The sequence below is a fragment of the Flavobacterium fluviale genome, assembly GCF_003312915.1.
GTDB classification, from domain to species: Bacteria; Bacteroidota; Bacteroidia; order Flavobacteriales; family Flavobacteriaceae; genus Flavobacterium; species Flavobacterium fluviale.
In genome coordinates, this window is sequence record NZ_CP030261.1 from 1,268,772 (window position 1) to 1,326,442 (window position 57,671).

Annotated in this window: 48 protein-coding genes and 1 tRNA gene (2 of these 49 cut by a window edge); 26 read left to right on the forward strand and 23 right to left on the reverse strand. The window is 33.8% G+C overall.

What is annotated here, in order from left to right; genetic code table 11:
- Positions 1-2,630, reverse strand: partial view of a 2-oxoglutarate dehydrogenase E1 component gene (locus tag HYN86_RS05735; protein WP_113677172.1) — the 5' portion only. Its footprint begins 145 nt before the window's first position; the window shows 2,630 of its 2,775 coding nt (coding positions 1-2,630); it begins with the start codon at positions 2,628-2,630; its stop codon lies off the left edge, out of view.
- 116 nt (positions 2,631-2,746) lie between these two features.
- On the opposite strand from HYN86_RS05735, the gene HYN86_RS05740 reads away from it, so the two are divergent.
- A complete protein-coding gene (locus HYN86_RS05740) occupies positions 2,747-3,298 on the forward strand; it encodes a hypothetical protein (protein WP_113677173.1) in 552 nt (183 codons plus the stop codon).
- Between the two features lie 99 nt (positions 3,299-3,397).
- Here the strand turns inward: HYN86_RS05740 and HYN86_RS05745 are convergent, their stop codons facing one another.
- Positions 3,398-3,751, reverse strand: a complete 354-nt coding sequence (locus HYN86_RS05745) for a hypothetical protein (protein WP_113677174.1) — start codon at positions 3,749-3,751, stop codon at positions 3,398-3,400.
- 77 nt (positions 3,752-3,828) lie between these two features.
- Entirely contained in the window at positions 3,829-4,803 is a 975-nt protein-coding gene (locus tag HYN86_RS05750; RefSeq protein ID WP_113677175.1) for a polyprenyl synthetase family protein, read from the reverse strand.
- 267 nt (positions 4,804-5,070) lie between these two features.
- Between HYN86_RS05750 and HYN86_RS05755 the strand changes: the two genes are divergently transcribed.
- The 6 genes from HYN86_RS05755 (at position 5,071) to HYN86_RS05780 (ending at position 13,584) form a co-directional block, all read left to right on the forward strand.
- Positions 5,071-5,592 (forward strand): YceI family protein, encoded by a 522-nt coding sequence (locus tag HYN86_RS05755; RefSeq protein WP_113677176.1) that lies wholly within the window; start codon positions 5,071-5,073, stop codon positions 5,590-5,592.
- Positions 5,593-5,701: 109 nt separating this feature from the next.
- Positions 5,702-6,301, forward strand: a complete 600-nt coding sequence (locus HYN86_RS05760) for a TetR/AcrR family transcriptional regulator (RefSeq protein WP_113677177.1) — start codon at positions 5,702-5,704, stop codon at positions 6,299-6,301.
- A gap of 97 nt (positions 6,302-6,398) precedes the next feature.
- Entirely contained in the window at positions 6,399-7,730 is a 1,332-nt protein-coding gene (locus HYN86_RS05765; protein ID WP_113677178.1) for a TolC family protein, read from the forward strand.
- Between the two features lie 9 nt (positions 7,731-7,739).
- Positions 7,740-8,807, forward strand: coding sequence for an efflux RND transporter periplasmic adaptor subunit (locus HYN86_RS05770; RefSeq protein WP_113677179.1), 1,068 nt, complete (start codon positions 7,740-7,742; stop codon positions 8,805-8,807).
- Positions 8,808-8,927: 120 nt separating this feature from the next.
- Positions 8,928-12,104: an efflux RND transporter permease subunit gene (locus tag HYN86_RS05775; protein ID WP_113677180.1), complete on the forward strand. Its 3,177-nt coding sequence runs from the start codon at positions 8,928-8,930 to the stop codon at positions 12,102-12,104.
- A gap of 262 nt (positions 12,105-12,366) precedes the next feature.
- Positions 12,367-13,584 carry a TCR/Tet family MFS transporter gene (locus tag HYN86_RS05780; RefSeq protein WP_113677181.1) on the forward strand — a complete coding sequence of 406 codons (1,218 nt, stop codon included), beginning with the start codon at positions 12,367-12,369 and terminating at the stop codon, positions 13,582-13,584.
- Positions 13,585-13,642: 58 nt separating this feature from the next.
- On the opposite strand, the gene HYN86_RS05785 is transcribed toward HYN86_RS05780, so the two are convergent.
- The gene (locus HYN86_RS05785) at positions 13,643-15,094 is read right to left on the reverse strand and encodes an RNA-binding domain-containing protein (protein ID WP_113677182.1); all 1,452 of its coding nucleotides are present in this window, start codon (positions 15,092-15,094) and stop codon (positions 13,643-13,645) included.
- A 169-nt stretch (positions 15,095-15,263) separates the two neighbouring features.
- On the reverse strand, positions 15,264-15,701 hold the full coding sequence (locus HYN86_RS05790; protein ID WP_113677183.1) for a retropepsin-like aspartic protease: 438 nt from the start codon (positions 15,699-15,701) through the stop codon (positions 15,264-15,266).
- A 272-nt stretch (positions 15,702-15,973) separates the two neighbouring features.
- Between HYN86_RS05790 and HYN86_RS05795 the strand changes: the two genes are divergently transcribed.
- The 4 genes from HYN86_RS05795 to HYN86_RS05810 all read left to right on the forward strand — a co-directional run bounded on the left by HYN86_RS05795 (position 15,974) and on the right by HYN86_RS05810 (position 20,870).
- A complete protein-coding gene (locus HYN86_RS05795; protein ID WP_113677184.1) occupies positions 15,974-17,635 on the forward strand; it encodes a S41 family peptidase in 1,662 nt (553 codons plus the stop codon).
- Positions 17,636-17,871: 236 nt separating this feature from the next.
- Positions 17,872-18,651: a TatD family hydrolase gene (locus HYN86_RS05800; protein WP_113677185.1), complete on the forward strand. Its 780-nt coding sequence runs from the start codon at positions 17,872-17,874 to the stop codon at positions 18,649-18,651.
- A gap of 64 nt (positions 18,652-18,715) precedes the next feature.
- Positions 18,716-19,852: a 1-acyl-sn-glycerol-3-phosphate acyltransferase gene (locus HYN86_RS05805; protein WP_113677186.1), complete on the forward strand. Its 1,137-nt coding sequence runs from the start codon at positions 18,716-18,718 to the stop codon at positions 19,850-19,852.
- The gene (locus HYN86_RS05810) at positions 19,842-20,870 is read left to right on the forward strand and encodes an asparaginase (RefSeq protein ID WP_113677187.1); all 1,029 of its coding nucleotides are present in this window, start codon (positions 19,842-19,844) and stop codon (positions 20,868-20,870) included. The genes HYN86_RS05805 and HYN86_RS05810 overlap by 11 nt, the downstream gene beginning before the upstream one ends.
- 163 nt (positions 20,871-21,033) lie before the next feature.
- Here HYN86_RS05810 and HYN86_RS05815 read toward each other — a convergent pair whose 3' ends face one another.
- Entirely contained in the window at positions 21,034-22,275 is a 1,242-nt protein-coding gene (locus HYN86_RS05815; protein WP_113677188.1) for an MFS transporter, read from the reverse strand.
- 91 nt (positions 22,276-22,366) lie between these two features.
- On the opposite strand from HYN86_RS05815, the gene HYN86_RS05820 reads away from it, so the two are divergent.
- Together HYN86_RS05820 and HYN86_RS05825 are read left to right on the forward strand one after the other, a co-directional pair.
- A complete protein-coding gene (locus HYN86_RS05820) occupies positions 22,367-23,236 on the forward strand; it encodes a LysR substrate-binding domain-containing protein (protein WP_113677189.1) in 870 nt (289 codons plus the stop codon).
- A 60-nt stretch (positions 23,237-23,296) separates the two neighbouring features.
- Positions 23,297-23,383: transfer RNA gene (locus HYN86_RS05825), tRNA-Ser, on the forward strand.
- A 168-nt stretch (positions 23,384-23,551) separates the two neighbouring features.
- Here the strand turns inward: HYN86_RS05825 and HYN86_RS05830 are convergent.
- On the reverse strand, positions 23,552-24,220 hold the full coding sequence (locus HYN86_RS05830) for a hypothetical protein (protein ID WP_162789303.1): 669 nt from the start codon (positions 24,218-24,220) through the stop codon (positions 23,552-23,554).
- A gap of 230 nt (positions 24,221-24,450) precedes the next feature.
- Between HYN86_RS05830 and HYN86_RS05835 the strand changes: the two genes are divergently transcribed.
- Positions 24,451-25,032, forward strand: a complete 582-nt coding sequence (locus HYN86_RS05835; protein WP_162789305.1) for a hypothetical protein — start codon at positions 24,451-24,453, stop codon at positions 25,030-25,032.
- Positions 25,032-25,373, forward strand: a complete 342-nt coding sequence (locus HYN86_RS05840) for a hypothetical protein (protein ID WP_113677192.1) — start codon at positions 25,032-25,034, stop codon at positions 25,371-25,373. The genes HYN86_RS05835 and HYN86_RS05840 overlap by 1 nt, the downstream gene beginning before the upstream one ends.
- A 132-nt stretch (positions 25,374-25,505) precedes the next feature.
- On the opposite strand, the gene HYN86_RS05845 is transcribed toward HYN86_RS05840, so the two are convergent.
- The 3 genes from HYN86_RS05845 to HYN86_RS05855 form a co-directional block, all read right to left on the reverse strand.
- A complete protein-coding gene (locus tag HYN86_RS05845) occupies positions 25,506-26,261 on the reverse strand; it encodes an SGNH/GDSL hydrolase family protein (protein ID WP_113677193.1) in 756 nt (251 codons plus the stop codon).
- A gap of 69 nt (positions 26,262-26,330) precedes the next feature.
- The gene (locus tag HYN86_RS05850) at positions 26,331-27,113 is read right to left on the reverse strand and encodes a DUF3050 domain-containing protein (protein WP_113677194.1); all 783 of its coding nucleotides are present in this window, start codon (positions 27,111-27,113) and stop codon (positions 26,331-26,333) included.
- A gap of 91 nt (positions 27,114-27,204) precedes the next feature.
- The gene (locus HYN86_RS05855) at positions 27,205-28,383 is read right to left on the reverse strand and encodes an acyl-CoA dehydrogenase family protein (protein WP_113677195.1); all 1,179 of its coding nucleotides are present in this window, start codon (positions 28,381-28,383) and stop codon (positions 27,205-27,207) included.
- Between the two features lie 165 nt (positions 28,384-28,548).
- Here HYN86_RS05855 and HYN86_RS05860 point away from each other — a divergent pair, with 165 nt between their 5' ends.
- Positions 28,549-30,327 (forward strand): AraC family transcriptional regulator, encoded by a 1,779-nt coding sequence (locus tag HYN86_RS05860; protein ID WP_113677196.1) that lies wholly within the window; start codon positions 28,549-28,551, stop codon positions 30,325-30,327.
- Between the two features lie 10 nt (positions 30,328-30,337).
- Here HYN86_RS05860 and HYN86_RS21050 read toward each other — a convergent pair whose 3' ends face one another.
- From HYN86_RS21050 to HYN86_RS05865, 3 genes are read right to left on the reverse strand one after another with little or no spacing between them, the layout of a single operon-like run.
- Positions 30,338-30,484 carry a hypothetical protein gene (locus tag HYN86_RS21050; protein WP_205334633.1) on the reverse strand — a complete coding sequence of 49 codons (147 nt, stop codon included), beginning with the start codon at positions 30,482-30,484 and terminating at the stop codon, positions 30,338-30,340.
- Positions 30,485-30,530: 46 nt separating this feature from the next.
- Positions 30,531-30,677, reverse strand: a complete 147-nt coding sequence (locus tag HYN86_RS20960) for a hypothetical protein (protein WP_162789308.1) — start codon at positions 30,675-30,677, stop codon at positions 30,531-30,533.
- A 44-nt stretch (positions 30,678-30,721) separates the two neighbouring features.
- Complete coding sequence (locus tag HYN86_RS05865) at positions 30,722-30,868, reverse strand: rSAM-modified peptide (RefSeq protein WP_113677197.1); 147 nt, start codon at positions 30,866-30,868, stop codon at positions 30,722-30,724.
- Positions 30,869-31,521: 653 nt separating this feature from the next.
- Between HYN86_RS05865 and HYN86_RS05870 the strand changes: the two genes are divergently transcribed.
- From HYN86_RS05870 to HYN86_RS05890, 6 genes are all read left to right on the forward strand, one after another.
- Positions 31,522-33,003: a vitamin K epoxide reductase family protein gene (locus HYN86_RS05870; RefSeq protein WP_230406433.1), complete on the forward strand. Its 1,482-nt coding sequence runs from the start codon at positions 31,522-31,524 to the stop codon at positions 33,001-33,003.
- A gap of 35 nt (positions 33,004-33,038) precedes the next feature.
- Positions 33,039-33,221, forward strand: coding sequence for a hypothetical protein (locus HYN86_RS20965; protein WP_162789310.1), 183 nt, complete (start codon positions 33,039-33,041; stop codon positions 33,219-33,221).
- A 73-nt stretch (positions 33,222-33,294) separates the two neighbouring features.
- Positions 33,295-33,429 carry a hypothetical protein gene (locus HYN86_RS21210; RefSeq protein ID WP_262512122.1) on the forward strand — a complete coding sequence of 45 codons (135 nt, stop codon included), beginning with the start codon at positions 33,295-33,297 and terminating at the stop codon, positions 33,427-33,429.
- Positions 33,430-33,991: 562 nt separating this feature from the next.
- Positions 33,992-36,184, forward strand: coding sequence for a peptidase domain-containing ABC transporter (locus HYN86_RS05880; RefSeq protein ID WP_113677200.1), 2,193 nt, complete (start codon positions 33,992-33,994; stop codon positions 36,182-36,184).
- A 2-nt stretch (positions 36,185-36,186) separates the two neighbouring features.
- A complete protein-coding gene (locus tag HYN86_RS05885) occupies positions 36,187-37,476 on the forward strand; it encodes an HlyD family secretion protein (protein ID WP_113677201.1) in 1,290 nt (429 codons plus the stop codon).
- 43 nt (positions 37,477-37,519) lie between these two features.
- Positions 37,520-39,154 carry a S41 family peptidase gene (locus HYN86_RS05890; RefSeq protein WP_113677202.1) on the forward strand — a complete coding sequence of 545 codons (1,635 nt, stop codon included), beginning with the start codon at positions 37,520-37,522 and terminating at the stop codon, positions 39,152-39,154.
- 49 nt (positions 39,155-39,203) lie between these two features.
- Here the strand turns inward: HYN86_RS05890 and HYN86_RS05895 are convergent, their stop codons facing one another.
- From HYN86_RS05895 to HYN86_RS05910, 4 genes are all read right to left on the reverse strand, one after another.
- Positions 39,204-39,911 carry a tRNA1(Val) (adenine(37)-N6)-methyltransferase gene (locus HYN86_RS05895; RefSeq protein WP_113677203.1) on the reverse strand — a complete coding sequence of 236 codons (708 nt, stop codon included), beginning with the start codon at positions 39,909-39,911 and terminating at the stop codon, positions 39,204-39,206.
- A 143-nt stretch (positions 39,912-40,054) separates the two neighbouring features.
- Positions 40,055-40,405, reverse strand: coding sequence for a four helix bundle protein (locus tag HYN86_RS05900; protein ID WP_113677204.1), 351 nt, complete (start codon positions 40,403-40,405; stop codon positions 40,055-40,057).
- Between the two features lie 175 nt (positions 40,406-40,580).
- Positions 40,581-41,105, reverse strand: a complete 525-nt coding sequence (gene rimM, locus HYN86_RS05905; RefSeq protein ID WP_113677205.1) for a ribosome maturation factor RimM — start codon at positions 41,103-41,105, stop codon at positions 40,581-40,583.
- Between the two features lie 15 nt (positions 41,106-41,120).
- Positions 41,121-41,687, reverse strand: coding sequence for a 30S ribosomal protein S16 (locus HYN86_RS05910; protein ID WP_113677206.1), 567 nt, complete (start codon positions 41,685-41,687; stop codon positions 41,121-41,123).
- Between the two features lie 199 nt (positions 41,688-41,886).
- Between HYN86_RS05910 and HYN86_RS05915 the strand changes: the two genes are divergently transcribed.
- The gene (locus HYN86_RS05915) at positions 41,887-42,375 is read left to right on the forward strand and encodes a DUF6252 family protein (RefSeq protein ID WP_113677207.1); all 489 of its coding nucleotides are present in this window, start codon (positions 41,887-41,889) and stop codon (positions 42,373-42,375) included.
- A 112-nt stretch (positions 42,376-42,487) separates the two neighbouring features.
- The gene (locus HYN86_RS05920; RefSeq protein WP_057115840.1) at positions 42,488-42,835 is read left to right on the forward strand and encodes an RNA recognition motif domain-containing protein; all 348 of its coding nucleotides are present in this window, start codon (positions 42,488-42,490) and stop codon (positions 42,833-42,835) included.
- Between the two features lie 118 nt (positions 42,836-42,953).
- Here HYN86_RS05920 and leuB read toward each other — a convergent pair whose 3' ends face one another.
- The 4 genes from leuB to leuC all read right to left on the reverse strand — a co-directional run bounded on the left by leuB (position 42,954) and on the right by leuC (position 48,101).
- The gene (leuB, locus tag HYN86_RS05925) at positions 42,954-44,009 is read right to left on the reverse strand and encodes a 3-isopropylmalate dehydrogenase (protein ID WP_113677208.1); all 1,056 of its coding nucleotides are present in this window, start codon (positions 44,007-44,009) and stop codon (positions 42,954-42,956) included.
- Between the two features lie 161 nt (positions 44,010-44,170).
- Positions 44,171-45,691, reverse strand: a complete 1,521-nt coding sequence (locus HYN86_RS05930) for an alpha-isopropylmalate synthase regulatory domain-containing protein (RefSeq protein WP_113677209.1) — start codon at positions 45,689-45,691, stop codon at positions 44,171-44,173.
- A 240-nt stretch (positions 45,692-45,931) separates the two neighbouring features.
- Positions 45,932-46,528 carry a 3-isopropylmalate dehydratase small subunit gene (gene leuD / locus HYN86_RS05935; RefSeq protein ID WP_113677210.1) on the reverse strand — a complete coding sequence of 199 codons (597 nt, stop codon included), beginning with the start codon at positions 46,526-46,528 and terminating at the stop codon, positions 45,932-45,934.
- Between the two features lie 178 nt (positions 46,529-46,706).
- On the reverse strand, positions 46,707-48,101 hold the full coding sequence (gene leuC, locus HYN86_RS05940; protein WP_057115846.1) for a 3-isopropylmalate dehydratase large subunit: 1,395 nt from the start codon (positions 48,099-48,101) through the stop codon (positions 46,707-46,709).
- 661 nt (positions 48,102-48,762) lie between these two features.
- Here leuC and dnaE point away from each other — a divergent pair.
- Together dnaE and HYN86_RS05950 are read left to right on the forward strand one after the other, a co-directional pair.
- Complete coding sequence (gene dnaE, locus HYN86_RS05945; protein ID WP_113677211.1) at positions 48,763-53,298, forward strand: DNA polymerase III subunit alpha; 4,536 nt, start codon at positions 48,763-48,765, stop codon at positions 53,296-53,298.
- A 178-nt stretch (positions 53,299-53,476) separates the two neighbouring features.
- The gene (locus HYN86_RS05950) at positions 53,477-54,409 is read left to right on the forward strand and encodes an outer membrane beta-barrel protein (protein ID WP_113677212.1); all 933 of its coding nucleotides are present in this window, start codon (positions 53,477-53,479) and stop codon (positions 54,407-54,409) included.
- A gap of 169 nt (positions 54,410-54,578) precedes the next feature.
- Here the strand turns inward: HYN86_RS05950 and HYN86_RS05955 are convergent, their stop codons facing one another.
- A complete protein-coding gene (locus tag HYN86_RS05955; protein ID WP_113677213.1) occupies positions 54,579-55,571 on the reverse strand; it encodes a Gfo/Idh/MocA family protein in 993 nt (330 codons plus the stop codon).
- 229 nt (positions 55,572-55,800) lie between these two features.
- Positions 55,801-57,671, reverse strand: the 3' portion of a protein-coding gene (locus tag HYN86_RS05960) for a prolyl oligopeptidase family serine peptidase (RefSeq protein ID WP_113677214.1). It continues 238 nt past the right edge of the window; the window shows 1,871 of its 2,109 coding nt (coding positions 239-2,109); its start codon lies beyond the right edge, outside the window; its stop codon occupies positions 55,801-55,803.

Below are 57,671 nucleotides of genomic sequence, written 5' to 3' on the forward strand. Positions count from 1 at the left end.
AAGCTGTAAGCTCCCATGTTTTTAGGTTCTTCCTGAGCCCAAACATAATCATCTGCATTTGGATATTTTGCAATGATTTCTTTAATCTGCTCAACTGGGAAAGGGAATAATTGCTCAATACGAACAACTGCAACATCATTTCTACCGTTGTTTTCTCTTTCTGCAGTAATATCATAGTAGAATTTACCAGTTACAAAAACTAAAGTTTTTACTGCTTTTTTATCTACTGTATTGTCGTCAATTGTTTCTTGGAAGCTTCCGCTTGCCAATTCTTCAACTGTAGATACACATCTTGGATCTCTTAATAAACTTTTTGGAGAGAAAACTACCAAAGGTTTACGGAAATTAGTTTTCATTTGTCTTCTTAACAAGTGGAAGAAGTTTGCCGGTGTTGTACAATCAGCAACATACATGTTTTGTCTTGCACAAAGTTGTAAGTAACGTTCCATTCTTGCAGATGAGTGCTCTGCACCTTGTCCTTCATATCCGTGAGGTAATAATAAAACAATACCGTTTTGGTTGTTCCATTTGTCTTCACCACATGAAATATATTGGTCAATCATAATTTGGGCTCCGTTAGAGAAATCTCCAAATTGTGCTTCCCAAATAGTTAAGGCTTTTGGATTAGCCAATGCGTACCCATAATCAAAACCAAGAACTCCGTATTCAGATAAAAGAGAATTGAATACGCCGAATTTTCCTTTTTTGTTTTCGATAGCGTCTAAAAGAATTACTTCTTCTTCAGAATCTTCAACTTTAACTACCGCGTGACGGTGAGAGAATGTACCACGCTCTACGTCTTGACCAGAAATACGAACGTCAAATCCTTCTGTTAAAAGTGAACCGTAAGCTAGAGCTTCTGCAGTTCCCCAATCGATAGTATTGTTGTCGTATCCAGCTTTTCTATCGGTAACAATTTTGGTTATTTTGTTGATGAATTTCTTGTCTTCTGGTAATGTTGAAATTGTATTAATGATAGAATCTAATCCTTCTTTACTAAAGGTAGTATCTACTTTTTGAAGCATTTGTGTATCAGTCACCTGAACAAATCCGTCCCATTCATTTTTCATGAATGGAGTTATGATTGTTAAATCTTTTTTACGAGAAGCTTCTAAATTTTCTTCTAAAGCAGATTTGTATTCTTTTTCTAAAGCATTTACATAAGATGCATCGATTACGCCGTTAGACAATAATTTCTCAGCATAGATATCTCTTGGATTCTTATGTTTAGCGATAATTTTATATAAAACCGGCTGTGTAAAACGAGGTTCGTCACCTTCGTTATGACCGTATTTTCTGTATCCTAGTAAGTCGATAAATACGTCACGTCCAAACTGCATTCTATAGTCTAATGCAAAAGACATTGCATGTACAACAGCTTCAGCATCATCAGCATTTACGTGTAAAACTGGTGAAAGTGTAACTTTGGCAACATCTGTACAATACGTAGAAGAACGAGCATCTAAGTAATTTGTCGTAAAACCAACTTGGTTGTTAATTACAATATGGATTGTTCCTCCAGTTTTATAACCATCAAGCTGAGCCATCTGAATGATTTCATATAAAATACCCTGACCTGCAATTGCAGCATCTCCGTGAACGGCGATAGGTAGTACTTTTGAAAAATCTTCTGGGAAATATTTATCTTGTTTTGCTCTTGTAATTCCTTCAATTACAGCTCCAACAGTTTCTAAGTGAGAAGGGTTTGGTGCTAAATTGATATTGATGCTTTTTCCAGATCTAGTTTTTTTATCGGCAGTTAGACCTAAGTGGTATTTTACGTCACCATCAAAGTATTCTTGGTCGTAATCTTTTCCGTCAAACTCACCAAAGATATCTTGAGTAGATTTTCCGAAGATGTTTGCCAAAACGTTCAAACGGCCACGGTGAGCCATTCCCATTACGAATTGTTCAACACCTTTCTCTGCAGCCTGCTCGATCAAAGCATCTAAAGCTGGAATAATAGATTCTCCACCTTCTAGTGAAAAACGTTTTTGTCCAACATATTTAGTGTGAAGGAAGTTCTCAAAAGAAACAGCTTCATTTAATTTATTTAAGATTGTTTTCTTTTCTTCTGTAGAAAAATTAGGCTGATTGTTATCAACTGCTAATTTATCCTGAATCCATTTTACAACACCAGGATTTCTAATGTACATATATTCAATACCGATATGCTGGCAGTAAATAGCTTTAAGGCGATTTACGATATCTTGCAAAGAAGAAGGTGCCATTCCAATTGTTTGTGCAGCATCAAAAACAGTCGAAAGATCTGCTGTAGATAATCCGAAGTTTTCGATATCCAAAGTTGGAGATGAAGTTCTACGGTCACGAACTGGATTTGTTTTTGTGAATAAATGCCCACGCGTACGGTATCCGTCAATTAATTTAAGAACGTTGAATTCTTTCTTTAGTTTTTCAGAAATCTGACTGTAATCTGTGTTGTCGCTAGTCACGTACTCCACTATAGTCTGCACTGGATTTTCGTCGTTATAAGTAGTCATTCCAAAGTCAAAACCTTGAAAGAAACTTCTCCAGCTAGGCTCAACGCTGTCTGGGTTTACTAGATATTGATCGTATAATTGTGCAAAAAACTCGGTATGCGCTGCGTTTAAAAATGAAAACCTATCCATAATATGAGTGAATATACTTTTTGTTATATAGAAAGGCAAAAGTACAACAATCACATTTATTTAAATCTTTTTTTTACGTACTTTTACGTAAAAATTTGTTAAAATAAACGTTAACTATGAATAAAATTCAATTTTCAATCGATTGCAAATATTTATTTGTGATTTTGACAGCCTTATTCTCAAGTTATTCTATTGCTCAACAAAAGTATGTTATTGATAACAGTAATAATTTCTGGGAAAAAGTACAGTTTGGCGGCGGATTAGGTTTAGGAATTGGTTCTGGTTACACCGATATTTCTGTAATGCCAAGCGCCATTTACAATGCTAACGAAATTGTTGCTGTTGGTGTTGGTTTACAATTTGGTTACTTAAACTCAAGAAATTACTATGAATCTTATGTTTATGGAGGGAGTTTGATTACGCTTGTAAATCCGATTCCCGAACTTCAATTGTCTGCAGAGTTAGAGCAGGTAAGAGTAGATACAAGATACGATTCTAATATTAACAGACCTGCTTTTTCTGATAGTTATTGGAATACTGCATTATACCTTGGGGCAGGTTACAGGACCGGAAATGTAACTATCGGAGCACGTTACGATGTTTTGTATGATCCTAATAAAAGTCTTTACGGATCGGGATTTATGCCTTTTGTGAGGGTGTATTTTTAAGGTACTGAGGTTCTAAGATGCTAAGATTCTAAGTTTCTTAGGTTTTTATAAAGAGAAAAACCTTTGCATCTTTGTGGCTTTGTACCTATTCACCTTGATTTATCTATAATAATTCCGAAACCAAACCTTCTGCCATTCTCTTTTTAAAATGAGAAAAGCAACCTGTTCAGCAAGAATCACCAAATCAGATCCATCCAATTTTTTGATTTCAATTTCAGAAACATCAATGATATAAAGAAGGTTCAAATATTCGGCAAACTTGTACTGAATCATTCTGTAGATTTTTTCGTGAAGCTGAATCTTTAATTCATCAGGAGAAATACTTAACGGAAAGTCAATTCCTTCATTTGCCAAATTAAAATCTTTATTAATCTGCTCAATCAGGTTTAAATATAGAGTCTCTGCCTGCGCTTGTTCTAAAAGTGCTTCTGTACTAATTGGTGCTACAAACATATTTATTTTAGATTTTAGATTGCTGATTTATGATTGTAGATTTTTTTTTACTGAAAACTGAAACTGAAAACTGATTACTAAACCTTACGTCCCATTAAATTTTCGCCGAAAGTTCTCAAAACATTTTTCTTTTCAGCATTAATTTCCATCTTTTCTAAAGTTTCGAAAGCCTTAAAAGTATACATTTCGATTGCTTCTTGTGTGGCTTTTGAAGCTCCAGATTCGTTAAAAATGGCTTTGGCAGTTTCTATTTTTTCTGAATTATCTTCTAATTGTAAAGTGAATAATTTTTCTAATTCTTGAGCTTTTTCTTTAGAAGAAAACTCTAAAGCTTTTAAATATAAATACGTTTTTTTGTTTTCAATAATATCGCCTCCAACTTGTTTACCAAAAGTTTCAGGATCACCAAAAGCGTCTAGATAATCATCTTGTAATTGGAAAGCCAATCCTAAATTAAGTCCAAAATCATAGATTAAATCAGCTTCTTTTTCAGAAGTTTTGGCAACAATTGCACCCATTTTCATGGCAGCAGCAACTAAAACAGCTGTTTTGTATTCGATCATTTTTAAGTATTCTGGAATCGTAACATCTTTACGAATTTCGAAATCAACATCCCACTGTTGTCCTTCGCAAACTTCAAGAGCCGTTTTACTGAATAATTTTGCCAGGTTTCTAAAAACTATCGGTTCGTATTGTTCAAAATATTGGTAAGCCAAAATAAGCATGGCATCTCCTGAAAGGATTCCAGTATTTAAATCCCATTTTTCATGAACTGTAACTTGTCCCCTTCGCAACGGTGCATCATCCATAATATCATCATGAACCAGCGAAAAATTATGAAAAACTTCAACAGCCATTGCAGCAGGGAGTGCAGCAGTATAATCAGTATCAAAAACTTCAGCAGCCATCAAAGTTAAAACAGGACGTATGCGTTTTCCGCCGAGTCCTAAAATGTATTCAATAGGTTCGTAAAGGTTTTTAGGCTCTTTATGTATGTCTTGTTTTTTAAGATAACTGATAAAAAAATCCTGGTACTGGCTAATATCGTGCATAATGAAATTCTGATTTACGAGCCTCAAAGATACAATTCAATTATTAATTTTTGCTTTCTAAATTTTATTTGATGATAAAAGTGTAAAATTTAAGCTGGGAAAGATCTAAAAATGAATTTGTTAAAATAATTCAAAAAAAACTTGGAAACTTTTTTGGTATTTACAGTTTCCTGTCTATATTTGCAGCATTAAGCGGAAACTCAAAACACTAGGAAAGTTTCCATAAGAGTTTTTGATAATTTATAAACTCATTAAAAATAGTTATTTATGAAAACAACATGGACTTTAGATTCTACACAATCAGATGTTTTAATTAAAATGAGACATTCGATAATTGCCTATTTAGGTGGAGCTACAAACAAATTTGGCGGTTATGTGAGTCTTGAAGATAATGAAATTGAAGATGCATCTGTTGAATTTTCACTGGATATTAATAATAAAACCGAAAGCTTTCAGCAAATTGATACCAATTTACAGCTTCAGGATTTTTTTGATGTTGATGAACATCCGATCATCAGTTTTAAATCGACTTCATTTCAAAAAATAAATAACAATATTAATTTCTTCAAAGGAGATTTAACGATAAAAGATGTTACCCGAGTTGTAGAACTTGATGCAGAATTTATTGGAGTGAATACTTACAATGGAGAAAAGAAAGTAGCCTTTGAAATTAAAGGTGATATTAAGCGTCAGGATTTTGGTTTAGATTACAATTCTTTTCATCATAACGGAGGACTAGCTCTTGGAAAAGATATCAAGTTAATCGCAAATCTTGAATTTAGCATATAAATCTTACATAATCATTAATTTAATGTAAAATTATTACAAAAATCATGGAAACTATTTTTTTAGATTTTAGTTTCCTAAGTATATTTGTAAGGCAATTGGGAAAATTAAAATGAAAGAGAAAATCATAGCAAAAGCCAGTGAGCTTTTTTTAAAGCTTGGCTTTAAAAGTGTTACAATGGATGATATTGCGGGAGAAATGTGTATTTCGAAAAAAACAATCTATAAGTACTTCTGTAATAAAGAAGTTTTGATTGAAGAAAGTACTTCGACGGTGCACAGACAGGTTCATGAAATTATGGATACGATTGTTGCTAAGAAGTATAATGCGATTCACGAGAATTTTGAAATTAGGGAAATGTTTCGCGACATGTTTAAAAACAATACAGATACTTCGCCTATTTATCAGTTAAAAAAACATTATCCAGAGATTTATCAGAATATTTTATCTCACGAAATTGAGCAATGCACACAATGTTTTAGAGATAATATTGAAAAAGGAATACAAGAAGGCCTTTACAGAGCAGACCTGAATGTAGAAACGTATGTGAAATTTTACTATACATTAATTTTTCATATTAATGAAAATACAGTTTCTGAAAGCGAAGCACAAAGGATAGAATTAGAAGCATTAGAATACCACACTCGTGCAATGGCAACTGAAAAGGGAGTACAGGAGTTGGAAAAACAGCTTAAAAAAATTATCAATTAATCATCATTCAAAATTAATTGTCATTATTCTTATGTGAGCGGGAAAGATAATAATGGCGGTACTATCTCAAAATTTAAAAATAAATATTTAACTACTTATGAAAAGAATCTTTCTTATATTTTTGTGCACAATTGGCTTGTCTGCCAGTGCGCAAACTACTTTAACCCTGAAAGACGCTGTCAACTACGCGCTTGTAAATAAAGCCGATGCCAAAAAGTCGAAACTTCAGGTTGAGAACAGTGAATACCAAATTCAAGAAGTACGTTCTAGAGCGTTACCTCAAATTAGCGCAAATGGAAACCTAACTTATAATCCAATTATTCAGACGACTGTTATTGATGGAGCAGGTTTCGGTGCGCCGGGAACTACAATTCAGGCAGCATTTGGACAAACTTGGACTTCGACTGCGGGTCTTTCTTTAACTCAGACGATTTTTGATCAGTCTGTTTTTACAGGATTGAAAGCAGCAAAATCTACTCGTGAATTTTATCAAATAAACGATCAGTTAACAGAAGAACAAGTTATAGAAAGAGTTGCAAATAACTACTATTCGGTTTATGTACAAAAAGAAAGACTGGTTTTATTAGACAGTAACTATGTAAACACAGCAAAAGTTCGTGATATCGTACAAGGTCAGTTTGATAACGGTTTGGCTAAAAAAATTGACTTAGATCGTATTATCGTAAAAATGTCAAACATTGATACAGAACGTCAGCAGATTAAAAATCAGATTGCTCTGCAGGAAAATGCTTTGAAGTTTTATATGGGAATGCCTATTGAAACTCAAATCGAAATGCCAAAAGAAGAATTTGAAGTTGTTCCTGCAGCTTTAACAGAAGAACCAAATATTGAAAATAGAACAGAATATCTGCTTTTGAAAAAACAAGAGGAGCTTTTAGTATACAATAAAAAAGCTGTTGAAGCAGGATATTATCCTACGCTTTCATTAAGTGCTGGTTACAATTATATTGGTCAAGGTCCTGAATTTCCTTGGTTTGCAAAACCAGACAAAGGAGTTTACTGGTCAGATTTCTCTGCCATTGGATTAAATTTACATGTGCCAATCTTTACAGGCTTCGGAACTCGTGCGAGAGTAAGACAGGCAGATGTTGAAATCAGATCTCTTCAGGAAGATATCAAAGACACCAAACTTTCACTTGATTTAGATTATAGAAATGCAATAACGCAAATCAACAATAATCTTGTAACAATCGAGAATCAAAAGGAAAACATGCGTTTGGCAACGGAAATCCTTAGCAATACAAAAAACAATTATCTTCAAGGTTTAGCATCTTTAACCGATTTGTTAGACGCTGAAAATGCATCACTTGAAGCTCAAAACAATTATACAAGAGCAGTTTTAAATTATAAAATTGCCGAAATATCTCTAATCAAATCGAAAGGCGAACTTAAATCTCTTATTAAATAACTAATTACAATGAAGAAAATAATTATAACAATCGTAATCATAGCCGTAGCATTTTTCGGGATTAGCTACATTTTAAATAAAAATAAGGCAGAAAACGAAGGTAAAACTGCAATCGTAGCAGAGAAAAATGCTGCGGTTTCTGTAAAAGTAGCAACAGTTAAAACAGAAGATGTTAATCTTGGTTTTACTGCAAATGGAAACTTTGCTCCAATTCAAGAATTAACTTTTTCTGCAGAGAAATCTGGAAAAGTAATTAGTGTGTTAGCTAAAGAAGGTGATTATGTAAGAGTTGGACAAACATTATTAACCGTAAGAGGTGATGTTATCAATGTAAGTGCACAACAAGCTCAGGCAGTTTATCAAAACGCAAAATCTGATTATGCGAGATACGAAAATGCTTTTAAAACTGGCGGTGTTACAAAACAACAGTTAGATCAGGCAAAATTGGCTTTGACAAATGCTCAGTCTAGTTTGACACAAGCGAATATTAATGTTGGAGATACTAAAGTAAAAGCGCCAATTAACGGATACATCAATAAAAAATATATTGAGCCAGGATCTATTTTAGCAGGAATGCCGGCAACTGCTTTGTTTGATATCGTAAACGTTTCTAAATTAAAATTGACTGTTACAGTTAACGAAAGCCAGGTAGCAAGTTTAAAATTAGGAAATACTGTAAATATTACAGCAAGCGTTTATCCTGATAAAACTTTCTCTGGAAAAATCACTTTCATTGCTTCAAAAGCAGATGCTTCTTTAAACTTTCCAGTTGAAATTGAAATCACAAATAATGCAAATAACGACTTAAAAGCAGGTATGTACGGAACTGCAAACTTTGGTGCAAATAACCAAAAACAAAACTTGAAAGTGGTTCCTAGAAATGCATTTGTTGGAAGTGTAAGCAGCAACGAAATTTTCGTGGTTGAAAATAACGTGGCAAAATTGAAAAAAGTGGTTGCTGGAAGAATCTTAGGAGACAAAGTTGAAATCATCAATGGTTTGAATGACGGAGATACTGTAATTGTTACAGGTCAAATCAATTTACAAGACGGAAATACAGTAGAAATTATTAAGTAAGCTTTAAGCTATAGGCAAGAAGCTTTTTAAAAGCTTAAAGCCTAGAGCCTAAAAACAAGATATGAAATTAAACCTTAAAGCTTAAAGCCTACAGCCTAAAGCCTATAGCATTAAAAAAATATGAAATTAGCCGAAATATCCATAAAACGTCCGTCGTTAGTAATTGTATTGTTTACAATTCTGATTCTTGGTGGATTGTTCAGTTACAGCCAGTTAGGCTACGAGCTGATCCCAAAATTCGAAACCAATGTTATTACGGTTTCAACTGTTTATCCGGGTGCTTCTCCAAGCGAGGTTGAAAATACCGTAACAAAGAAAATTGAGGATGCGATTGCGTCTTTGGAAAATATCAAAAAAATTGACTCGAAATCTTATGAGAGTTTATCTGTAGTATCAATTACATTGCTTTCTACTGCAAATGTTGATATTTCGATGAATGATGCGCAGCGAAAAATTAATGCGATTTTGAGTGATCTTCCAGATGATGCTGATCCGCCTTCGTTAACCAAATTCTCTTTGAGTGATTTACCAATTATGACGCTAGGTGCGAATGGTAAAATGGACGAAGCTGCTTTTTATGATTTGATTGATAAAAAGATTGCTCCAGTTTTATCTCGTGTGCAAGGTGTTGCTCAGGTAAATATTATTGGCGGGCAGGAACGTGAGATCCAAGTAAACCTTGACGCAGTAAAAATGCAAGGGTACGGACTTTCTGTTCCTCAAGTTCAGCAGACAATTTTAACTTCGAATCTGGATTTCCCTACGGGTAACATTCAAACTCGTAATCAAAAAATATTAATTCGTTTAGCGGGTAAATATAAAAATGTTGAGGAATTAAGAAATTTAGTAGTTTCTTCACAAGACGGAATTCAAGTTCGTTTAGGAGATATTGCTGATGTTCAAGATACACAAAAAATCGCGGAAAAAATTGCGCGTGTTGATCAAAAAAGTGCAATTGTACTTCAAATTGTAAAACAATCAGATGCAAATGCCGTTGCGGTAAGTGAGCAGTTGGTTAAAACAATCAAAACATTAGAGAGCGATTACAAATCAGCTCAATTGAAATTAGATGTCGCAAAAGACAGTACTGTATTTACATTAGAAGCAGCAGATTCTGTTGTACACGATTTATTAATCGCGGTTATTCTGGTAGCATTTGTAATGTTGTTCTTCTTGCACAGTATTAGAAACTCATTAATCGTAATGGTATCTATTCCTGCGTCTTTGATTGCTACATTTATTGGAATCTATTTATTAGGTTACACGCTTAACTTGATGAGTTTGCTTGGTTTATCTCTTGTTGTTGGTATCCTTGTGGATGATGCCATCGTGGTATTGGAGAATATTTACCGACACATGGAGATGGGTAAAAGTAAAATTCGTGCTTCTTATGATGGAACTGCCGAAATTGGTGGTACAGTAACTTCGATTACATTAGTAATTGTGGTGGTATTCTTACCAATTGCAATGAGTACCGGATTGGTATCTAACATTATTACACAATTCTGTGTTACGGTAATTATATCAACAATGTTCTCATTATTAGCTTCATTTACTATTATTCCGTGGTTGTCTTCACGTTTTGGAAAATTAGAGCATATTGAAGGTAAAAACATTTTCGGAAAAGTTATTCTTGGTTTCGAAAGCTATTTAACTCGTTTTACGAACTGGATATCAGACCTATTGAACTGGTGTTTAGATCACTATATTAAAACTATTGTAGTTGTATTAGTAATGTTCTTTGGATCGATCTTCTGGTTAATGGGAGGAGGTTATATTGGAGGAGAGTTCTTCGCATCATCTGATAGTGGTGAGTTCTTAGTGCAGATTGAGATGCCAAAAGATGCTTCGTTAGAGCAGACTAACTTTATGACGCAAAAAGCAGAAGCTTTCTTAAAAGGAGAGAAATATGTTTTCAGCCAAATTACAACTGTTGGACAAACCAGTGAAGGTTTAGGAGCTGCACAGGCAACTGCGTACAAAGCAGAGATCGACGTTAAAATGATCGAACAAAAAGATCGTACAGATGATGCCAACGTTTATGCTGCTAAAACAAAACGTAAGCTGGAAAAAATCTTAGTTGGAGCTAAAGTAAAAACGGTTCCTGTAGGTATTTTGGGTACTGCTGAGGACGCTACTTTAGGTTTGATCGTAACAGGGCCAAACGTAGAAAGTGCAATGAAATTTGCTAAAATGGCAGAGGCTGAATTACGTACTATTCCTGGAACAACTGAGATTAAATTAACAGTTGAAGACGGAAACCCAGAGATTAACGTTCAGGTTGACAGAGATAAAATGGCTGCCTTAGGATTAACTCTTCAAACAGTTGGTTTAACCATGCAGACAGCTTATAGTGGTAATACCGACGGTAAATTTAGAGCTGGTGAATATGAATACGATATCAACATCAAATACAACGAATTTGATAGAAAAAACATTACCGATGTTAGTAATTTGATTTTTGTAAACAATGCAGGCCAGCAAATTAAATTAAACCAATTTGCTACAATTACAGAAGGTTCTGGACCAAGTAAATTAGAGCGTAGAGATAAAACTGCTTCTGTAACCGTACAAGGTCAGAACGTTGGGGTGCCAGCAGGAACAATTGTAACACAATGGCAAGAAAAGCTAGATAAATTGCAAAAACCAACAGGAGTTAATTACATCTGGGGTGGTGACCAAGAAAACCAATCAGAAGGTTTTGGTACATTAGGAATTGCATTATTAGCGGCTATTATTTTGGTTTACCTTGTAATGGTTGGTTTATATGATAGTTTTGTTCACCCGTTTGTAGTATTATTTGCAATTCCGCTTTCATTTATTGGAGTTTTATTTGCATTGGCATTAACAAACAATACATTGAACATCTTTACAATTCTAGGGGTCATTATGTTGATTGGTCTGGTGTGTAAGAATGCGATCATGCTTGTCGATTATACTAATCAGCGAAGAGCGGCTGGAGAATCGATTAGAACAGCATTAATTCAGGCTAACCACGCGCGTTTACGTCCGATCTTAATGACAACAATTGCGATGGTGTTTGGTATGTTCCCAATTGCATTAGCAGCTGGAGCTGGAGCAGAATGGAAAAACGGATTGGCTTGGGTAATTATTGGAGGTTTGATCTCGTCATTATTCCTTACATTAATTGTAGTTCCTGTAATCTATGATATTATGGAGAAAATCATTAGAAAATTCTCTAAAGGAGAAAAAATCGATTACGAAGCTGAAATGGTTGCCGATTATGAGCATACAGAATTAAGTGAAGACGGTTTTAATCCGAAACATACACACTAATAGTTTTAATTTTCAATACTGAAATTCCAAAGTCCGAATTTGGAATTTCCCCATTAGAATCCCAAGTTCCTTCAATTAGGAATTTGGGATTTTTTTGATTCTTGAAAAATATAGAGATAATTTTAAATCATTTAATAATGAAATTCAAGTTCCTTCAAATTTGAATTTGGAATTTTAGTATTGGAATTTAAGCCTTGAGATTTGGATTTTTTTATTGTTAATTTAAAAATCTGTTTATTTGCATCACCTTACTAAACTTACTATGCTACAAAAAGATAAATCTGCGGCAATTGGTTTTATTTTCATAACCATGTTAATTGACATTACAGGATGGGGAATTATTATACCTGTAATTCCAAAATTAATTGAAGAATTGATTCACGGTGACATCAGCGAAGCGGCAAAAATAGGAGGCTGGTTAACTTTCGCGTATGCGATAACCCAATTTGTTTTTGCTCCTGTAATTGGGAATTTAAGTGATAAATTCGGAAGGAGACCCATTATATTAATCTCACTTTTCGGATTTTCATTAGACTATATTTTACTTGCTTTTTCTCCCACAATTGTCTGGCTTTTTATAGGAAGAATTATCGCCGGAGTTACCGGAGCCAGTATTACAACTGCTTCAGCATATATTGCAGATGTGAGTACAGCCGAAAATAGAGCTAAAAACTTCGGATTGATTGGTGCCGCTTTTGGCTTAGGTTTTATAATCGGACCAGTTATTGGCGGATTATTAGGGCAATATGGGTCAAGAGTTCCTTTTTACGCAGCAGCGGTTTTGTGTATGGTAAACTTCCTTTACGGTTTTTTTATTTTACCAGAGTCTTTGAAAAAAGAAAATCGCAGACCTTTTGACTGGAGACGTGCCAATCCTGTTGGGGCTATCTTAGGATTAAGAAAATATCCAACTTTAATTGGCTTAATTGCAGCGATATTTTTATTGTATGTAGGTTCTCATGCCGTACAAAGTAACTGGAGCTTTTTTACCATTTATCAGTTTAATTGGGATGAGAGAATGATCGGAATTTCATTAGGTATAATTGGTCTCTTAGTTGGAGTGGTACAAGGCGGATTAGTTCGTTTTATTAACCCGAGATTAGGAAACGAAAAAAGTGTTTATATAGGATTGGCTTTATACACAATTGGAATGCTTTTGTTTGCTTTTGCAACAGAAAGCTGGATGATGTTTGTATTCTTAATTCCATATTGTCTTGGCGGAATTGCCGGCCCAGCTCTGCAGTCAGTTGTGGCCAGTAAAGTGGAACCAAGCGAGCAGGGAGAAATTCAGGGAACCTTAACCAGTTTAATGAGTGCTTCTTCTATTATTGGTCCGCCTACGATGGCAAATACCTTTTACTTTTTCACGCATGATGATGCACCGTTTAAATTTGCTGGAGCACCTTTTATTTTGGGAGGTGTTTTAATGTTATTGAGTACGGTTGTGGCTTATTTTTCGTTGAGGAAACATAGGGCTTAAAAAAAATACCAGTAAATTTTAAATTTCATTAAATATTAATCTCATTTAACGCAATTTATCATGCCCAAAAAGGGATGTATTTTTTGTATTTTCGGGAATTACTTAGTGGATCATCGTCTTTTATTAAGCCCTCACTTATCGTGTCTTTTATAATTCTTGAAGCTATGGCGGAATTTTGTTCCTCAATTTGGAAGCGTTCACGTAAGCTTTGGTTTGTCATTATGTCATTTGAAACATAACATAGACAAGCATGTTGGTAACATGCTCTGACCTTATCTTTCTTGTCTAAATGGTTAAGTTCTTTATAGCTAAACATAGTAATTCTTGTTCTTTTTTCTGAAACTATGAAATCAACAGCAGGTAATTGGAACATCTCGTTATAAAAAATAACTTTATCAATACCACTTCCTTTTTCTTCGCAGATTCCAAATCTCCTCAAGACATCAGCTAATTTTTCATTTCGAGAAATATATTCGTCAATAAAGCGTTGTGGAGTTATAAGTGGAAGTCCTGGATTTGAAATTTCAATTCGATCTGAAAATATTTCGATCATCGGAAATCCTTTTTCATTAAAATCTTGATGAATTAAAGCATTTGCTACTAATTCTCTTATTGCGATTTCAGGATACATTTTTGTTTCTTTTCTAAAAGCCTTTCCTATTTCTTCGTTTGCTGGTAACTGCCCATTAATCCAGTCAATTAACCCGTCAAAACCAACAGCATATCCTCTTTTGCCTATTTGTTCTCTTATTGTCTCAACTTTATTTTTTCCTTTATAAACAATTACTCTTACTGCTTTTCTTCCTATTTCATCAAATTCTTCAAGATTTTTGGCTAGTAGAATAGCTCCTAATTTTGTTATATCGTAAAGTTCTTTATTCTTTTTTATAAATTTTTCAGAAATAAATTTATCAATTACACCTTTTTGAGTATTTGGATATGGAAGTTTTAATAGTTCAAAATAAGTTTGAGAATTTAGTAAGCTTATTATTTCAGAAGATGTAACATTTGCTTTAGCGACACGATTTTCTAAAGGCTTGTCTGGAGCTTTTCTCCAGATTTTCCCTTCTTTCTCGGGGAATTCACTTAGTTTTCGGGTATAACTGCCAATTCTAATATATGATGTATGTAAAAAATCTACTGGGCGGTTTTCTGCACATGGGATTATAATCATAGATATATTTATTCCGTCGTCATATTCAAATTCATGAAACCTGAAATCTATTTTAGGGGCTAGTCGATTCATTAACCAACTTTCTAATTCGTCACCACCTTTTTTATGTGATTTTATTTTGAAAGTGGTTCCAATAACTTTATGAGTTTTATCTTCAACTCCGAAGATTAGATAACCAAATGGGTGGTTGTGTAAGCATGCGCCATTTGAAAGTGCGGAAATACGTTCGCCAATTTCCTCAGCGGAATGAAAATTCAATTTGAATTCAACCCATTCACTTTCATTTGGCTGTTTAATTAAGTCGTTTACTATATTTATTAACTTTTTTTGTTCCATAATCAAATAACCATCAAATAAGAAAGCCTTGATTTTATTGGCTTTCTGTGTAAAAATACTTCAATTTGTCAAATAACGATCAAATAAGATCCTTATTTTATTTATTTTTGTTAATAACTTTATGTTGTTTTTTCAGTATAATTTATTAATCGAATTTTTTTGAGAGTTTTTACTTCAAATACAAATAATGGTTAAAATAATCAATAATTGCCTTTCCTTCCAATAAAACATCGGCACCAATAATACCGTGAACAGGTTTGGCTTTAAAAGATTCCAAAGCTTCGTTTACATGCGAAAGATCAAAAATTACAATGCTGAAGTCCTTGTTTTTCCAAGATCCTAACTGCAATTTGTTTTGAGACGAAATCTGCGTTTTCATTCCGCTGCCACCGGCTCCAGATGCTTTTGTTTTTGAGTTTTTTGCAGCCAATTCAAAAAGTTCAATACTTTCAAAACCCACGCAGGTGTTGGACGCGCCGGTATCTAAAATGAAATTTCCAGATATACCGTTAATTTTGGCTTTAATCTGCAAATGCTGTGTTTTAGTGATTTTGAATTTTATTTTTTTGTAATCCTCTTTTTTGAGAATCTCATGAAGATTTTCCATTTCTGTAATGATTGAAATCCAAAAATAAACCAATTACTACCAAAAAACTAACGATACAGGATATAATTTGCAGGTTTTTATTGCTCATTTAACACGCTGGAGTACATTAATTTTTTTGCAAAAAAGATCGAATATTCTAATTCTAAAGAAGTAATTAATAAAATAAATTTTGTTTTTACGTGAAGCCGTAAGATAATTAGGATTTTTAATTTTAAATTCGATCTGTTTTTCTAACTAACCCAAAAAAAACTTAACCAAACTAACCATTGTAAATGAAGAAAATTACGCTGCTTCTTTTTATCATTTTTTCTCAAACCATTTTTAGCGCAGGCAAAATTACTGAAACCGAAAAGCTTTCTGCAACCTGCAAAGTCTGGGGGTTTTTGAAATATTATCATCCGAAAGTTGCTGGAGGAGAAGTTAATTGGAACGATCAATTAGTAGAAAAACTTCCTAAAATAGAAAAAGCGCAGACAAAAGAAGAGTTTTCACTAATACTAGAAAATTGGATTGATGATTTAGGACCAGTAAAAGAAACAGCGCCAATTGCAGTACCAAAAGATGTAAAATTTTTTGACAAGAATTTCGATTTAAGTTGGTTTAATAATAAGCTGTTTTCTAAAAGACTTTCGAAGAAATTAAAATTTATTGAAGACAATAGATTTCAAGGTGAGCAGTTTTACATATACGGAGTAGAAAATGCTGGGAATGTTGGTTTGAGAAATGAAAATCTTAAGCATCCGGATTTTACATATAAGAATTCAAAACTTCGAATGGTATTTATGTATTGGAATTTAGTAGAATATTTTTTTCCGGATAAATATTTAATGGATCAGAAATGGGATATTACTTTAGAAAAAATCATACCACTTGTAATTAAAGCAGATAATCAGGATGATTTTTATGAAGTAATGAGAAAATTGGTATCAAAAATTAATGACAGTCATACGGAGTTTTATGCTTATACAAATGCAGCAACGCCAAAAATAAGAAACTACTTTCCAGGCTACGGTAAGATCATTGATGATAAACTTATAGTTACAGAAATTTTGGCTGATAGTCTGGCTCAGGCAGATGATATAAAAGTTGGTACCGTAATTACAAAAATAAACGATAAAACAATAGAGGAGCTTATCGCAGAGAATAGAGATTTTATTTGTGCTTCAAATGAACCTAAATATTTAGATAAACTGGCAGAGAAAATTTTAAGAAGTTACACTGATGATAAAATAAAAGTAGAGTTTTTTAAAAACGATAATTATGAGACAAAAACAATGGTTTGGTATAATTATCATGATTCGCACAGAAATGAATTTAAAAAAGGAGCACGAAAAAAGAAGGAAAAATTTAAGCTTTTAGATCATAATATCGGTTATGTTGATATGGGTGTTATTGGCGTTAAAAATATTCCAGATATGATTGAAGCACTAAAAAACACTAAAGCAATTGTTTTTGATATGAGAAATTATCCTAAGGGGACTTTTGAAGCAATAGGAAATTTTTTAAATCCACAAGAAAAGAAATTTGCAATTTACACACATCCAGATTTAAGCTATCCAGGACGATATAAATGGAGCGAAGGAACTTCAATAGGTTTTGATAATAAGGAGTATTATAAAGGTAAAGTGGTTATTTTGCTGAATGAAAAAGCACAAAGTCAGGCAGAATGGACTGCGATGTGTTTTCAAACGGCCGGAAATACAACAATTGTTGGAAGTCAAACTTCTGGTGCAGACGGAAATGTTTCCATATTTGATTTCGAAGGATTTAATACACAGTTCTCAGGAATTGGCGTTTATTATCCAGACGGACGCGAAACACAAAGAATTGGCATCATTCCTGATATTGAAATAAAACCAACCATAAAAGGAATTCAGGAAGGAAAAGATGAGGTTTTAGATCGTGCCATATTGTTTATTGAAACTGGAAAATAGTTAAAATTTATGTCATCTTGAGAGAAGTCGAAGGCTCAATAAGCATTTCGAAAAGAATTGGGGGCTTTTCTTTGCTTACTTCGACTTCGCTCAGTATGACAAAATAAAAAATTGAATCAGCAGACCTTTGTCAAAGCTCACAACTTTGACAAAGGTTTTTTGTTTTCTATACAAATTCTACAAAATTGCTATTCTTTTAATATTGTCGTAATTTTGACAGCTTTAAAATTATATCATTGAATTTGAAACCTATTATTACAGATACGCACACTCATTTATATTCTGAAGAATTTGATCAGGATCGCGATGAAATGATTCAGCGCGCTATCGATGCCGGAATTACACGCTTTTTTATTCCAGCTATCGATGCAGCTGCGACTCAGTCCATGTACGATTTGGAGAAAAATTATCCTGAAAATATATTCCTGATGATGGGACTGCATCCCACTTATGTAAAAGATAATTATCTCGACGAAATAGCACATGTAGAAACTGAATTAGCTAAAAGAAAGTTCTATGCAGTTGGTGAAATCGGAATCGATTTGTACTGGGACAAAACACATCTTAAAGAACAACAGATTGCTTTTAAGAGGCAAATTCAACTAGCAAAACAATATAAACTTCCAATCGTAATTCATTGTCGAGAAGCTTTTGACGAGATCTTTGAAATTTTAGAAGAAGAAAAATCTGAAGATTTGTTTGGGATTTTTCATTGTTTTTCCGGAACTTTATTACAAGCGCAGCAGGCTATTTCTTATAATATGAAATTAGGAATTGGCGGAGTTGTAACATTCAAGAACGGAAAAATTGATCAGTTTTTAAATCAGATTGATTTAAAACATATTGTTTTGGAGACAGATTCGCCTTATTTAGCGCCGATTCCTTACAGAGGAAAAAGAAATGAAAGCAGCTATTTAGTCAATGTAATTTCTAAGCTGGCAGCGTTATATGATGTTTCTGAAGAAGAGATTGCAGCAGTCACAACTCAAAACTCCAAAGACGTTTTTGGGATTTAATATAATCGTTACTTTAATCTAAATTTTTTTTTGTTCTTTTGCCCACTTAAAATCGATATAAATAATGCAGAAATTTGATGCCATTCGACCGTTTTATGATTCCGAAATAAATGAAGCACTTCATGATGTGGTAAATCATCCGATGATGAAAACCATGATGAACTTTACTTTTCCGGAAGTAGAAGATGAGGTTTGGAAGGATCAATTAAAGAAGACACATTCGATTCGTGATTTTCAATGCAACTTTATTTATAATACAATACAAAAGGTTTTAGAAAAAAGCTCTGAAGGACTTACAACTTCTGGTTTTGAAAAACTTGAAAAAAATACTTCTTATTTGTTTATCTCAAATCACAGGGATATTCTTTTAGATACAACATTACTAAATGTCTGTCTTTTCGAACATGGTTTGGTTATGACGGCATCGGCGATTGGAGATAATCTGGTTAAAAAAGCTTTTTTGGCTACTTTGGCAAAACTGAATAGAAACTTTTTAGTTTTAAGAGGATTAACACCTCGTGAAATGCTTCAAAGTTCAAAATTATTAGCCGAATACATGGGGCAGTTACTGCTTCGCGAAAATCGTTCGGTTTGGATTGCCCAAAGAGAAGGAAGAACAAAAGACGGAAACGACGAAACCAATCCAGGAGTTTTAAAAATGATCGGAATGGGTTCTGACGAAGCAAACTTAATGGATTATTTTAAGAAATTAAAAATCGTTCCAGTTTCGATCTCTTATGAATACGACCCTACAGATGTTTTGAAAATGCCGCAATTAATGGCAGAAGCAAACAACGAAGTTTACGTTAAAGATAAAAACGAAGATTTCATGACCATTTTAAGTGGTATTATGGGAACTAAAAAGAGAATCCATATTTCTGTTGGAGATGTTTTAGACCAAGAAATAGACCAAATTGTAGCTGAAAATGATAATGTTAATAAACAAATTCAGGCTTTGGCACAAACTATTGATGATATGGTTTTGAAAAACTACCAATTATGGCCAACTAATTTTATTGCTTACGATATTTTAAACGAGACTGATAAATTTGCACACAAATACAAAGAGAGCGAAAAATCGCTTTTTGAGCGTCGTTTAGAAATGCGTATCGGAAGCGATAATCCTGTTACCAGACAAGGATTTTTGGCAATGTATGCCAATCCTGTTGTCAATAAATTAAAATACCAAGATGTCATCTAAAGCAAAAATATTATTGATTTATACCGGAGGAACCATCGGTATGAGCAAAGACTTTGAGACAGGGGCGCTTAAAGCCTTCAATTTTGGTAAATTAATACAAAAGATTCCAGAAATTAAACAATTGGACTGTGAAATCGAATCTATTTCATTTGAACATCCAATTGATTCTTCAAATATGAATCCCGAAATGTGGACAAAAATTGCCACAATTATCGAGGAAAATTACGCTGTTTATGACGGATTTGTCGTCCTTCACGGATCAGATACAATGTCATATTCGGCTTCTGCATTGAGTTTTATGCTCGAGAATTTGTCTAAACCTGTTGTGTTTACTGGTTCTCAGCTTCCAATTGGAGACTTACGTACAGATGCAAAAGAAAACCTGATTACAGCGATTCAGATTGCTTCTCTTCTAGAAAACGGAAAACCAGTTATTACCGAAGTCTGCTTGTATTTTGAATACAAATTGTACCGCGGTAACCGAACTTCTAAAGTAAATGCAGAACATTTTAGAGCTTTTACAGCACCAAATTATCCTGAATTAGTAGAGTCTGGTGTTCACCTAAAATTAAATAGACATTTATTTCTCCCAATAAATAAAAACTCCGATTTGATCGTTCACAAAAATCTGAACAATCATGTGGCAATAATCAAAATGTTTCCAGGAATGAGCGAAGTAGTTTTGGCTTCAATTCTTGCTATTCCAGATTTGAAAGGAATAGTTTTAGAAACCTACGGCTCAGGAAATGCTCCGACAGAAGATTGGTTTTTAAATTTAATTGAGAAAGCAATTCAGTCGGGATTGCATATTGTAAATGTTACACAATGCTCAGGCGGAAGCGTAAATATGGGTCAATACGAAACTAGTACAGCTTTAAAATCGCTTGGAGTTATTTCAGGAAAAGACATTACTACCGAAGCAGCAATTACAAAATTAATGTACCTCCTTGGTCATAATATTCCACAAAACGAATTTAAAGATATTTTTGAAACTGCTTTGCGCGGGGAGATATCGTAGATTAAAATTACAAAAAAATAAAAAATAAAAATTCCAAACTGAATGAATCTCAAAATTGGAATTTGGAATTTTTTATTTTGAAACCTCTTTTTATAATTCTCTGAATAATTGGAATTTGGAATTTTTATATTGGAACTTCCCTCTAAAATTGGAATTTGGAATTTTAATTTTTGGAATTTTGATAAGGAACTGGGCAAGTCTCCAAATCTTCTGAGGCTTTATGATTTTTGTAATATACATACACAATTACAGAAATAATACAGATAACTCCTTGAATGACAACAGTATTCCGAGTTCCGATAAAGTGAGAAAGATAACCAATAATTAAACTTCCCACAGGAATCATACCTTGATAAGCCATCATGTAATAACTGATACTTCTAGAACGCATATTTACAGTACTCTGCGTCTGAATATAAATGTTGATAGAAGAAGTTTGTCCCATCATTCCCACTCCGCTTAACGTCATGCAGATTAAAGCAACTGTCAAACTGCTAGAAACAGCCAAAATAATAATACTAAAACCAAGAAGTAAACTGGCGGCAATCATCAATTTATTCATGTTTTCAGCCGATTTCAAATTCGCAATATAAACGGCCGATAAAACAGAACCAATTCCGGCAGCGCTTTCAAACCAACTGAAAGTCTGAGCGTTTCCGCTAAAAATATCTTTAGCAAAAACCGGCATCAAAGTATTGAAAGAAATTACAAACAAACTGCTGCAGGTAAGCATAAGAAGCATTCTCGCCATTTCGGTTTCTTTTTTTACATAATCCAAGCCTTCAATAAGATCATCCAGCATATTTAACTTATTTTCGGCTTTAATGTGCGGTGTAATTTTCATCATCAGCAATGAAATCAAAACAGGAACATAGCTAACAAAGTTCCCGATGAAACAAATATCCTCTCCATATTGGTGCAGAATAATTCCCGCAAGTGCAGGTCCGGCAATACGGGCAAAGTTGTTCATTGTAGAGTTAAGCGCAACGGCATTTGGAAGATCTTCTCTTTTATCAACAATATCGATCATCATCGTTTGACGGCAGGTCATATCAAAAGCATTGATAATTCCCTGAATAAGACTCAAAGCCAGAATAAAGTTGATATTGTAAATTTTAAGGTAAATAAGCAAAGCTAAAGTTCCAGCCTGAAGCATTGCAAGAGACTGCAAAACAATCATAGCACGGTGTTTATCGTAACGTCCGATAATGCTTCCTGCCAAAGGAGCTAAAAACAGAGACGGAATCATACTTAAAAAAGTCGCTAATCCCAGCAGAAAAACAGATCCTGTTATACTGTAAACCATCCAGCTCACGGCGGTTTTCTGCAGCCAGGTTCCAATTACGGAAACAGATTGACCATAAAAGAATAATTTGAAATTTTTTGATTTTAATGCTTTAAACATAACCTTGAAATATTTAATACAAAGGTCGGGATTATGATTTCATTAGAAAAATTAATAATTTTACTGATAATAAGTAGTAAAGCTTATCAATATGGAAATTTATCAATTGCAATATTTTATCAAAACCGCTGAGGTTTTGCATTTTACCAAAGCTGCAGAATTGTGTTTTGTAACACAATCAGGACTTTCACAGCAAATTAAAAAGCTGGAAGAAGAGCTTGGAATGCCACTGTTTAAGCGAATTGGAAAAAAAGTACAACTGACAGAAGCAGGTTCGGTTTTTTTAATTCATGCTAAAAAAGTGGTAGAAAAAGTAGAAAACGGAAAACAGGCAATCGAAGATTTAAACGAAATGATCGGCGGAGAACTTCGAATTGGAGTTACATATATTTTTGGTCTTTTGATATTACCAGTTGTAAATGCGTTTGCTAAGAAATACCAAAATCTCAAAATTATTGTCGAGTATGGAACTACCGAGGTTTTGGAACAGAAATTACTTGATAACGAATTAGATTTAGTATTCGTTATTTCGTCACACGAAATTGAAATGCAGATTCAGAAAGTACCATTATTTGCTTCAAATATGGTTATGGTGGTTTCTAAAAATCATGCTTTAGCCCATTTGGATAAGATCGCTTTTAAGAAAATAGAAGAGATTCCGCTGATATTGCCAGGCAAAGGATCCAATTCGCGAGAATATGTCGAAGAACTGTTTAAAAAGTTTAATATGAAACCTAAAATTTCAATAGAGCTCCAGTCCATTCACGCATTATTGCAAATGGTAGAAAATAGCGATTGGGCAACAATTGTTGCCGAGATGGCTCTAAAAGATTGGGACGATCTCAAAGCTATTCAAATTACAGGAGTTATTACTAAACGAGATTCATATATGCTCACGCTGGGAAGCTACCAAAAGAAAGCAGTAAAACTGTTTATGGAAGAATTTAAAAAAAGCATTTAAAGTAAATTTGCATTTTGTTTTTGTAACTCAGATTTTTTTGTGTTCTTTGCAGACCAATAAAGAAAGGTGTCCGAGTGGTTGAAGGAGCTAGCCTGGAAAGCTAGTATATGGGTAACTGTATCGAGGGTTCGAATCCCTTCCTTTCTGCGAAATAAAAACAAAAAAGAGATCTGAAATTTTCAGATCTCTTTTTTTATATAAAACAATTTATCTTTCTAAGATTCCGTTTGTTATTTATTAAGAAGTATAGTTTTTATACAAGTTTTTAATTTAAAAGCAAATTCTCCTTATGAGAAAGAGTATTTGTAATTTATTCTAATTCAGATACTTTGAAAGAATTGGATCTTTATCTGGATTATGATACCCCATTATTATTTTGTCTTTGAATGCTTTCTTTGAAATCACAACAAGCTGACTGCTAATGTAATTTCCAGTTGGAGAAAATGTTAATTGATAAATCACATCGTTTTTGTTCCAAATAAAATTCTCAGGATAGGTAAGAGTGTAATCATCAAGCACATCATCCTTTACTTTTTTGGTTTCGTTGGGAAGTTTCTCAAGAAGAAGCCGCTGGGATTTATCTGTTTCATCATACGGATTATCTTCACTTTTGACTATCTCAGTTGGGGTGCCCAGCTTTTTTTTAAGTAACTCTAAAAGTGCAATGCTTTGATCATTTTTGACATTTATTCTCATAAATGCAATTTTGTTATCATAAACAGTTATTGCTGTACCCATAACATCGTTAATTGGAATACCGCCATAGTTAAGCTGTGCTGTGTTTTTTTCTCCCATAAACACATAATTTGTAGAGAGTTCTCCTTTGTCTACTAATTTCAAACTGGCATCTTCTCCTTTAACTACAGCTTCATAATGTCCTTTTTGCTCTGTTTTGGAAGAAAAAGAAAGTCCATCAAGATAGGTTTCTGCATTTTGATTAAAGTCTATAGTAGATAAATCTTGTGACTTCGTGGAACAGCTCATCAGTAGTATTAAATTTAATGAAATTAAAATTTTGTTTTTCATAGTTAAAATTTACTGCTATTGGAAATTTGATTTGTAAGTCTTCATTTTCATACTAAGAAAGATAAAGAATTTTTTGCAATAAAAAAACTACAAAGCTTAAAAACTACAATTATTGATTCTCTTTAACAGAAAGCTTAATTATTAAAAAAATAAATTCTAAATTAGTATAACAATCTTATGTAAAGAGTATGAAATCAATATTATGCGCCATTGTTTTGACTTTATTACTATCTTCCTGCGCTTCATTTTCGAACAGAATGGTAAACAAAAACAAATCATCATTGTCAGAAAATGATTTAGTAAAGCTGGAAGGAACCTATGTACTTTTTCCTGATGCGAAGTATGATAAAAAAGGAAATTTACAAACAATTGATTCGGAAAAGCCTGAAACAATACACAGCCTGAATTATTTTGTAAAATCAGAAAGGTTAAGATATGAATATTCAGATTCTTATCGTGTTGAAGTAAAGTTATTGGGTAAAAACCGATTGCAATTTGTGACCAAAAAAAAGGACTCAATTGTTGAGAATGTCGAAATGGGAGGAAAACTGAAAAACGGATTTTTTTATCTGGATAATAAATACTTGAAACGTCATGGTGTTCCGTATCTTGCTGGAGGATACGACAATCATAAAACCAGAATTGGACTTTCAAAAGATAACGGACTTTTGGTCAATTATGCTTATGATAATTCTGGTGCCTTAATATTTATGTTTTGGGCTGGATCTACTTATAATTTGGCCTGCCATTTTAAACGTATTGAAAAATAATGAGTCAATACAAATATCACTTTCGTCCAGGTTATCAATCTGCAGAACTTTTAATAGATGTTTTTAGCGGTGCTGAAAGCGAAAATTTCAATTCTGATTTTCTGTATGCGATTCAAGAAATAAAACCGAAAATGATTGACATTCTCGATTTATGGATGAACGATGAAATATTAACGACGTATGATTCTGAAATTGGAAGTTTTACAATTTCGAAAGATATCTGGGGTTTTGCTTTTATAATGGCAGAAAATAATCAAGATGGTTTGGCGAGGATTGATTCGATTTTGGAACAGTCGGAACTTTTTGAAAAAGTGCAAGTTGATTTTGAAAATTATAAATGAAAATGAAAATTTCTAATATAGCCCCGATAGAAACGATATCCTTTTGTGGCGGGGTTCGCCGCAAAAGATATAGTGCATAGCGGGACTAAAGGTGTAATGAAAATGAATTTTCTGCTTCTGATAATGAAAATATTAATTATGCAGTGCTTTTTTTATCTCCGGCATCATTTTGTCCACAAACATTTTATAGGCTGTTTCTGAAGGATGTAAGCCATCTGAAGCCACCAGATTTGGACTGTTGAGTCCTTGGCGCGTAATGTCTGTAATGGATACAAAAGCAATTTGGTTGTTGATGCAATACTTCTCTGCAAATGAGTTGTACTGATCTATTTCTGAAGAAATCGTTGAGGTTTGATCGCCAGCGAGAGCTTTTCCGTAAGGTGTATACGCATAATCTGGAATAGAAATGACTACAACATTTTTTCGGTCGCCTTTGGCGAGCATGATTGCTTTGGTTACCAATTCTGGAAACTCTTTTTCATAAACCGAAAAATTTCTACGTTGATACTGGTTGTTAACGCCGATTAAAAGTGTAACGAGATCGTAATTAGGTTCTGGATTTTGTGTATTTATGGACGAAAGTAAGTTGGATGTTGTCCAGCCGGTTGTTGCAATTATTTTCAGCGAAATTGTACTAGAGTACATCGCGTTTAAACTAGTTTTTAATTGTTCTGGAAAACGACATGTAGCACAAACACTCTGCCCGATGGTATAACTATCGCCTAATGCTAAATAGTTGATTGAACTTGCAATGGGCGGATTTGGTGTCGTAGGCGGATTTACAACTGGAGGAGTAGTTGTAATAGGAGCGGGCTCTTCAGATGAACTGCAGCTCAGAAGAAATGCAGACAGTATAATGGTAACTATTTGTTTAAAATGTGGTTTCATAATTTGTTTAAATTTAGATTGAGGTCGTTTTAAACAAATAGTTACGTTAAATATGCGGGTTTGGATTTATTAAACCATTTCGGTTTTCATCACAATATCTTCTTCAATTGCATTCCAAAGTCCGATACGTCTTTCTAGAGCCAGAATAGAAACTTCTTCTACTTCTTTCCATTTTTGAGCATCATCTTCGCATAATTCTGTAATCATCTGCATGGCCATTGGTCCGTGTTCGTCAGCATCCAGTTCGATATGTCTTTCAAAATAATAAAGCAATTTAGTCAAATCGACTTCTGGAAGATTCTTTTGGAAATTTTTCAGAATTTCGGTAAACATACTCGGAATTAAATCTTCTCTTCCAAAAGTAAATGCAGCAGCAATTTCATGCGGTTTTCCTTCTTCGATTACTCTGAAAGTAAAATCTAAGAAAGCTTTCACATTTGGATGTAAATTGCTTTGTTTAATGGCAACAAATATATTATGAAGCGAACTTACTTCTGACAGGAAATTTAAAATTCCATTCGTATCGGCGCCACAAGCTTCCATGGCTTCTAAATACATTTCGTAATGACTTTGTCTTCTTCCGTCAAGCGTTAAATCTGTTTCTTCGGCAAGAACAATTTCATTAATTAAATAACGAGTCTCTGGATTTTTAGTAGCAAACCAAGGCGTTGTTGTGCAGGTAAGTTTGGCTTGTAAAGCTTTTAATAACGACATAAAATCCCAAACAGCAAAAACATGACTTTCTAAAAAGCTATGTAAGTCATCTATGTTTTGAATCTTATTGTATAAGGAATGTTTTAAAAGTTGGTCTTTTTGTGGCTGTATGCTTTTGTTTACTGCTTCAATATTCATTTTTGGGAAAAATTTTGTGCAAAGATAAAAAAGCTTCTTTGTTAGAAGAAGCTTTTTAAATCGATTTTGTATATATTTTAATAGTTGTCTACTATTTAAATGCTGGAATTCCAGTTACATCCATTCCCGTTATTAGTAAATGAATGTCGTGAGTTCCCTCATAAGTAATCACACTTTCGAGGTTCATCATGTGTCGCATAATCGAATATTCGCCAGTAATTCCCATACCTCCGAGCATTTGTCTGGCTTCTCTCGCAATGGTAATTGCCATGTTTACATTATTACGTTTTGCCATCGAAATCTGTGCCGTAGTGGCTTTTCCTTCATTTCTTAAAACGCCTAAACGCCAGGTTAATAATTGCGCTTTTGTGATTTCTGTAATCATTTCGGCTAATTTCTTTTGCTGTAATTGAGTGCCTCCAATTGGTTTTCCAAACTGAATTCTCTCTTTAGAATATCGTAATGCCGTATCGTAACAATCCATTGCTGCGCCGATTGCTCCCCACGCAATTCCGTAACGAGCTGAATCTAAACATCCAAGCGGGGCTCCTAAGCCAGATTTATTAGGTAAAAGGTTTTCTTTAGGAACTTTAACGTTATCAAAAATTAACTCGCCAGTTGCAGATGCACGAAGCGACCATTTGTTGTGTGTTTCAGGAGTTGTAAAACCTTCCATGCCTCGTTCTACAATTAAACCATGAATTCTGCCTTTTTCATTTTTTGCCCAGACAATAGCAATATCAGCAAAAGGAGCATTTGAAATCCACATTTTGGCACCATTTAATAGATAATGATCTCCCATATCTTTAAAATTGGTAATCATACTTCCAGGATCAGAGCCGTGATCTGGTTCGGTTAAACCAAAACATCCAATGAATTCTCCCGTTGCCAGCTTCGGAAGGTATTTCATTCGCTGTTCTTCATTACCATATTTCCAAATTGGATACATTACTAAAGAAGATTGAACAGATGAGGTAGACCGTACACCAGAATCACCTCTTTCAATTTCCTGCATAATTAAGCCGTAAGAGATTTGATCTAATCCCGCACCGCCATATTCGACAGGAATGTAAGGTCCGAAACCGCCAATTTCTCCAAGTCCTTTGATAATTTGTTTAGGGAACTCGGCTTTTTGAGCATACTCTTCTATTATAGGAGAAACTTCTTTTTTTACCCACGCACGAGCAGATTCGCGAACCAATTTATGTTCGTCTGTTAGCAAATCATCTAAATTATAGTAATCTGGAGATTGAAATAGATCTGGTTTCATGTTTTTTAATTTTTACTAAACAAATTTACGCAATAAAAATATAACAAATACACCTTAAATTGTTATATTTTTTTTCTTCAAAAATAAAATTAATAGGAATTTGGCAAATTAATTGTAGTTTATTGATAATTTATAGACTATTTTTGAATACCAAAAACTAATTAAATGAGGCTGATCATCTCTTTTTTATTTTTCTTGATACTTAATACCACTGTGGCTCAACCTACAAAAGAGTTTACCGAACAAGAGTATTTAGAAATGCAGGATAAAATACGTTTCAGCATGAACGGTAATTTTGACGAAGGATTAAACTACGTTACAGAATTACAAAAATCTACTAATAATGAGCATTTGTCCTTTGCTTATGGGGCAGGATCCTATTTATATCAGCTAAAAGGCAATAGAGCAAAATGCGACGAGTGGTATAATAAAGCATTAGCTTATTATAAAAAACTTCCTGAATCTGTTCAAAAAATAAATCTTCGTGCTTACCTATATAATTATAGAGGACTAACGGAATGGAAAAGAAAAAATTTTAGTGATGCTTTAAGCAACTACCAAGAAGGAATTAAACTTTCTATAAAAACATCAGATGTTATACAGACCGTAAAATTTAAAAGCAATATAGCCTTAGTTAATGAAGAAGTTGGTAATTATGAACTTGCAATTAAAAATCTAAGGCAGAACAGTGATTTTTTAGATAAGAATGAAAGTCTTTACGAAAAAGATCAATTTCAAAATAGTAAAAGTAATATTTATACCAATTTAGGAAATGTATATGAAGGCTATTTTATGAAGGATCGCAAAAAGCTTTTTTTACTGGATTCTGCCGAATATTTTTATAAAAGAGCAATTACTTATTCTCAAAATTATATCGATAATAAAATGACGGCTACTCTTAGTCTTGGAAATATCTATTTACTAAAAAGAGATTTCAAAAATGCAGAGAGAGCATATTTTGATATTTCGATCTATGCAAAACAAAATAACGATGAAACTTACTATAAAATTGCAAATCATAATCTAGGGGATCTTTACTACTCTCAAAAGAATTACGATAAAGCTCTAATTTTTTTGAAAAAAGTAGATTCGATGTCTCTCAAAGAAAAGAAAATAGATAACACTTATTTTCAATCTAATTATATTCAGGCTAAAATATATAGTATAAAGAATGAGCCTGAGCTTGCTTTTAAGCACTCAAAAATATATTTAGATTCTTATGAAAAATACGAAGGACAACTTAGAGAAGAAGCTCTAGAGGTTAATTACAAACTTGGCACAGCAAACCTCAGTGACGAAATGGTTAGTATCCAGGAGAAATATAAGTATGAGGTTTTATGGAATAAAGCACTAAAGGTACTTTATGTAATTTTAGTAGTTGGAATTGTGTTTTTCTTAATTAAGAGTATTCGCGATAAGAATAAGGCGCAGAAGAAAATGAACGCTTTAATTGAAGAATTTAAAGCTAATCTAGAGAAAAAAGAAATTGAAAAAGCTGAAATTGAAAAAGCAGCACTTGAAAGACCTTTATTTGTAGAAGTTCCAGAATTAGAAGATGATGGTCTGCTTAAAAAGGAAAATGCAAATCTAAGTATTGATGAAGCAAAAGAAAATAAAATTGTAGAAAAACTACTGGCGCTAGAAGAAAAGTTAGAATATTTAAATGCAGATTTTACATTGTCGTATGTTGCCAAAAAAATTAAAACCAATACTACTTACTTATCTTATGTTGTAAATAAAAGATTTGGTAAATCTTTTGGAGAATATTCTAATGAATTAAAGATTAATTATGTTATTAATCAGATGATTACAAATCATTTGTATCGTAAATATTCTACACAGGCCATTGCAGAAAGTGTTGGTTTTAAAAATGCTGTATCATTTGCAAAATCGTTTCGCAAAAGAACTGGAGTGTCTCCAGCTCAATTTGCGAACAATATTTAAAGCTGAATTTTTAACCATTTCCGCCGCCTCCATTTTTTATAGGATAACTGATAGGTGGATCTGCAGGCTCTCCGTCACCGCCACGAATAATTCTTTGTGTCTCTTTATTTATTTTTTCTGATTCAAAATCTTTGAATTTCAATACTTTATTTTTCATGTCTTTAAATTTTTAAGTTACTTTTTAAGTTGTTTGTAATTATGGACTAGCCATTTCCACCGCCTCCATTTTTTATAGGATAGCTGATGGGTGGATCTGCAGGCTCTCCGTCACCGCCACGAATAATTTTTTGTGTCTCTTTATTTATTTTTTCTGATTCAAAATCTTTGAATGTCAATGCGTTATTTTTCATGTCTTTAAATTTTTTAATTACTTTTTAATATTTATTAATCCTTTTTAGCCGTTTCCGCCGCCTCCATTTTTTATAGGCGTGCTTGTGTGTTCAGGATCTATTGGTGGATCTCCGCCCATAACTGCTTTTTGTGCTTCTTTTGAAATTTGATCTGCTTCGAAATTTTTGAATTGTAACGTTATGTTCTTCATATTTCTATAATTTTATGATAATTTGGTTTTAATCAGATTAATCGTTCATGTGTAATTTTTTGCAATATTTTAATTTGCGATGAAAAACACCGCGAAAAATTGGTTACGGGAAAAATTTTGGGTTTATTTTAAGCTCAAAAGTGATTTAAATATTATAAGTTAAATCTTTCTTTTTTTGAATAACTAGTTTGTTATTTTAGGGACTATTTTATAATGAGATTTGATTTGGCCATGATGGTTTTCCTTGTCATTTTCAAACCTTTTTTTATGATTTTTTATGGGCTAAATCATATGATTAGTATGCTCTTTTTTTCATGTTTTTTGATATTGAGATTATTACTTATTCAAAACTAGATAAAAAGGAAAGCCGTTAATCGAAAATGGACTTTTTGAATTTTTAAGTAAAAATATATTGACTTAATTAATTGTCTGTCAATTGTTTATATGCTTCACTATACTTGGTATAATTTATAAATTGTATGTGGTATAATTAATAAAATGTATACATACATGCGATTTTTATCAATAAAAACTTCAATCTTTGCACTGTAATCCTGATTTAAAAACGATCGAAAACGATGCTTAAACTGGTCCAAAAATTTCTACAAATTAATAGATACTCAGATATAAAAAATGAGTTCAAGGATCTCTTTTTGTCTCATCCAAATTATCCGAGTTTGTTTGCCATTACAGATTCGTTCGATTTGCTTTCTGTAGAGAATGCCGCGGTACGAGTTTCGAAAGAACAAATTGTGGATTTGCCATCTAATTTTTTGGCGTATTTTAAAGATGAATTGATTTTAGTTGAAAAAATAAAAAGCGGTGTTCGCATCGCAACATCAAAAAAAGGAAATCAAAAATTATCGTATGATAAGTTTCTTTTAGATTGGAATGGAGTAATTGTTGCAATTGAGCCAAATAATGTAGTGGCTAGAGAAAATTTAAAAGTAGAATATAATTGGTTGAAATATTTTCTTCCGTTAGTACTTGTAATAGGACTATCTTTTTTCTACAATGGTTTTGATTTATTCAGCACAACATTTTTAGCAACCTCAATATTAGGTTTAATAGTGAGCATATTTATTGTTCAGGAAAAATGGGGTGTCAAAAATACCGTGATTTCTAAGTTTTGTAATTTAAGTTCTAACTCTTCTTGTCATTCTGTAATTAGTTTTAATGACGATATTGCAAATAGATGGATAAGTTTTTCAGATTTGCCATTACTATTCTTTAGTTCAAGCATTATTGCAATTTTAATACAGCCATTAAGTTCTGCAGTATTTGTTGGATTTTTAAGTCTGCTGGCAATCCCTATAGTGGTATGCTCTATTTGGATACAAAAATTTGAAGTTCAAAAATGGTGTATAATGTGTCTTGCAGTATCATTCATAATCTTAGTTCAAAGTTTTGTATGGTTCTCATCAAATCTTTTTACTTTAAGTTTTAGCTTAAATACTGTTTTTCCTTATGTCTTTTCTTTATTGCTTTTAATTCCGATTTGGGCATCTGTTAAAGTCATGATTAAAAATATGCTTGACAATGAAAATTCATTAAAAGAACTTAAAAAGTTTAAAAGGAATTATTCGCTGTTGAACTTTTTATCTAAAAAAGTAAAATATACAAAAGGTTTTGAAGACTTAAGAGGCTTGAATTTCGGCAATAAAAAAGCCGGGGTAAAACTTACAATAATCATTAGTCCTAGCTGCGGGCATTGTTATAAAACGTTTCAGGAAGCTTTTGATTTAGTATTGAAATTTCCAGATAAAATATATTTAAACGTTCTTTTTAATATCAACCCAGAAAACAATGATAATCCGTATAAAACTGTCGTAGAAAGGCTTCTCACTATAAATAGAACAACGCCTGGAAAAACAGTTGAAGCGATTTCTGACTGGTATATTAAAAGAATGGTTCATAAAAAATGGCTCAAAAAATGGCATGTTGAATCAGTTAGTATGATGATAAGCCAGGAAATTCAAAAACAATACGATTGGTGCTCTATGAATAACTTTAATTATACACCAGTTAAAATTGTAAACGAAAGACTGTTTCCAAATGAATATGAGCTGAATGAATTAAAATATTTCTTGAACGATTTTGTAGAAGAAGTTCAAGTTTTAGATAAAACAGCATAAAAAAAGAAAAAAAAGTAACCACAAAACCTGCCGTTATGTTAAAGAGTTTATTGAAGTTGAAAGGTGCGGTGCAGTTAACTGCGAATGAGCAAAAAACAATAAATAGAAGTAGTACTCCTATTTGTGAGGATGGATTTAAAGCTAAAAGATGTACTGAATTTGGAACGGTGCCGGCATATTGGAACTGCATCCCAAATAATTATATCGGAAGCTGTTAAAAGGAAATTTTTTTAAAAGCATCAAGTTTTTTACAGATTTGAAGCTTAGAACCAAAAACGTAAATAACCAGTTATGTTAGAAAAGATTTTAAAAAGCAAAGAAACCAAGAAGCTGACCAAAAAAGAGCAGAAAAACATTTTGGGAGGCGAATTTGCAGAAGAACAAAATTGTGATAAAGCTGTTGCTGAAGAATATTATGCTTGCTAATTTGAATATGTAGTAACAGAGCTGTAAAAAACTCTGTTACTAAAAAAATGTATTAATATGTTGAAGAAAATTTTAAATCTTAACGGTGCTCAGAGTATCAATAAAAATGAGCAGAAAACCATGAGAGGAGGAATTCCGGAGTGTTGGATATATGCCATGGAAGCGGGATGCATTTTAATACCATCAGGCGAAACTTGTCCGCTAAATACGGAATCTGGTATTTGTGATACAAGTCGTCTTTGTTGTTGATTTTTAACTTTTTTAAAGTAATACGATATAGCCTTATTTAGAATTTAGTCATGTTTTTTTTGAATGTATAGGCGCTCGATCGTGGAACATTGAGCATTTTCTCAGTATTGATGATTGGTACTGGGATTCTTAGGAGTTGGCCGTAGTGTTAATTTTATTTGGTTAGGGTAAACCGCGGCCATGTCCTAAAGAAATTGTGTTACTATAAATATTGTTTAAATACCCAAACAGAGAAGATTTATATCTTCTCTGTTTTTTTATGGATTAACAAGAATTTTTTTTCCTACTTTAGTCTTGAATAAATCAAAATAAATTGAAAAAATTCACCCATTATAGACAAGCTGACCATAAAGATTGCGGGCCGACATGTTTAAAAATTATAGCTAAATATTACGGTAAAACAATCAATATCCAAGAGTTGAGAGATTTTAGCGAAACAACTCGGGAAGGAAGTAATTTGCTTTTTTTGAGTGACGCCGCCGAAAAAATTGGATTTAGAACTCTAGGGGTAAAACTTTCTGTACAAAGAATTGAAGAAGCTCCGCTGCCCTGTATTCTCCACTGGAATAAAGATCACTATGTTGTACTTTACAAAATAAAAAAAGGAAGATATTATATCTCAGATCCTGCTTTTGGACTTTTAAACTACAGCAAAGAAGAGTTTGTTAAGTTTTGGATAGGAAATAATGCAGATGACTCTACTAAAGAAGGTATTGCGTTACTGATAGAAGCAACCCCTAAATTTTTTCAATCTGATTTTGATAAAGAAGAAAATTCAGGTTTAGGATTTAAATTTCTTTTCAAGTATTTATTTCAATACAAATCCTTTCTTATTCAGCTTGCCATTGGACTTTTGGCGAGCAGTTTATTGAGTTTAATTTTTCCGTTTTTAACCCAGAGTATAGTCGACGTCGGGATTCAGAATCAGAATATTCATTTTATCTATTTAATACTTTTTGCAATGCTTTTTATTTTTGCAGGAAGAACAGGTTTAGAGCTAATTAGAAGCTGGATTTTACTGCATTTATCAACCAGGATCAATATTTCCTTAATTTCAGATTTCTTTATTAAATTAATGAATCTGCCTATTTCCTTTTTTGATGTCCGCATGACCGGAGATATTATGCAGCGAATTAATGACCACCGCCGTATCGAAAGAATACTCACCACATCATCTCTCAATGTGTTGTTTTCTGTAATTAATATGTTTGTAATGGGGGCAGTTTTAGCTTATTTCAATCTACAGATATTCTTAGTTTTCTTTTTAGGAAGCGTGCTTTATTTTGGATGGATAACGATATTTTTAAAAAGAAGGGAAGTTTTAGATTATAAACGTTTTGCAGAAGTTTCAAACGAGCAAAACAAAGTAATGGAGCTGATCAACGGTATGCAGGAAATAAAACTTCATAATGCCGAAAAACAAAAACGATGGGGCTGGGAATATGTGCAGGCAAGGCTTTTTAGAGTTTCAATAAAAAGTTTGGTTTTAGAGCAGACTCAGACTATTGGATCTTCGGTAATTAATGAATTAAAGAATATTTTAATTATATTTTTTTCGGCCAAATTGGTCATTGATGGCTCTATAACGTTAGGAATGATGCTTGCCATAAGTGCCATCGTAGGAAGTTTAAATGGTCCAATTACACAGCTTATAGAGTTCGTAAGAGAATTACAAGATGCTAAAATTTCTCTGGCAAGATTATCCGAAATTCATCAAAAAGAAGATGAGCTGCAACAGGAAGTCCATCAAAGCAATGATGTGCCGCGTGATGTCGATATTGAGATTAAAAATCTATCATACCGATATTTAGGTTCTGATATTCCAGTACTGGATGATTTAAGTTTAATAATTCCAGCCAATAAAGTAACAGCAGTTGTCGGCGTCAGCGGAAGCGGCAAAACCACCTTGATGAAACTGCTTCTTAAATTCTATGAACCTGAAAAAGGAGAAATTAGTATTGGAAGTGCACAGCTTAAAAACATATCGCAGAAAGCATGGAGATCAAATGTTGGAGCGGTAATGCAGGAAGGATATATCTTTAGCGACACAATTGCCAATAATATTGCTTTTGGAGTCGATAAAATTGATAAAGAAAGATTGATTTATGCGGCAGATGTGGCTAATATTAAAGAATATATAAGCGGTCTTCCTTTAGGATTTAACACCAAAATTGGTGCTGAAGGCTTAGGGATGAGCACAGGACAAAAACAACGTCTGCTTATTGCAAGAGCAGTTTATAAAAACCCGGAAATTCTATTTTTTGATGAAGCAACTTCTGCTTTAGATGCCAATAATGAGAAAGAAATTATGAGGAAACTCGATATTTTTTTCAAAAACAAGACAGTAGTTGTAATAGCGCACCGATTAAGCACTGTTATGAATGCAGATCAGATTGTGGTTTTAGACAAAGGAAAAATCATCGAGATCGGAAGTCATTCAACATTGGTAGAACAAAAAGGGAATTACTTTGAATTGGTTAGAAATCAACTGCAATTAGGAAATTAATTATGGCTGAAGATAAATTTGAATTACGAAGCGAAGAAGTTCAGGACATTCTGACCAAAGTACCGCACTGGATGATACGATGGGGAACGGTTCTCATCTTTGCTATTATTATAATGTTGTTTTTTGTTTCTTGGTTTGTAAAATATCCAGATGTTGTACGAGCCGAAATTGTAATTACAACCAATATTCCGCCAGAGAAAATTGTTTCCAAATCATCTGGACGCATTGAGGCTATTTTGGTAAAAAATAAGACGGAGATCAAAAAAAACAGTGTACTTGCCATTATAGAAAATACAGCCAATTACAAAGATGTTTTTCTGCTGAAAGATATTGTCGACAGCTATGATATTAATAACACGTCAAAGGCATTTCCTTTTGAATTATTGAGAAATAAACAATTAGGAGAAATAGAAAGTTCTTTTGCTGTTTTTCAAAAAGATTATCAGGCACAGGAATTAAACAAAGATCTGCATCCTTTTCAAGTCGAAAGACGAGCACAGCAGTCTGAAAAGATTCAAATATCAGAAAGATTAGAAATTTTGCAGCAGCAAAAAGGAATTAACGAAAGAGAATTAGAACTTCAAAAAAATGAAGTTGCCCGTTTCGAAACCTTATTCAATAAAGGAATTATTTCTGCTCAGGAAATGGAAATTAAAAAGCTGAGTTTCCTGCAGGCACAGAAGAATTATAGAAGTCTTCTCTCGTCGATTTCTCAACTGAGATCTTCACTAATTGATAATACAAAATCAAGCCAGAATTCACAAATAAACAGCACCAAAGAAGAAGTCAATCTTGGAAGAAGTGTTTCGCAGTCCTTTTATCAGTTGAAAAAAGTAATAAGAGACTGGGAATTGGCTTATGCCTTAAAATCATCTATCAGCGGGAAAGTTACTTTTTTACAGGTTTGGAATGAAAGTCAGACAATAAACGTTGGCGATAATGTTTTTTCTATAATTCCAGATGCTGAAAACAGTTTTGTTGGAAAAGTAAAAGCTCCAGCATTAAATTCTGGAAAAATAAAAGTGGGGCAGAAAGTCAATATTCGTCTGGCAAATTATCCAGACAGAGAATTTGGAGTTTTAAAAGGAGAAATAAAAAACATCTCGTTAGTGCCCGATAAAGATGGAAATCTGCTTCTGGATGTTGCACTTCCAAACGGCTTAAAAACTTCTTATAATAAGCAGATTATCTTTCAGCAGGAAATGAAAGGAAGTGCCGAAATAATAACAGAAGATTTAAGATTAATTGAAAGAATTTTATATCAATTTAAAAGTATATTTGAACAAGTTTAAAATTAACTCAAAACCCAAAAACAACCTAAAACCACTTTATTAAATGAGAAAAACACTACTTATTGCCTTTTTTTTATTATTCCAAATTTCGTTCTCAAAGCCAATGACCGAAACTCAAAAGCTTGCAGCCACTTGTAAAATCTGGGGCTTTTTGAAGTATTATCACCCGAATGTCGCAGACGGAAGCAAAAACTGGGATGATCAGCTTTTTAAAATTTTGCCAAAAGTAGAAGCAGCAAAAACAGATTTAGAGTTTTCAAATGTTATAGAAAACTGGATTAATTCTTTGGGTAAAGTAAAAGCTTATAAGGCTGAAATTTCAAATGAAGAAGTTGATTATTTTGACAAAAATTTTGATCTTTCATGGACGCAAAACACTTCATTGTTTTCAAAGAGTCTATGCGAAAAGCTCAAATTTATCGAGCAGAATAAAATTCAAGGAAAACAATATTATGTTGGAGAAGGAATTGAATTTAAGAATGAAGTAGAATACACTGAATTTAATGATAAAGACAAAAGCTTCAGGCTTTTGGCTTTGTTTCGTTTTTGGAATTATGTTGAATATTTCTTTCCATACAAATATCAGATGGATCAAAACTGGGATTTGACACTAATTGAATTTTTGCCAAGAACGATCAATCCTATTTCACAAAACGATTATTACTTCTCTCTAAAAGAATTTAGTGCCAAATTGAATGATAGTCATGCTTTGTTTGGAGCAAGAAAACTATTTGATGTTTTTGGTTGGAATTTTGTTCCTTACGATATAAAATTTATTGATAATAAAGCAATTGTTACTGGTTTTAAAAATGAATCCTTGTCCAAAATTAATGATGTAAGAATTGGTGATGTTATTACTAAAGTTAAAGGAAAAACAATTGAAGAACTTATAAAAGAGAATCAAAAATATGCTGAAGGTTCAAATTCTGCTGCAATATTAAACAATATAGAGTGGGCGATTTTTAATGATAGCACAGATAATGGTGAAATCGAATTTGTTAGAAATGGTAAAACAGCAATAAAGACAATTAATTGGTATCCTTATAAAGATCTAAAAATCAATCATGAAAATAAAAGTGAGAAATATAAATTTTTAGAAAACAATATAGGTTATGCTAATTTGGCTGTATTAACTCCCGATGATGTTCCCGCTATGATGGAACAATTTAAAAATTCTACGGCTATTATTTTTGATATTAGAAATTATCCTCAAGGAACTAATTTTGCAATCGCAGAATATTTAAACCCAGAACCAAAAAATTTTGTAAAATCGATTGATGCTGATTTAAGTTCGCCAGGACGTTATATTTGGAGAAAAGAAGATACACCATGTGGAAAAATTAATCCAGACTATTATAAAGGAAACGTTATTCTTTTAGTGAATGAAAAATCAAAAAGTCATTCAGAATTTACTGCTATGACTTTGAAAGTCGCTCCAAAAGTGACAGTAATTGGCAGTCAGACTGCGGGAACAGACGGCAGAAATTACAGATTTGAAATCATAAAAGGTCTGTGGGCTTCGTTTACAACTTATGGTGTTTTTTATCCTGATAAAAAAGAAGTGCAAAGGATAGGAATTGTTCCAGATATTGAAATAAAACCTACTATTTTGGGAATTCAGCAGGGTAGAGATGAGGTTTTGGAAAGAGCGGTCCTTTTTGCTAAAAATGGAAAATAATAAATATCTAATTCTTTGTCAAAGTTTCAAACTTTGACAAAGATTTTTTTTACATCTTTAAATAAAAATCTTTAGTCAATTCAATATATTCTGGAGTGTAAACGTGTCTGTCGATTTCGATAATTAATTCATCGATTTTAATTTCAGAAACTTCATTACGACTAAAAGCCAATAAACTGCGTTTAATTTCAGATTTTGGAGAGCCTTTTACTCTTGTGATTTTTAGGGGATAAAGTTCTGCTTCTTTTGCTAAAGCGATGAATTTTTCTTCTTCTTTGAAAGGAATAATTATCGCAAGGATTCCATTTTCTGAAAGCAATAAATCGGCAGCTTCTACAATTTCTTCAAAAGGCATTGCGTCTTGAAAACGAGCTAAATCTCGCTGTTCATTTTCTGTTTTGTAATCTTCAGCATAAAAAGGAGGATTCGAAACAATTAAGTCGTATTCGTCTTCCGGCTCTTCAATAAATTCATCTAAGCCGGCATGAAAACAAAATAAACGATCTCCCCAAGGAGAACTTTCAAAATTTTCAACTGCTTGTTCGTAAGCATCTTCGTCAATTTCAAGAGCATCGATTTGTTGTGCAGGAGTGCGCTGCGCCAGCATCAAAGCTATAATTCCTGTTCCTGCACCAATATCCAAAACACTAAACGGATTGTGGCTTATTGGAGCCCAAGAACCCAATAAAACACCATCTGTACCAACTTTCATTGCACAACGATCTTGCTTAATTATAAATTGCTTAAATGAAAACATAAGTAAAAAAATCCAATTTTTTTAAATTCCAAATTCCAATTCTGAAAAGGAAAAAATCAATAAAGAAATTCCAAATTCCAATTGCTAAAGGAAGTGAGTTTGTGTAATTTGAAATGCAAAAATAAGATTAAAATCTCAATTTATTATTTTGATGTTTTGGTAATTATTGCAGATAGAATTTTTCTTAATTCTTCTACTTCAAATAATAGAGAATCAGAAATTATTCTTTGCTCGGGATTTAATTCATGTAATAGACGCAGCCAGAACTTAGATTCTTTGGCTTCTTTTCGGGATATTTTAAGTCTAAATATTAGATCTTTATCGCCTAATTTTTCGTTCGCTTCTATGTAGTTCGCTCCAACAGAACCAGACGATCTTATTAGTTGTTTGCCATCTTCAATGTTGGATGTTGTTTTGGATAAACTTCTAATATATGTTCGACATTCTTTTGCAAACAAAAAAGTCCTCTCTTCTAAATCATAAGGTTTGTTCATAAAATAAAATAAATTTCAATTTTTAATCTCAATAGCTGGATTTCAAAAATAAGTATTTATTTTTTATAAGTTTTTTCTTTCAAAAAAATATTAAACAATAATTTTTGCAACAATTTATAATTTGGAATTTTCTTCCGTTTGGAATTTGAAATTTTAAAAAAATTGGAATTTAAATCTAAAGGTACATCTCCACAAGACCTTCTGGAAGATCCATGATTACTTTTTTGTTTTCGCGGTCAATCTTTACCAAGAAATGGTCGATCATTGGAACTAGGATTTCCACTTCACCATTTAAAACTTCAAAAAGCGGTTGAGCAGATGAATCATTAATAGAAGTTATTTTTCCGAAAACACCTAAACGTTTGTCTTCGATTTCAAAACCAATAACTTCGTGGAAATAGAATTTGTTACCTGTAAGTTTTGGTAACATGGTTAAAGGAAGATAAATTGCGTTGCCTACTAAAGCATCTGCTTCTTCCTCTGTATTTACATCTTCAAAACGAACTCTAAGAAAATCGTTTTTGTGTAAAGAACTTGTTTCAATAAAAAAAGGAACCAAGTGTTTGTTGTGTTCAACAAACACTGATTCCAGATTTTCGTATAACTCAGGTTCGTCCGTATCTAAATAGATTAGGACTTCACCTTTGAAACTAAATTTTTTAGCGATTTTACCTAAATAAAAACATTCTTCTTTACGCATTCTCGCTAAGTAAAATTATGCTTCAGTTGTTTCGTTATTCTCTTCAGCAGCAGGAGCTTCTTCAGTTGCAGCTTCAACTTCAGCAACTTCTTCTTCAACTGCAGGAGTTGCAGCAGCGATAGCATCAGCTTCAGCCTGAGCTGCAGCAGCTAAACGTTTAGCATTAACTTCTTTTTCAGCTTTTAAAGCTTTAGCTTTAACATCAGCTTGTGCTTTTGATAAACCATCTTTTTTAGCATCAACTTTTCCTGCTTTAGACTCTAACCAAGCCGCTAATTTAGCGTCAGCCTGCTCTTGAGTTAAAGCTCCTTTACGGATACCTCCATCAAGGTGGTGTTTCAATAAAGCACCTTTGTAAGAAAGGATTGCTCTAGCAGTATCAGTTGGTTGTGCACCATTGTGTAACCATTTAACTGCGCTGTCAAGGTTTAACTCAACAGTTGCTGGGTTTGTGTTTGGATTGTAAGTACCGATTTTCTCTAAGTATTTACCATCTCTTTTTGAGCGTGCATCTGCAGCTACAACCCAGTAAAAAGGTTTTCCTTTTTTACCGTGTCTTTGTAATCTAATTTTTACTGACATAATCTTGTGATTAAATTTTGAGGTACTCGACCTCTGTTAATTAAGGGCGCAAAGATATAATTTTTTTATAAATAATACGTTTCAAAAAGTATTAAATATCTTTAAGATATTTTTTTATCATTTTTTTGGCTTTTTTTAGTTTTATTTTGAAACATTAATTACTCTCAATGCGGTATTTTTGTGCCAAATTCATCCTCACATGAAAAAATACTTTTACTTTTTATCATTTTTGCTTTTATTCACATCCTGTGCTGACGAAATCAGATTCAATAATCCAGCTTTTCAAACCTTAAAGGATAACACCTTTTGGAGGGCTCAAATTTATAAAGCAGGAGCAGAAGCAAACGGTGTTTTTATTATTGAAGGTTCTTTAGGCTATGAAAAAATCAGTTTTCAGATTCCTTCACCAGCTCAAAAAACATATATTTTAGGTGTAGATGATGTTACAAAAGCATCATGCGAAAGTACTTTTTCTGGGCAGGAAACAGTATTTACTACAGGAGCAGGAAAAGGCAGCGGTCAAATTATAGTTACGGAATACAATACAGCTGAAAAGACTATTTCTGGAACATTTAAATTTACGGCAGTTAATGTTGACCCTGTGGCAGAAAAACAAGAAATGCATTTTACAGAAGGTGTTTTTCATAAAATCCCAGTTTCTTCTGAGTCTAATTTTACCACAGACTAAGTTCTACGCTGTATTTTCATTTTTAAATCAAAATAAAAACATAAATAAACTAATATATAGTAGATTACAAAATAATAAGACTACATTTGCTTATTATTATAAATAAATATCTATGAATATTTTTGTTGGAAGCCTTCCATTCAGTATTGAGGAAGCAGATTTAAGAGAGTCTTTTGAGGCTTATGGAACAGTTGACTCTGTTAAAATTATTACTGATAAATTTACTGGAAGAAGTAAAGGCTTTGGTTTTGTTGAAATGCCAAATGATAGCGAAGCTCAGAAAGCTATCGACGAATTGAATGGTGCTGTTGTTTCAGGACGTACAATCGTTGTAAACAAGTCTGAACCGAAACCAGAAGGCGAAAGAAGAAGTTTTAATAACAACCGTGGAGGTGATTCTCGTGGAAGTTATGGAAACAACCGTGGAGGAAATGACCGCGGAAACAGAGGAGGATATTAATATTTTTTTTCTACAATATAAAAGGGATCAACGCAAGTTGATCCCTTTTTTTGTTTAAAGTTTAAAGTTTCAAGTTCGAGCAACTTGGAACTTTAAACCTGAAACAAAAATTAACTAATTATACATTCGCAACTAACCAGTCACCAACTTCTTTAGTGCCGTATGCTTTGCCTCCATTAGCTAGATCTTCGGTAACTACTCCTGCTTCTAGAGCCTTGTTTACTGCATCTCTCATTGCTTTTCCTTCTTCCATCAATCCGAAGTTTTCGAACATCATGGCAGCAGATAAAATAGTAGCCATTGGGTTTGCTATGTTCAATCCTGTAGCTTGTGGGTAAGAACCGTGAATAGGTTCAAACAAAGACACTTCAGCTCCCATAGAAGCAGAAGGCATTAATCCCATTGAACCTGAAATTACAGAAGCTTCATCTGTTAAAATGTCTCCAAATAAGTTTTCGGTAATCAATACATCATAAGAGTTTGGCCATTGTACCAAACGCATAGCAACAGCATCAACAAATTCGTAGCTCACTTCAACCTCTGGATAATCTTTTTCCATTGCCTGAACTGTTTCTCTCCATAAACGTGAAGTTTCTAGAACGTTAGCTTTGTCAACGCAGCATAATTTTTTAGAACGTGTCATTGCTAATTCGAAACCTTTTTTAGCCAAACGCTGTACTTCAGCTCTTGTGTAAACACAATTGTCAAAAGCAGTATCGCCATTGTCTCTTCTTCCTTTTTCACCAAAGTAAATACCGCCAGTTAATTCTCTTAAGAAAACTAAGTCAGTTCCTTCAATTCTTTCTCTTTTTAATGGAGATTTATCTAATAACGAAGGGAATGTAAAAGTTGGTCTTACGTTTGCGAATAAACCTAATGCTTTACGCATTTTTAATAAACCTTGTTCTGGCCTTACAGGTGCAGAAGGATCGTTATCGTATTTAGGGTGGCCAATTGCTCCAAAAAGAACTGCATCAGCATTTTTACAAACTTCATGTGTTGCATCTGGATAAGGTTCGCCTACTGCATCAATTGCAGCTGCACCAGTTAAAGCTGGTTTCCAAGTGATTTCATGTCCGAATTTTTGAGCAATAGCATCAGATACTTTTACAGCTTCATTGATTACTTCAGGTCCGATTCCGTCTCCGGCTAAAAGGGCTATGTTTAATTTCATTCTATTTGTTATTTAAGATTCTAAGGTTCTGAGTTGCTAAGATTCTAAGTTTTTTATTCTTAGTAATTTAGTTTTTTTAAAAGGTCCTAAGGTTCCGAGTTGCTAAGATTCTAAGGTCAAAGAAAAATCTTAGAACCTCAGAACCTTAGTCTCTTAGCACCTTAGGCTATTACATTAAGCATTTTCTGCGTTGCAATAATCGCTGCAACAGTTTGATCAGAGTCTAATCCGCGGGTTTTGAATTCTTTTCCGTTGTTGACCCATGTGATAATGGTTTCGCACAACGCATCAGAACTACTTCCTGGCGGGATTCTTACTGCGTAATCAATTAGTTTTGGAAGTGTTAGTTTTTTGCTTTTATAGATTTTGGATAAAGCATTCATAAAAGCATCAAACTGACCGTCTCCCTGTGCATTTTCTTCGATGATTTCCTCACCAAATTTTAAACACAAAGTGGTTGACGGACGCATTCCTTTTGAGTGTACTAATATATAGGATTCGATTTTTATTTTTTCTTCGTAAGTATGACTGTCCAGAACATCTGAAATAATGTATGGAAGGTCTTCTTTAGTAACAGTTTCTTTTTTGTCGCCCAGTTCGATAATTCTTTGGGTAACCAATTTTAGATCTTCATTGTTTAGTTTTAAACCTAATTCCTGAAGATTCTTTTCGATATTGGCTTTTCCAGAAGTTTTTCCGAGAGCATATTTTCTTTTTCTTCCAAAACGCTCTGGAAGAAGATCATTAAAATATAAATTGTTTTTATTGTCTCCATCAGCGTGAATTCCAGCTGTCTGCGTAAAAACATTGTCACCTACAATTGGCTTATTGGCAGGGATTCTGTAACCTGTAAAAGTTTCCACTAATTTACTGACAGTATATAAAGACGTCTCCTTAATATTGATGCTTACTTCTGGCAGATAATCGTTTATAACAGCGACAGTACTTTCGAGAGGTGCATTTCCAGCGCGTTCTCCCATTCCGTTTACTGTTACGTGCAGTCCGTTTACTCCAGCTTTTATGGCTTCCATGACATTAGCGATACTTAAATCGTAATCGTTATGAGCGTGAAAATCAAAATGAATCTGCGGATATTTTGTTCTAATTTTCGAAATAAATTCAAAAGTCAAGGACGGAATTAAAACGCCTAAAGTATCTGGAAGTAAAATTCTTTTTACAGGCTGCGCTGCTAGAAAATCCAGGAATTGAAAAACATAATCAGGAGAATTTCGCATTCCGTTGCTCCAGTCTTCTAAATAAACATTCGTTTCAATATTGTTTTCTTTAGCTAAAGCGATGATCTGGGCGATTTCAGAAAAATGCTGTTCTGGTGTCTTTTTTAATTGATGTGTTAAGTGGTTCATTGAACCTTTGGTTAACAAATTCTGCACTTTGGCGCCGGCTTTTTTCATCCAATCAATTGAAACACCTCCGTCAACAAAAGAAAGTACTTCAATTCTGTCAATGTAACCGCGTTCTTCAGCCCATGAAGTAATACCTTTTACGGCTTGAAATTCTCCTTCGCTCACGCGTGCCGAAGCAATTTCGATTCTATCAATATTTAGTTCTTCCAGCAATAATTGCGCAATGGTTAGTTTTTCTGCAGCAGAAAAAGATACTCCTGAGGTCTGTTCACCATCACGAAGCGTCGTATCCATTATTTCAATTTTTCTTTTTTCCATATTGATGTTTCTAACGGGTGGAATATTTTTAATATCCCTGTTTTAATTTTGACGCTGATTTTACGGATTCGCTTTGCGAAGACGCTGATAAAACGGATTTTTTATATTGAATAGAATAAAATCCGTGTCAATCCGCGCTTTTGCGAAAGCAAATCAGTTTCATCCGCGTCTTATTATTCTAGAAAGACCCGACTGGTCTTTGAATCCTGTCGGGTCTAATATCCTGAATGAGATTTCTATTTAGTAAGGAAGTTTATCAGCAAAAGCTTTAATATCTTCTTTCATATCTTGTAAATAATCAATGTCATCAAAACCATTGATCATATTGTTCTTTTTGTAACCGTTGATAGCAAAAGATTCTTGCTGACCAGTTGCCAATAAGGTAATAGTTTGGTTTGGAAGATTAATTTCTAGTTCTGTTTTAGGATCAGCTTCAATAGCTTTGAAGATATTTTCCAAAAACTCTGGACTGATTTGTACTGGTAAAACTCCAATATTCAAACAGTTTCCTTTAAAGATATCTGCAAAGAAACTAGAAACTACAGCACGGAATCCGTAATCGTAAACTGCCCACGCAGCGTGCTCTCTAGAAGATCCTGAACCAAAGTTTTTTCCTCCAACAAGGATTTTTCCGCTGTAAGTTGAATCGTTTAAAACGAAATCAGCTTTTGGAGTATCGTCTCCGTTGTATCTCCAGTCTCTAAAAAGATTGTCTCCAAAACCTTCACGTTTTGTAGCTTTTAAGAAACGAGCTGGAATGATTTGATCTGTATCTACGTTCTCAATTGGCAGCGGCACTGCACTGCTGGTAAGTATATTAAATTTATCGTATGCCATTTTTGTTTTTGCTTTAGGCTGTTTTCTGCTTTAGGCTATAAGCTGTATGCTTTAAGCTTTTTGCACAGCGTTTATTTTTTATTTGCTTTAGGTTATAAGCTTTAAGCTTTTCTCTACAGCAATGTTTTTGTATTAGTTTTTCAGCTTAAAGCCTATTGCTTATAGCTTACAGCGGGAATTAAAATAATTCCCTTGGATCTGTTAGTTTTCCTGTAACCGCAGCTGCAGCAGCCATAATTGGACTTGCAAGAAGCGTTCTTGAACCAGGACCTTGACGGCCTTCAAAGTTTCTGTTTGAAGTACTTACGGCGTATTTTCCAGCAGGAACTTTATCATCGTTCATTGCTAAACAAGCAGAACAACCCGGCTGACGTAATACGAAACCAGCTTCAGTCAGGATATCTAAAATTCCTTCTTCTTTAATCTGCGCTTCAACAACGTGAGAACCTGGAACTAACCAAGCGGTAACATTATCTGCTTTTTTTCTTCCTTTTACAATTTCAGCGAAAGCTCTAAAATCTTCAATACGTCCGTTTGTACAACTTCCTAAGAAAACATAATCAATTGGTTTTCCAATCATCACATCATCTTCGTGGAAGCCCATGTAAGCCAAAGATTTTTTATACGTTTCCTCACCGCCTTCAACTTGGTTGGCATTCGGAATATGTTTTGTGATACCAATTCCCATTCCAGGGTTTGTACCATAAGTAATCATAGGTTCGATATCTTCCGCTTTGATGTTTAATTCGGCATCAAACACAGCATCAGCATCCGTTTTAAGAGTTTTCCAATATTCAACAGCTTTTGTCCAAGCTTCTCCTTTTGGAGCATATAATCTTCCTTCAAGAAAATCGAAAGTAGTTTGGTCCGGAGCAATCATTCCGCCGCGAGCACCCATCTCGATACTTAAGTTACAAACTGTCATACGGCCTTCCATAGTCATGTTTTCAAAAACATCACCAGCATATTCAACAAAATATCCTGTTCCTCCAGAAGTAGTTAATTGAGCGATAATATAAAGTGCAACGTCTTTTGGACCAACACCTTTGCTTAATTGACCATTTACGTTAATACGCATTTTCTTTGGTTTAGGCTGCATAATACATTGAGTAGAAAGCACCATTTCAACCTCAGAAGTTCCTATACCAAAAGCAATAGCTCCAAAAGCACCGTGAGTAGACGTATGCGAATCACCACATACAATAGTAGCACCTGGCAAAGTAATTCCGTTTTCAGGACCAACTACGTGTACAATTCCATTTTTTTGATGACCTAATCCCCAGTGAGAAATTCCGTATTCGATTGCATTGTCTTCAAGAGCTTTAAGCTGGTTTGCAGAAAGCGGATCCTGAACTGGTAAATGTTGGTTTATGGTTGGTGTATTGTGATCTGCGGTTGCAAAAGTACGTTCTGGATATAATACGTTTACGCCTCTTGATTTTAATCCTAAAAAAGCAACAGGACTCGTAACTTCATGAATGAAATGACGGTCAATAAAAAACACATCTGGTCCATCTTCAATTTTACGCACTACATGTGAATCCCATACTTTGTCAAATAATGTCTTACTCATTTTTTATTTTTTTTAATTGTAATTTCTATAACCACAGCAATCTCCTGTTCATTATAATAGCAAAACAAAAGTAAAAAAAGATAGAAAGGCGTCAATTTCAATATTTCATTATATACGATACCCAAACTAAATTACAAATTGCGAAAGCGCTTTTATGTATTAAAATTTGACAGAAAAATGATAAAGAAATTGATTTCGGTTTTCTTTTTCGGCTTTAATTTTCCTTGATTGTTTTTTGTTTTAATAGTTTGCAAATTTATCTTAAAATCACTATAAAATATAAGGTTTATTTTGAAAAAATGTAACAAATTGGGTAAAAATAGTAATAATTGTTAGTTTTGATTTCTTTTGCAAATGAGTACTTTTTTGAATTTTGTACGCTTTTAATGGAGTTTTTGGGTCGCTATTTAGACTCAATAAAACGTCTAAATACTACGACATCCAAGAAGTGTATTTTTATGAAATTTTATGAATTTTAAGAGAAAGACTGAGTAGTTAATAAGAATGTCTTTTTAAGAAATTATCCATTTTCTATCTCCAAAAAAAGCGTAAATTTGAATTCTCTCCATAATTTACAAAGCGATTTTTTACGTTCCATATAATCAGATGGTTATATTGGAAAAGTTTGGAATTTGGAATTTAATTTTTGCTATTTAAACGTATGTATTTAATATTCGATACCGAAACAACCGGATTACCAAAACGCTGGGATGCCCCAATAACCGATTCTGATAACTGGCCTCGCTGTATACAGATCGCTTGGCAGCTGCATGATGAAATGGGACAGCTTATCGAACATCAGGATTACTTGGTAAAACCTGAAGGATTTAATATTCCGTATGATGCCGAACGTATCCATGGGATTTCCACTGAATTGGCTGAAGCCGATGGAATCTCGCTGGCTGAAGTTTTGGAGAAATTCAATATTGCTTTAAGCAAAACCAAATTCATTGTTGGTCAGAATTTAGGGTTCGACGTTAATATTATGGGCGCTGAATTTCATAGAATGGGTGTAGATTCTCCTATGAGTACAATGCCGGTTTTAGATACCTGTACAGAAGTTACCGCTTCCTTATTGCAGCTTCCTGGAGGGCGTGGAGGAAGATTCAAACTGCCAACCTTAACAGAATTACACAGCTATCTTTTCAATCAGCCATTTGCGGAAGCGCACAACGCAACTGCCGACGTTGAGGCAACTACGCGTTGTTTCTTGGAATTGGTTAGAAGAGAAGTTTTTACAAAAGAAGAATTAGATGTTCCCAAGGAATATTTTAAAGAATTTCAAGATAGAAATCCGCAGGAATTTCCTTTAATTGGTTTAAAACACATCAACTTAAAAGCGGCTTCTGAAAAAGTTAGGGAGCAAATCAAAGCTTTACAAGTTGATGATACTCCAGCTGTAGTTTCAGAATCTGATAAGGCAGATTTTAAAGCAGCAAAATTTGCGCATTTACACAATCATACACAGTTTTCGGTTCTCCAGTCAACTATCGGAATTGGAAATATTGTTGCGGCTGCTGCCAAAAACGGAATGCCGGCCGTAGCTATGACCGATACTGGAAACATGATGGGAGCTTTTCACTTTGTAAGCGCCGTTATGAACCACAACAAAGCAGCATCTGGAAAAAATAAAGCTTTGGTCGAAGCTGGTGAAGAACCAACTGAGACTGAGGTAAAACCAATCGTTGGCTGTGAATTTAATATTTGTGAAAATCATTTAGATAAAAGCAAGAAAGACAATGGTTATCAGGTAGTTTTACTGGCGAAAAATAAATCTGGTTATCATAATTTGGCCAAAATGGCTTCGATTGCCTATACCGAAGGATTTTATTATGTCCCGAGAATTGACCGCAAAATTGTGGAACAATACAAAGGAGATATCATGGTTTTGTCTGGGAATTTATACGGAGAGATTCCGAGTAAAATCTTGAACATTGGTGAAAACCAAGCCGAAGAAGCTTTGATTTGGTGGAAAGAACAATTTGGCGAAGATTTCTATTTAGAAGTAATGCGCCACAATCAGGAAGATGAAAATCGTGTCAACAAAACCCTGATTGAGTTTTCGCAAAAACATAGTGTCAAATTAATTGCCACAAATAATACGTATTATTTAAAGAAAGAAGATGCCAATGCGCACGATATTTTGCTTTGTGTAAAAGATGGTGAAAAGCAGGCAACACCAATTGGACGTGGGCGCGGCTATCGCTACGGACTTCCAAATCAGGAATATTATTTCAAGTCGGAAGAAGAGATGAAAAAACTCTTTGCCGATCTGCCAGAAGCGATTATCAATATACAGGAGATTATAGATAAGGTTGAAGGATACTCATTATATCGTGATGTATTGCTTCCAAAGTTTGACATTCCTGAAGAATTTTATGTTGCCGAAGATGAAGCAGATGGCGGTGTAAGAGGGGAGAATAAATACTTGAGACACCTTACTATGGAAGGTGCCAAAAGAAGATATGGCGAAATTACAGAATCGATTCAGGAACGTTTGGATTTTGAATTGTTAACGATTTCGAATTCTGGATATCCAGGTTACTTTTTGATCGTACAGGATTTCATCGCCGAGGCCAGAAAAATGGACGTATCGGTAGGTCCTGGGCGTGGTTCTGCAGCAGGTTCTGCGGTTGCTTACTGCCTCGGAATTACCAATATTGACCCAATTAAATACGATTTACTTTTTGAGCGTTTCCTTAATCCTGACCGTGTATCGATGCCCGATATTGATATCGACTTTGATGACGAGGGTCGTGGACGTGTAATGGATTATGTAATCAATAAATACGGACAAAAACAGGTGGCGCAGATTATTACTTATGGTAAAATGGCTACCAAATCGGCAATTCGTGATACCGCTCGTGTACTGGATTTACCGTTGTTTGAAGCCGATAGAATTGCCAAATTAATTCCAGGAATGATGCCGTCTAAATGGAATTTGGCGCGTTTTATTTCTGAAAGTGAAGAAGAGGTAAAAAAAGCACTTCGTTCTGACGAATTTGATAATGTAAAAGAATTAATCGCGATTGCCAATGAAGATGATTTGGCAGGAGAGACGATTCAGCAGGCAAAAATCTTGGAAGGATCGATGCGTAATACTGGAATTCACGCCTGCGGGGTAATCATTACACCGTCGGATATTACGAATTATGTTCCCGTTACAACCGCAAAAGATTCTGATTTATATGTAACTCAGTTTGATAACTCGGTTGCAGAAAGTGCCGGACTGCTGAAAATGGACTTCTTGGGTCTAAAGACCCTTACGCTGATAAAAGATACCGTTAAACTGGTAAAATATAGAACAGGAATTGATTTAGATCCTGACACTTTTCCTATTGATGATGAGGAAACATATGCGCTTTTCCAAAGAGGTGAAACGGTTGGTATTTTCCAATACGAGTCACCTGGAATGCAGAAATACATGAAAGATCTGAAGCCAACGGTTTTTGGAGATTTAATTGCGATGAATGCACTTTATCGTCCAGGACCTTTGGAGTATATTCCGTCTTTCGTTCGAAGAAAAAATGGTGACGAGGAAATCAAATACGATTTAGATGCCTGTGCCGAATATTTGTCTGAAACCTATGGAATTACGGTTTACCAAGAGCAGGTAATGCTTTTGTCTCAGTCTTTGGCAGGATTTACAAAGGGTGAGGCCGACGTTTTGCGTAAAGCGATGGGTAAGAAACAAAAAGACGTACTAGATAAAATGAAACCTAAGTTTGTCGAACAAGCTGCTGCAAAAGGTCACGATGCCAAAATTCTAGAGAAAATCTGGAAAGACTGGGAAGCGTTTGCGAGTTACGCCTTCAACAAATCTCACTCGACTTGTTATGCTTGGATTGCGTATCAAACAGCTTATTTGAAAGCGCATTATCCTGCAGAATATATGGCAGCGGTACTTTCGAATAACATGAATGATATTAAACAAGTATCATTTTTCATGGAAGAATGTAAACGTATGGGATTACAGGTTTTGGGTCCTTGCGTAAATGAATCGTATTATAAATTTACGGTAAATGATGAATATGCAGTTCGTTTCGGAATGGGAGCGATTAAAGGTGTGGGTTCTGGAGCCGTTGAAACTATTGTAGCCAACAGAAAAGATGGAAGATATAAATCGATTTTTGATTTGGCGAAGCGAATAGATTTGCGTGCTGCCAATAAAAAAGCGATTGAAAATTTAGCGCTTGCCGGTGGTTTTGATTCATTTGAAGGAACAACCAGAGCACAGTATTTTCATGACGATGGTGACGGAATTACTTTTTATGAAAAAGCGATGCGTTACGGATCGAAATTTCAGGAAAATGAAAATTCCTCTCAGGTAAGTTTATTTGGAGAAACCAGCGAAGTGCAAATTGCAGAGCCAGTTGTGCCGCCGTGCGAAGACTGGAGTACAATGGAAAAACTGGCCAAGGAAAAAGAAGTTGTCGGAATTTATATTTCTGGACATCCTTTGGACGATTTTAGATTTGAGATGAAATACTTCTGTAACGCCCGATTAGAAGCATTAAAAAGTATGAATGAATATGTGGGTAAAAATCTAAACTTCGCTGGAATCATTAATAACGTACAGCATCGTGTCGCTAAAAATGGAAAAGGCTGGGCGGTATTTAATTTGGAAGGATATGATGAGAGTTATGAGTTTAAGATTTTTGGTGAAGAATATTTAAAATTCCGTCATTTCCTGATTCAGAATAATTTTGCTTACCTAAAGATATTAATAAAAGACGGCTGGGTAAATCATGACACAGGCAAAAAATCAGATCCACGAATGCAGTTTGTAGAGGTTCGACAACTGCAGGATATTCTAGAAGCTTTTGCTAAGAAATTAATTGTCCTATTAAATATTAAAGATATTCAGTCTGAATTTATTCATAAACTAAGTCATTTATTTAATGAAAATAAAGGAGATAACTCTGTGACTTTTGAAATCATGGAGTTAGAAAAGATCAAACGATTAGTTGAGGTAGAGACTCCAACTGATTTTGAACCCGATGATGCAGTTTTTGAAGATGAAAATGAAAGTGACGATGAAGTACTTGAAAGTACAAAAGTGCAAGAAGTAAATGAGGTAGAAGAAATAAAAGTTGTAACCAAATTAACCATGCCGAGCCGTCGTTTGAAGGTAAGAATTTCGACTGAATTGTTACAGGAATTGGAGAAAATGCAGATCAATTTTAAATTGAACTAAAAATTTAACAGTTAAAATTTAGACAGATGTCAATTTTTTTAGTTAAAAATATGCATGCATAATAGTTTTTTAGTAATATTGCCCGAAATTACAACGTTTTCGTTCCAAGTCTAACTTTACAAATTATAAGAATATGTTAAAATACTCTAAGTTTGTAGTAATCAAATAAATCAGAATTATGAAAAAGAACCTATTTTTATTAGGATTATTAGTTTGCTCTATGGCCACAATGGCGCAAACCGAAAAAGCAGATAAACCAGAAAGCTGGTATTTTAAACTAGGTGGATCTTATTTTATTCAAACTGCAGCTACAGAGTTTCCAATTGTAAATGGTGCATTGCCTAATACAGATGTTTATGCAGCAGATGGTACAACTTTACTTTCAAGAGAAACAAATCACGGCTCATTTGGAGAAGGATTTCGTACAGGTTTAACTGCGGGATATCGTTTTTCACCTCGTTTAGGAGTGGAAATGGGATTTAATTATTTCAGTAGTGCTAGTAAAACTATGGTTGAAACCACTAATAGATTAGTTGGTGCTGGACCTACTTTTGCTACTGGAAAAGCAGTAGGAAAAATTAGAGCTTTTGATGTTGCTCCAGCTCTTGTATTGTTTTTAGGAGAATCTAACGGATTTGAACCTTATACTAAAGTAGGAGTTATTGTACCTGTACACGGAGATTTAACAATAGAAACTAATAGAACTTACACTAATCCTGCGGGAGTTGTAAACAGTTATGCAAAAGATGTTGTTAAACCAAACCCAACAGTTGGATTTATGGCTGCTTTAGGTACATCTTATAAATTAGGTACTCATATTTCTATTTTTGCTGAATTAGAATACCGTAATTTTACTGTACATGGAAAATCAAAAGAAACAGAGGTTTACACTGAAAATGGAGTAGATAGATTAGATACACCAACTTCTTTTCGTCCAGATGCATCATATTCAGCTAAGCACACGAAATATGTAGATCAAATTAATAGTACTTCAAATAGTAAAGTAACAAATGCAGCTGGTTTTGATAATACAAGAGCAACTGACGATATTAGTTCTTTTGTTGGAATTTCTGGTTTAGGACTTACTTTTGGTTTAAAATACAGCCTATAATATTATAGCTTTTATAGTTTACAAAAAGAGGATATTCGAAGAATATCCTCTTTTTGTTTTCTAGAATTTTCTTCTATTTATTTTCGTCAGATTTGTCAGGCTGAGCGGAGTCGAAGCCCTCCAAAGAGATTCTACAAAGATTCTCTTCGACTTCGCTCAGCGTGACAAATTATGATTTTGTATTTCTAAACTCTTTCAAAACTTCATCAATAACCCAAGTTGTTCTCGCGCCAGAAGTTCCTTTAGATGGAGAAATTCCATTACCCAAAAGATCAGCAATAACAGTTTCAATAAAAGGCTGTTGAATATGTAATGGATTTTCTATCGTAATACTTTCTTTTTCTCCATCTGCATATTGAATATGTAAAGGATCGTTGCCAAAAGTTGAGAAAGAGATTTTGCCTTTATCACCAACAATTTCGGTATTATCATAACGTTCAAAGCTGGCAAAATTCCATAGACCAGATCCGTGAATTCCGTTTTCGAATAAAAACGACATCGAAACTGAATCTTCAGCAGGATAAGCTTGTAATTGAGAAGTAGCATGACCGCGAACAGACTTTATCGGACCTAGAACGAAATCTAGAAAATCTAGAGTATGACAGGCAAGATCAACAAAAATCCCACCTCCGGAAATATGAGGCAGAACGGTCCACGGAAGATTGATTTCATCATCATAACGTTGTTCAAAAGGATGGTATAAAACACAGTTTACATGTCTTATTGTTCCTAATTTTCCTTGGTCGATGATTTCTTTTATTTTTAAGAAACGTGGTAAAGCTCTTCTGTAATAAGCAACAAACAACGGAACATTATGTTCTTTGCAAACGCTGATCATTTCATTACATTCTTCAAAAGTCAGCGCCATAGGTTTCTCAACATAAACTGGTTTTCCAGCTTTGGCACATAAAATAGTATATTCTTTATGAGATGATGGAGGAGTGGCAATATAAACCGCATCAACTTCTGGATCATTAATTAAATCTGCGGCATTCGAATACCATTTCGGAACATTATGGCGTTTTGCATAATCTTCAGCAAGTGCAGCATCTCTTCGCATAACAGCAACTAAAGCTGAATTTGGCGCTTTCTGAAAAGCGGGTCCGCTTTTTACTTCAGTTACATTTCCACAACCTATAATTCCCCATTTTATAATTTTCATCGTTTGGTTTTTTAGTTTCTCAAATTTAAAAAAGGTTTGCCACGAATTACACGAATTGCCGCGAATTTATTTTTTGAATTTTTGCCGCAGATTAAAGGATTTTTACAGATTAAATTAAAAGCACGTAAATAAATCATTTTAATCCTTTTAATCTGTGGCAAAACAAAAAGCCACAAATTCACAAAATTAATTTGTGAATTCGTGGCTTAAAAAAAATCAGTTTAAAGTTTTACTTTTTCGGTAAAGCTTTAAAGCCCATATTATAAAGTGTGAAAGCTTGAATATCTACATTTTCTTGAATAGAAGCCGCAACAGATTTTCCTGCTCCGTGTCCTGCTTTAACATCAATTCTAATTAAAACCGGATTTTCTCCTGTCTGCTTTTCCTGTAATTCAGAAGCAAATTTAAAACTATGCGCAGGAACTACACGATCATCATGATCTCCTGTTGTTACCATTGTTGCAGGATAATGTGTTCCTTTCTTAACGTTATGAACTGGAGAATAACCTTTTAAATATTCGAACATTTCTTTGTTGTCCTGAGCAGTTCCGTAATCAAAAGCCCATCCCGCACCTGCTGTGAAAGCATTGTAACGAAGCATATCCATAACTCCAACCGCTGGTAAAGCCACTTTCATTAAATCAGGACGCTGTGTCATTGTTGCTCCAACTAATAAACCTCCGTTAGATCCTCCGCGAATAGCCAAATAATCTGATGAAGTATATTTTTGAGCGATTAAATATTCTGCAGCAGCTATAAAATCGTCAAACACATTTTGTTTTTGCAATTTTGTTCCTGCATTATGCCATTTTTTTCCGTACTCGCCGCCACCTCTTAAATTGGCAACAGCATAAACACCTCCGTTTTCCATCCAAACTGCATTTGCAATACTGAAACTTGGTGTTAAACTAATATTGAATCCGCCGTAACCGTAAAGAATAGTTGGATTTTTACCATCTAATTTTGTTCCTTTTTTATAAGTAATAATCATTGGAACTTTTGTACCGTCTTTTGAAGTGTAGAAAACCTGTTTAGACTCGTAATCTTCGCTTTTGAAATCGACTTTTGGTTTTTGATAAATTTCAGACTTTCCAGATTTTGGTTCAAAAGAGTAAATGCTTCCTGGAGTTGTGTAATTTGTAAAGCTGTAATATAATATCTTTTCTTCCTTTTTACCTCCAAATCCGCCTGCAGATCCAACAGCAGGAAGTTTGATTTCACGAACTAATTTTCCGTTGTAATCATATTGCTGTACAAAAGAAACAGCATCTTTCGTATAATTAGCGAAAAAGTATCCAGCTCCAGTTGAGGGAGATAAAACATTTTCGGTTTCTTTGATAAAATCTTTCCAATTTTCAACCTTCGGATTTGCAGCGTCTACAGTAACTACGCGTACGTTTGGTGCATTTAAGTCGGTTTCTATAAATAACTTACTGCCTTCGTTTTCAATAATTGAATTTGAACTATTAAAATTGTCTATAATTGTTACAATTGGACTATTTGGTTTAGTCAAATCCTTAATATACAATTCGTTTCCGTAGGTAGAATTCGCAGCGGTAATAATTAAATAACGATCATCTTCTGTAACATAACCACCAACGTATCTTCTTTTTAAGTCTCCGCCAAAAATTACTTTATCGTCTTTTTGAGAAGTCCCAAGTTTATGAAAATACAATTTGTGCTGATCTGTTTTTGCAGATAATTCGCTTCCTTTTGGTTTGTCGTAACTAGAATAATAGAAACCTTCATTTCCGTGCCATGAAACACCGCTGAATTTTATGTCTACCAAAGTATCTTCGAGCACTTTCTTAGAAAGAGCATCGATAATGATTACTTTTCTCCAGTCGCTTCCGCCTTCTGAAATAGAATATGCCCCTATATTTCCGTTTTTTGAAAAATTTAAACCGCCAAGAGAAGTTGTTCCGTCTTTAGAAAAAGTATTTGGATCTAAGAATACTTCATCTTTTCCATCTTTACCTTTTCTGTATATAACAGATTGATTTTGTAAACCGTTATTTTTAGAATAATAGGTAAACTTTCCTTCTGTAAAAGGAGCGCCTATTTTTTCATAATTCCACAGTTTTTCCATTCTTTTTTTAA

Coding starts and splice junctions, on each gene's coding strand:
- HYN86_RS05790 (WP_113677183.1), bottom strand. CDS start 15,701: ATGGAAAATCTTCATGAGATTCTCAAAAAAGAGGATTACAAAAAAATA.
- HYN86_RS05765 (WP_113677178.1), top strand. CDS start 6,399: ATGAAAAGAATCTTTCTTATATTTTTGTGCACAATTGGCTTGTCTGCC.
- leuD (WP_113677210.1), bottom strand. CDS start 46,528: ATGGCATACGATAAATTTAATATACTTACCAGCAGTGCAGTGCCGCTG.
- HYN86_RS05865 (WP_113677197.1), bottom strand. CDS start 30,868: ATGAAGAACATAACGTTACAATTCAAAAATTTCGAAGCAGATCAAATT.
- HYN86_RS05855 (WP_113677195.1), bottom strand. CDS start 28,383: ATGAAACCAGATCTATTTCAATCTCCAGATTACTATAATTTAGATGAT.
- HYN86_RS05740 (WP_113677173.1), top strand. CDS start 2,747: ATGAATAAAATTCAATTTTCAATCGATTGCAAATATTTATTTGTGATT.
- HYN86_RS21050 (WP_205334633.1), bottom strand. CDS start 30,484: ATGAAAAATAAAGTATTGAAATTCAAAGATTTTGAATCAGAAAAAATA.
- HYN86_RS05910 (WP_113677206.1), bottom strand. CDS start 41,687: ATGTCAGTAAAAATTAGATTACAAAGACACGGTAAAAAAGGAAAACCT.
- HYN86_RS05760 (WP_113677177.1), top strand. CDS start 5,702: ATGAAAGAGAAAATCATAGCAAAAGCCAGTGAGCTTTTTTTAAAGCTT.
- HYN86_RS21210 (WP_262512122.1), top strand. CDS start 33,295: ATGTTAGAAAAGATTTTAAAAAGCAAAGAAACCAAGAAGCTGACCAAA.
- HYN86_RS05890 (WP_113677202.1), top strand. CDS start 37,520: ATGAGAAAAACACTACTTATTGCCTTTTTTTTATTATTCCAAATTTCG.
- HYN86_RS05815 (WP_113677188.1), bottom strand. CDS start 22,275: ATGTTTAAAGCATTAAAATCAAAAAATTTCAAATTATTCTTTTATGGT.
- HYN86_RS05820 (WP_113677189.1), top strand. CDS start 22,367: ATGGAAATTTATCAATTGCAATATTTTATCAAAACCGCTGAGGTTTTG.
- HYN86_RS05755 (WP_113677176.1), top strand. CDS start 5,071: ATGAAAACAACATGGACTTTAGATTCTACACAATCAGATGTTTTAATT.
- HYN86_RS05745 (WP_113677174.1), bottom strand. CDS start 3,751: ATGTTTGTAGCACCAATTAGTACAGAAGCACTTTTAGAACAAGCGCAG.
- HYN86_RS05775 (WP_113677180.1), top strand. CDS start 8,928: ATGAAATTAGCCGAAATATCCATAAAACGTCCGTCGTTAGTAATTGTA.
- HYN86_RS05830 (WP_162789303.1), bottom strand. CDS start 24,220: ATGAGCTGTTCCACGAAGTCACAAGATTTATCTACTATAGACTTTAAT.
- HYN86_RS05895 (WP_113677203.1), bottom strand. CDS start 39,911: ATGTTTTCATTTAAGCAATTTATAATTAAGCAAGATCGTTGTGCAATG.
- HYN86_RS05785 (WP_113677182.1), bottom strand. CDS start 15,094: ATGGAACAAAAAAAGTTAATAAATATAGTAAACGACTTAATTAAACAG.
- HYN86_RS05835 (WP_162789305.1), top strand. CDS start 24,451: ATGAAATCAATATTATGCGCCATTGTTTTGACTTTATTACTATCTTCC.
- HYN86_RS20960 (WP_162789308.1), bottom strand. CDS start 30,677: ATGAAAAATAACGCATTGACATTCAAAGATTTTGAATCAGAAAAAATA.
- rimM (WP_113677205.1), bottom strand. CDS start 41,105: ATGCGTAAAGAAGAATGTTTTTATTTAGGTAAAATCGCTAAAAAATTT.
- HYN86_RS05795 (WP_113677184.1), top strand. CDS start 15,974: ATGAAGAAAATTACGCTGCTTCTTTTTATCATTTTTTCTCAAACCATT.
- HYN86_RS05955 (WP_113677213.1), bottom strand. CDS start 55,571: ATGAAAATTATAAAATGGGGAATTATAGGTTGTGGAAATGTAACTGAA.
- HYN86_RS05780 (WP_113677181.1), top strand. CDS start 12,367: ATGCTACAAAAAGATAAATCTGCGGCAATTGGTTTTATTTTCATAACC.
- HYN86_RS05840 (WP_113677192.1), top strand. CDS start 25,032: ATGAGTCAATACAAATATCACTTTCGTCCAGGTTATCAATCTGCAGAA.
- HYN86_RS05860 (WP_113677196.1), top strand. CDS start 28,549: ATGAGGCTGATCATCTCTTTTTTATTTTTCTTGATACTTAATACCACT.
- HYN86_RS05805 (WP_113677186.1), top strand. CDS start 18,716: ATGCAGAAATTTGATGCCATTCGACCGTTTTATGATTCCGAAATAAAT.
- HYN86_RS05750 (WP_113677175.1), bottom strand. CDS start 4,803: ATGCACGATATTAGCCAGTACCAGGATTTTTTTATCAGTTATCTTAAA.
- dnaE (WP_113677211.1), top strand. CDS start 48,763: ATGTATTTAATATTCGATACCGAAACAACCGGATTACCAAAACGCTGG.
- HYN86_RS05885 (WP_113677201.1), top strand. CDS start 36,187: ATGGCTGAAGATAAATTTGAATTACGAAGCGAAGAAGTTCAGGACATT.
- HYN86_RS05845 (WP_113677193.1), bottom strand. CDS start 26,261: ATGAAACCACATTTTAAACAAATAGTTACCATTATACTGTCTGCATTT.
- HYN86_RS05915 (WP_113677207.1), top strand. CDS start 41,887: ATGAAAAAATACTTTTACTTTTTATCATTTTTGCTTTTATTCACATCC.
- HYN86_RS05900 (WP_113677204.1), bottom strand. CDS start 40,405: ATGAACAAACCTTATGATTTAGAAGAGAGGACTTTTTTGTTTGCAAAA.
- leuC (WP_057115846.1), bottom strand. CDS start 48,101: ATGAGTAAGACATTATTTGACAAAGTATGGGATTCACATGTAGTGCGT.
- HYN86_RS20965 (WP_162789310.1), top strand. CDS start 33,039: ATGTTAAAGAGTTTATTGAAGTTGAAAGGTGCGGTGCAGTTAACTGCG.
- HYN86_RS05930 (WP_113677209.1), bottom strand. CDS start 45,691: ATGGAAAAAAGAAAAATTGAAATAATGGATACGACGCTTCGTGATGGT.
- HYN86_RS05950 (WP_113677212.1), top strand. CDS start 53,477: ATGAAAAAGAACCTATTTTTATTAGGATTATTAGTTTGCTCTATGGCC.
- leuB (WP_113677208.1), bottom strand. CDS start 44,009: ATGAAATTAAACATAGCCCTTTTAGCCGGAGACGGAATCGGACCTGAA.
- HYN86_RS05770 (WP_113677179.1), top strand. CDS start 7,740: ATGAAGAAAATAATTATAACAATCGTAATCATAGCCGTAGCATTTTTC.
- HYN86_RS05850 (WP_113677194.1), bottom strand. CDS start 27,113: ATGAATATTGAAGCAGTAAACAAAAGCATACAGCCACAAAAAGACCAA.
- HYN86_RS05810 (WP_113677187.1), top strand. CDS start 19,842: ATGTCATCTAAAGCAAAAATATTATTGATTTATACCGGAGGAACCATC.
- HYN86_RS05920 (WP_057115840.1), top strand. CDS start 42,488: ATGAATATTTTTGTTGGAAGCCTTCCATTCAGTATTGAGGAAGCAGAT.